The organism is Streptomyces sp. NRRL S-37, from assembly GCF_000721605.1.
Lineage (GTDB): Bacteria > Actinomycetota > Actinomycetes > Streptomycetales > Streptomycetaceae > Streptomyces.
Genome location: NZ_JOIZ01000008.1, coordinates 1 through 56,270, shown reverse-complemented (window position 1 = coordinate 56,270; position 56,270 = coordinate 1). Strand labels below are relative to the sequence as shown.

Below are 56,270 nucleotides of genomic sequence, written 5' to 3'. Positions count from 1 at the left end.
ACTGCCGCACCGGCCGCTCGGGCGCGGGCCCGTCGGTCAGCTTGCGCCCCAGGTACTCGTCCTCCAGCACCTGGCGGAACTTCTCCGGACCCCAGTCGGCGACCAGGAACTTCAGACGGGCCCGGTTGCGCAGCCGGCGGTAGCCGTAGTCGCGGAAGATCGACAGGACGCCCTCGTAGACGTCGGGGACGTCCTCCAGCGGCACCCAGGTGCCCAGCCGCACACCCAGCTTGGGGTTGGTGGACAGTCCGCCGCCGACCCACAGGTCGAAGCCCGGACCGTGCTCGGGGTGGCGGACGCCGACGAACGCGACGTCGTTGATCTCGTGCACCACGTCGAGGACGGGCGAGCCGGAGATGGCCGTCTTGAACTTCCGGGGCAGGTTCGAATACGCCTTGTTGCCCAGGACGCGGCGCTTCATCTCCTCCAGCGCCGGGGTGCCGTCGATGATCTCGTCCTCGGCGATGCCGGCGACGGGGGAGGCGATCATCACGCGCGGGGTGTCGCCGCAGGCGGTGACCGTGGACAGGCCGACGGCCTCCAGCCGGTCCCAGATCTCGGGGACGTCCTCGACCCGGATCCAGTGGTACTGGACGTTCTGCCGGTCGGTGATGTCGGCGGTGCCCCGCGCGAACTCCTGGGAGATCTCGCCGATGACACGCAACTGCTGTGTGGTCAGCGCCCCGCCGTCGATGCGCACCCGCATCATGAAGTACTCGTCGTCCAGCTCCTCCGGCTCCAGGACCGCGGTCTTGCCGCCGTCGATCCCGGGCCTGCGCTGGGTGTACAGACCCCACCAGCGCATCCGGCCGCGCAGGTCGCTGGGGTCGATCGAGTCGAAACCGCGCTTGGAGTAGATCGTCTCAATGCGTGTCCGCACATTGAGACCGTCGTCGTCCTTCTTCACCTGCTCGTTGCCGTTGAGCGGGGTGAAGTGACCCGCGGCCCACTGTCCCTCTCCGCGGTGACGGCTCACCTTGCGGCGGGGAGTCGCGGCGGCAGGCTGCTGCGCGGGGGCAGGGTTCTGCGGGGTGGCGGCCATGGTTGATACGTCCTTCGGGACAGGCGGGAATGCGGCTCTGACCTGTGCTTATGCGCGCACGGATCTAAGTGCGCGTCATTGCGCGGGGAGTGAGGCGAAGAAGGGATGTCGGGCGGTGCTGGGTGCTCTCAGCGCGCCGGACAGATGGCGCTGGACATGCGGCCGAGGTCGACGTGCCGCCGACTCACCAAGGCGATTCCAGTTCCAGGCATGACGGAAGCGTGTCATGGCGATCTGGACACAGTCCAGCTTCGTCCGAGATGCGGACACCCTTGTCTCGAAATGAGAGACAAGGGTGTGGTTGGTCACAAGTGCCGCAGGCGGTCTTGTCCGTGCTGGTCAGACGGGGTAGGCCCCGGCCCACGGGCCCGGCGTCGGCGCCTCCGGCTCGTCCTCGACCTTGGTGTCGAACAGGGTGAAGCCCCGGCGCCGGTAGTTGTCCAGGGCGTGCTCGCCGTCCTTGCTGCAGGTGTGCAGCCACACCCGCGTGGTCGGCTTCAGCTCCGGCCGGCGGTCCGCCAGGTCCCAGGCGCGGGCCGTGCCGTACGACAGCAGGTGCCCGCCGATGCGCCGGCCCCGGAAGGCGGGCAGCAGCCCGAAGTAGACGATCTCGACCACCCCGTCCTCCTGGGCCTCCAGCTCCACGTACCCGGCCGGCGTCCCCCGGTCGTAGGCGACCCAGGTCTCCACCTCGGGCCGGTCCAGGTGCTCCAGCCACCGCGCGTACGTCCAGCCCAGCCGGTCGGTCCAGCGGATGTCCCCGCCGACCGAGGCGTACAGGAAACGGCTGAACTCGGGGGAGGGCACCTCGGAGCGGACGACCCGTACGTCCCCGTCGGGCACGGCGGCCGGAAGGAGGTCGGTGGGCGCGGTCTGCTCCAGGGACCAGGTGGTCACGGAGATGGTGGTCATGCCCGAAAGGGAACCATCCGGCACGAGCTTCTGTCGAACGCCTGATCAGGGTGCGGACAGGTCCTGGCCCAGGGACCGGTCCATGGAGGCCAGCGGCAGCGCGAACAGCATCCGGCCGGACTGGGACCACACGTCGCCGGTCTCCTCCCAGTAGGACAGGGACGCCGCCGGGCCGCTCCAGCAGCGGTGGGTCCCGTCCGCGCCGCAGCGGGTGGGGCGGGCCCCCTCCGTGTCCTGCCGCCACAGCGTGCCGCGCTCGTCCGGTGCCCCGGTCGTCCGGCCCAGGTACCAGCCCGACCGGTACGACAGCACACCGCGCACACCGGTCAGTTCCGTCTCGTGCACCTCGACCGGGTCCGGGTCGAGCAGTCCCGCACGCTCCGGCCCGGTGCTGAAGGCGTACCGCCACAGCCGGGTCGGCCCGTCCTCGTCCGCGGGCACCGCCTCGCGGGTGACCAGGCTGTCGGGCGCGGTGCTGCGGTCCAGGGAGATGCCGTCCGGCCGGGGCGCGCCGGTCGCGCCCGTCCGGTAGGAGGCGACGGCTGGCAGCACGTACCGCGCTCCCGCCGCCGACCAGCCGCCGGGCACCCGCCCGACCGACGGGCCGTCCACGGTGGCCCGCTGGACCCGGCCCAGGTCGTACACGTACAGCGCGCTGTCGTCCGCCGGACCCGCGGTCACCAGCAGTTTGTCCTGGTACCAGACCATGCCGGACACGGCGGAGCCCAGCCCTCGGTAGTCCCGGCCGCCGTTCACGGGGACGGTCAGCAGGGCCCAGGTGTAACGGAGGTCGTCCGGGTCGCCGGCGTCCACGAAGGCGACCCGGGCGAGACCGTCCCCGGCCGGCGTGCCGGTGCCGCGGCTCCACCCGGAGAGGATCACCCGGTGCTCGCCCCAGCGGCCGTCGTCGTCCGCGTCCCCGGAGGTGGTGACCGCGCCGGACCGCCAGCCGTCGGTGTCGGCGCCCGGCCAGCAGTACGCGCGGGTCGCGGCGGGTTCGGCCGGCAGGGCCCGCCGGTCGTCGTCCGTACAGTCCTCCGCGTCGCCCAGGGAGCCGTCGGGGTCGGCGAGCACGGAACCGACACCGACCGGCCGGCCCATCCCGTCGGAGAGCCGGTCCAGCGTCTCGCGCGGCACAGGGTGCTCGGTCAGCCGCAGCGGCGCGGTCTCGGCGGACGCGGTGAGCGGCTTCAGCGCCCCGGGGTCGTCGGCGTCGGTGGCCTGGGAGGCGCTGATCATGGTGGCGGCCGCGGTCAGCGCGAGGGCGGTCCCGGCCAGCGCCGCCCGCAGCGCTCTGCCCTGCCTGCGCCGGCGGTGTCTGCCGCGATGCTTCATGACGTCCTCCCGAGACGAGCCAACTGCGTCCGGTGAGCCGAGGGTTGACCGTGGAGCAGTTGGGGTGGCCCGTACCCGGATGCTACGGCAGCCGAACGGCCCGGGAGCCGAAGACCCCGCAAATATGCGAAACGGCGACCTTCCCAGCGTGCCCCCGGGCACACCCGTACGGACCCGCGCGGTCTTGACGGGCGGGAGTCAGGCTCCCCGCCCCGGCCGCCGGCGGCCCAGCGCCGGGGCCGTCGAGTGGGGGAACAGGTCGCGGGGGTCGTCCGGGAGGACGGCCCTCACCTCGGCGCTCTCCGCGAACCGGTAGGGGCGGTGGTCCAGGAGAGGGCCCAGATAGCGGCGCACGCGGGACATCTCCGCGCGGACCGTCACCGTACGGTCCGGGTCGCCGAAGACGTCCCGGGCGAGGTCCGCGGCGCTGCGCCCCGCGCGGTGCACGGCCAGCAGGTACAGCAACTCGGCGTGCCGGGGGCTCAGTTCCCGGGTCCAGGAACCCGCCCCGCCGGACACCTCCACCGACCAGCGGCGCGGCCCCCTCAGGTCCAGCACGATCCGGGACGAGGAACGCGCCACCGGTTCGTCCGCCGCCCGCACCAGCCAGCCCCCGGCCAGCGGCTCCAGCGAGCAGCGGCCCAGCGCCGGCAGCCACCGCATGCCCGCCGACACCGACGGGGGCAGCGTCAGCCGCTCCGTGTACGGCATCCCCGTCACCGCCGCCGTCCACCCCTGCCGGTCGACCACCAGCGCCCGCCCGTCGATCCGGGCCAGCACCGGCGCCGCCACCGCGCGCAGCCGCTCCAGCGACCGCAGGTGCGTCTCCCGCAGCCGCGCCTCGGCGAGCTTGGCCACCGAGTCGACCCACGCCAGCGTGGCCGGATGCATCGTCTCCAGCGGCCCGCTCACATCCACCACGCCGATCAGCCGCCCGTCACGGGGGTCGGTGATCGGCGCCCCGGCACACGTCCAGGCGGCGTGCGACCGTACGAAGTGCTCGGCGGCGAACACCTGCACGGGACGGCGCGTCACCGCCGGCGTCCCCACCCCGTTGGTGCCGACGACCTCCTCGCGCCAGTCCGCGCCGACCTCGAAACCCAGCCCGTCGGCCATGCGCAGCACCGGCGTGCTGCCCTCCCGCCACAGCACCCGGCCCTCCCCGTCGGCCACCACCATGATGTGACGGGCGACGTCCGCGACCGACAGCAGCCCCTCCCGCAGCACCGGCAGCACCTGCCGCAGCGGTGACGCCTCCCGCCGCCGCTGCACCTCCTCCCAGGACAGCAGACCGCTGTGCAAGCCGTGGTCCGGGTCCACACCGCTGCGCAGCACCCGCTCCCAGGACTGCCCGATCACCGGGCGGGGAGCCACGGGCGTACGCTGCCCGGAGAGCGCGGCGGAGCGGACCTCGTCGAGCACCCGCGCCGCACGCGCCGTGTCGACGGCGGCCAGTCGCGTCATGTCCATCGGCGAGAGTGCCACCGGTCCTCCCGGAGATAAGGCTGTCGGGACTCATACTGCCGTCTGCCCCGGCGCGAACACCCGATATCGGTACGGTCACGGCAGCAACAAGTTGCAACCCCTTGCAACCCTGGTGGAGCGCCCCCGACTGTTTGAAGCTTGAGCGACGCCGTCCCGAGCGGCGTCCACGGCTCGTAAGGGGCCTGTGCGGCGGGGGTGGTGCCGTGTCGGCGCAGCACCACCCCCGCGTCATGCCTGCGGCAGCTCGACGGTGTGCGCGGCACGGGGTGCGGCTTGATGTGCGTCGGCGGCTGCCGGGTCGTGGGTGGCCGGTCGCGCAGTTCCCCGCGCCCCTTTGGGGCGGTGTTCCTGGCCGGGGTTTTGTGGGGCCGGTGTGTGAGGCACCGGGTGTGGCCCGGTGTGCGTCGGCGGCTGCCGGGTTGTGGGTGGCCGGTCGCGCAGTTCCCCGCGCCCCTTGGGGCGGGCCCCTCAGGACACCGGCCGGGCCCGTTCCACCACCGATGCCAGGTCCAGTGTGTGCGGGAGTGTCCCGAACGCCGCGCCCCCGTCCCCGCCCAGCCGTGCCGCGCAGAACGCGTCCGCCACCTCCGGCGGCGCGTACCGCACCAGCAGGGATCCCTGGAGCACCAGCGCGAGGCGCTCCGTCAGCCGTCGCGCCCGCCCCTCGACGCCCTCCAGGTCCGCCAGTTCGGTCAGCAGGTCCTTGATCGCGGCGTCCAGCCGGTGATCAGCCCCGCGCGCCCGGCCCACCTCCCGCAGATACGCGTCCAGCGCGGCCGGCTCCCGGCGCAGCGCCCGCAGCACGTCCAGCGCCTGGACGTTCCCCGCGCCCTCCCAGACGGAGTTCAGCGGCGACTCCCGCACCAGCCGGGGCATCCCCGACTCCTCGACGTACCCGTTGCCGCCCAGGCACTCCGACGCCTCCACCGCGAGTGGCGCGCACCGCTTGGTCACCCAGTACTTCGCCGCCGGCACCGCGATCCGCAGCAGCGCCCGCTCCTGCTCGCCGCCGTCGTCGTACGCCGCCGCGAGACGCAGCGCCAGCGTGGTGGCCGCCTCCGACTCCAGTGCCAGATCGGCCAGCACATTGCGCATCAGCGGCTTGTCGACGAGCTTCCCGCCGAACGCCTCCCGGTACGCGCAGTGGTGCACCGCCTGCGCCACGGCCTGCCGCATCAGCCCCGCCGAGCCCAGCACGCAGTCCAGCCGGGTCGCCGCCACCATCCCGATGATGGTGCGCACCCCCCGCCCCTCCTCGCCGACCCGGCGCGCCCACGTCCCGGCGAACTCGACCTCGGCCGACGCGTTGGACCGGTTGCCCAGCTTGTCCTTCAGACGCTGGATCAGGAACACGTTGCGCGTGCCGTCCTCCAGCACCCGCGGCACCAGGAAACACGTGAGCCCGCCGGGCGCCTGCGCCAGCACCAGGAAGGCGTCCGACATCGGCGCCGAGCAGAACCACTTGTGCCCGGTCAGCTCGTACGCGCCGTCCTCGGCCAGCGGGCGCGCCGCCGTCGTGTTCGCCCGTACGTCGCTGCCGCCCTGCTTCTCCGTCATGCCCATCCCGAACAGGGCACCGGGCTTCTGCCCCGGCGGCCGCAGGGCACGGTCGTAGATCGTCGACGTCAGCCGGGGCTCCCACTCCGCCGCCAGCGCCGGATCGGCGCGCAGCGCGGGAACCGCCGCGTGGGTCATCGACAGCGGGCAGCCGTTGCCGGCCTCGACCTGCGTCCACACCACGAACGCCGCCGCCCGCCGCACATGCCCGCCCGGCCGCCCCCACGCCGCCGTCAGCCCCGCCGAGACGCCCTTGCCGAGCAGCCGGTGCCAGGACGGATGGAAGTCGACCTCGTCGATCCGGTGACCGTAGCGGTCGTGGGTGCGCAGCCGCGGCGGGTTCTCGTTCGCCAGCACCCCCCACTCCTGCACCTGCGCGGACCCGGCGGTCCGTCCCAGCCCCGACAGCTCGGAGCGGCCCTCGTCCAGCACGTCCGGCGCCAGATGCCGCTCGACCGCCTCCACCAGCGCCCGGTCGGCGCCGAACACGTCGTACTGCGCCAGCGGGGGAGCCTGATTGGTCACGGTGTGCGTGGTGCCTGCCATGCCCACGAACCTACCCCGCGGTACGCCGGCCTCACCCGCCGATCCGGCCTGATGGTGAGTGCGACCTGGCACGACGGATACCTTTAGGTCGTGCAGCCAGCAAGTGAATCCCCCGACGCGCCCTCCGGCCGCCTCCACCGGGCCCGGGCCCTCTACCGGAACGTCTCCAAACGCAGGACCGCCTGGCTGCTGCTGAAGGACACCGTCAACTCGTGCATGGAGTACCGCATCCTGGGCCTGGCGGCCGAGGCGGCGTTCTTCACGCTGCTGTCGGTGCCCCCGCTGCTGCTCAGCCTGATCGGTCTGCTCGGCTACGTCGACGCCTGGACCGGTGCCGACACCATCCAGAGCGTGCAGCGCAACCTCCTGGACGCCTCCCGGACGGTGCTGTCCGACCGGGGGGTGACGGAGGTCGCCGAGCCGATCCTGCGGGACGTCACCAAGGGCGGCCGGCCCGACGTGATCTCCCTCGGCTTCCTGATCGCCGTGTGGTCGGGCTCCCGCGCGGTGAACGTCTTCATCGAGACCATCACCGTCATGTACGGCCTCGACGGCGTCCGGGGCATCGTCAAGACCCGGCTGCTGGCCTTCCTGCTGTTCATCGTGGCCCTGCTGATCGGCTCGATCGCGCTGCCGCTGATGGTGGCGGGACCGGACGCGGTCGTCCGGGTGGTGCCCTGGTCGACGACGCTCGTCCAGATCCTCTACTGGCCGGTCGTCATCCTGCTCTCCGTCGCCTTCCTGACCACGCTGTACCACGTCTCCGTGCCTGTGCGCTCCCCGTGGATCGAGGACGTGCCCGGCGCGCTGGTCGCCCTCGCGATGTGGGTCCTCGGCAGCTTCCTGCTGCGGCTCTACCTGACGAACACCGTCGAGGGCCCCACCATCTACGGCTCCCTCGCGGCCCCCGTGGCCGTGCTGCTGTGGATCGGTGTGTCCGCGTTCGCCGTGCTCGTCGGCGCCGCGGTCAACGCGGCCATCGACCGGGTCTGGCCGGCCGCCGCGACGGCCGCGGCCCGCGAGGCCAACGAGCGGCTGCGGCAGGCGCAGGTCGCCGAGTACGTCGCCCGCACCGCCGCGGCCGGCGAGGCGGACCCCGACATGCCCTCCGAGTTCCCCGAACGCTGGTCCCGCTTCCTGCCCCCGGAGGACGTCACGGCGCGCCTGCGCACCCACGTGAAGTCCACCCACCCGAGGAACGGGGAGAGACCGGGGCACGAGGAGAAGTGAGCCGTTTCCCGCCCCGCTCCTCGAACTCCCCGGAGGGGCTGATTTTCAGCCCCTCCGGGGGTGCCCCCTTTGGGGGAGTTCGAGGAGCGGGGTCCGGGGCGGAGCCCCGGTTTCGGGACGGGAAGGGGCGGCGGGGGCGAAAACCCCTCGGCTCACACCTTCCAGACGCCGGCCCCCGCCCCCTCCGCCACGAACTCGGCGAAGTCCCGCGGCTCCCGCCGCAGCACCCGCCGCACCCCGTCCTCCACCCGCGCGTTCCGGCCGTCCAGCAGCGTCCCGAACAGCTCGGTGAGGAAACCCGCCTCCTTGGGCGGCACCCCGAGGCCGGCCAGCGCCTCGCCGTAGTCCCGCGCCGGCACCGCCCGGTACGCCAGCGGACGCCCCGTCGCCGCCGCGATCTCCGCCACCGCCTCCCCCCAGGTCAGCAGCCGGGGCCCGGTCACGGAAAGCGTCCGCCCGGCATACCGCTCCCCGCCCGTCACCGCGCCCACCACCACCTCCGCGACGTCCCGCACGTCCACGAACGGCTCGGCCACCTCACCCGCCGGGAACACCAGCTCCCCGCCCCGCACCTCCGCCGCCAGCGGCCCCTCGCTGAAGTTCTGCGCGAACCACGCGGCCCGTACGACCGTCCAGTCCGCGCCCGAGGCACGCAGCGCCTCCTCGGTGGGCAGCGCCTGGTCCTCGCCCCGCGCCGACAGCAGCACCAGCCGCCGTACGCCCAGCCCGACCGCCGTGCCGGCCAGCTCGCCGACCGCCTCGGCGGTACCGGGCGCGCCGACATCGGCGAGGTGGACGAGAGAGGCCGCGTCCGCACCCCGCAGGGCGTCCGCCCACGTCGACCGGTCCGCCCAGTCGAACCCGGTCGCCCGCGACGCCGCCCGCACCGTCAGCCCCGCCGCCCCGGCGGCCCGCGCCACCCGGCTTCCCGTACGCCCCGTCGCGCCCGTCACCACGAGCGTCGTGTTCCCGGTGTCCTGTGTCATACCGACGAGTCAACTCCCGCACACCGCACGGAACCATCGCCGAACGGCTCGTTCCCATGAGCCCGCGTCTACGCTGACCCCATGGACGCTCTCACCGGCCTGCTCGAGGGTCCGCGCGCCCGGGGCGCGTTCATGATCAGGGCCTGTCTCGACCCGCCGTGGGCGATCCGCGTGGAGGACCGCGCCCCCCTGACACTGATGCTGCCGGTCCGCGGCGAGGCGTGGGTCGTCCCGGACGGGGGAGAGCGCCTCCGGCTGCGCCCCGGCGACCTCGCCATCGCGCGCGGCCCCGACCCGTACACCTGCGCCGACGACCCGGCCACGCCCCCGCAGGCGCTGATCCTGCCCGGCGGCGCGTGCCACCACCCCGACGGACGCCCCCTGAACGGCGTCATGGACCTGGGCGTCCGCACCTGGGGCCACCGGCCGGACGGCGGGACGGTGATGCTGATCGGCACCTATCAGATGCGGGGCGAGATCGGCGGCCGGCTCCTGGACGCGCTGCCGCCGCTGCTCTCCCTCACCACCGACGTGTGGGACTGCCCGCTCACGCCGTTCCTCGGCGAGGAGATCGTGCGCGACGCCCCCGGCCAGGAGATCGTCCTGGACCGGCTGCTCGACCTGCTGGTCATCGCCGCGTTGCGCGCCTGGTTCGCCCGCCCGGAGGCGGAGCCGCCCGCCTGGTACCGCGCCCAGGGCGACCCGGTGGTGGGTCCGGTCGTCCGCCTGCTCCAGAACGACCCCGCCCACCCGTGGACGGTCGCCGCGCTCGCCGCGAAGGCCGGGGTCTCCCGCGCCGCCCTCGCCCGCCGCTTCACCGGACTCGTCGGCGAACCCCCGATGACGTACCTCACCGGCTGGCGCCTCGCCCTCGCCGCGGACCGCCTCCGCGACACCGACGACACCCTCGGCGCGATCGCCCGCCAGGTCGGCTACGGCAGCGCGTTCGCCCTGTCCACGGCCTTCAAACGGGCCTACGGGGTCAGCCCGCAGGAGTGGCGGAACCGGGCGGCGTAGCCTGGGGGCGTGTACGGGGAGCGGGCGTCGCGGCTGACGGGCGCGGTCGTGTGGACGCACACCCCCTCCGGGGGCGAGGACGGCCGGGTGCTCCCCGACGGCTGCATGGACCTGCTCTGGAACGAGGGCCGCCTGCTGGTCGCCGGCCCCGACACCCGTGCCCACCTCACCGAAGGCCGGCCGAGCGCCTGGGCGGGCGTCCGCTTCCCTCCCGGCACCGCGCCCGCCCTGCTCGGGGTGCCCGCCCACGAGCTGCGCAACCTCCGCGTCGACCTGTCCGACCTGTGGCCGGCGGCCGACGTGCGCCGCATGACCGCCCGCGTGAACGCGGCGGACGATCCGGCGCACGCCCTGGAGGACCTGGCCCTGCGCCGGGCGGCGGAGACACCCCCGCCCGACCCCCTGCTCGGCCGCCTGGTCACCGCCCTCGACGCGGGCCGCCCGGTCGCCGCCACCGCCGACGAACTGGGTGTGGGCGCCCGCCGGCTGCACCGCCGTTCGCTGGCCGCGTTCGGTTACGGCCCGAAGACCCTGGCCCGCATCCTCCGGATGCGCCGTGCCCTCGCCCTGGCCCGGACGGGCGTCCCCCTCGCGGAGACGGCCGCCCGGACCGGCTACGCGGACCAGGCTCACCTCTCCCGTGAGGTACGGGAGCTGACGGGCCTGCCGCCGCGCGGGCTACTGACCGCTCGGGGCCAGCGGCGCGAACAGGTCCACCCCGTTCCCGTCCGGGTCGAGGAGGACGGCGTACCGCTGCCCCCACACCGCGTCCCACGGCTCGAGCTCGAAACCGCTCCCGGCGCCGACCGTCTCCGCGAAGAGCGCGTCGACCTCCGCGGGGCTGTCGCACCGCAGCGCCAGTGAGGTCCTGCCCCCGCCCGGCGGAGGCTCCCATCCCGTGTGGAAGGACCGGACCACCTCCTCCGTGTCCAGCAGCAGCCGCAGCCCGCCCGGCAGTGCGGCCTCCACGTGTCCCTGCTCCTCGGCCCCCTCCGGAAAGGCGAACCCGAGACGCCGGTAGAAGGCGACGGAGGCGGCCATGTCGGAGACGACCATCCCGATGGCATCGAATCGTGCACTCATGCGGCCCACCGTAGGGCCGCCCCGCCGGCCCGGTCTTGAAGGAAACGGACATCCGCCGGGCGACGCTCACGCCCCGGGCAGGCAGCCCGCCCGTCCGGCGTGCAGTTCGGAGCGGACCAGCTCCAGCAGGCGGCCCGTCCAGTTCCGGCCGCGCCCGCCGTTGTCACCCCAGAAGCCCGACTCGATGTCGTCGTAGACGAGCGTCGCGTCACCCGTGGACAGGAGGATGCCGGCCAGGTCCGGATGCTGGGCGTACTTGGCCCGCAGCAGGCGGGTCATCACGGCCGTACGGGCCTGCTCCCAGCCCTCGCGCGGGCCGGCGGCGGCCGCCAGGCCGCGTGCGGCGAAGGCGTTCCCCGCCCCGGCGACCGCTTCCCGGACGGCGGGGTCGGCTGCGGACAGGGCCCAGTAGGCGTGGGCGACCGTGGGGAAGGTGGTCCCGTCGACGGTGACGGGGGCCGGGTAGTCGTTGCGCAGGGCCCTCGTGCCGGGGTCGTCCAGCGGCTCGGGCGTGTGAGTCTGGTGGAGGTGGACCGCAGGGGCGACGGCGGTCACCGGCCCGTCGGCCGGGCCGGACGCGCGCCGTCCGGCCCTCTCCCGCGCCTCTTCCTCGAAGTAGGCGAGCGCCTCCTCGTACTCCTCCCGCGTGATCCCCTCGTCCGGCCGATGGCCGCCGGACCCGTCGGGCCCGTGCACCAGGATCCACAACGGCCGGTCCTTCTCGTGCATGTCGCCCAGCGCGTAGGGGCGCCGTGTCCCGGGAATCGCGAAGTAGGCGGCACGGGCGGCGGCCCGTTTTTCCTCGGTCCGGTCGGCCAGGAACGCGTCGACGGCGGCCAGGCAGCGGTCCGTCGAGTCCGGGCGCCCGTTGAGCCGGTCGACGGTGTCGCGTACCTCGCCCATCAGCGCTTCGGGGGTGAGCCATGTGCGCGGCTCGCCGAACTCCCACTCGGCCAGCTCGTGGGCGAACGCCCGGCCGCCCTCGGGCAGTGCGGTCGCCACCCGTCCGCCGCGCAGCTCCTCCTCGAACTCCTCCAGGGTGACCAGCCCCCAGCAGTCGACGAGCCCGTCCGCGTAGACGAACAGGTCGGTCAGGTGGTAGCCCCTGTTGCGGATGAAGACGTGCCGCCACGTCCCGGGGACGCGTACGCCGTCCGCCATGCGGTAGGTGACCCGGTTGCCGATCATCCGCACATTCTGGAGGACCGCGACCCCCTCCCGGTACCGAGGTGCCGGCGCCCGCCGCATAGGCTCCCGCCCATGGCCGCTCCCGCACGCCCCGCGCTCCTCGTGTACACCCGCACCACCGACTACCGGCACGACTCCATCCCCGCCGGCGTCGCCGCCCTGCGCGCCCTCGGCGGCTTCACCGTCGACGCCACCGAGGACCCGGCCGCCTTCGAGGAACCGCTCGACCGCTACGCCGCCGTCGTCTTCCTCTCCACCAGCGGCGAGGTGCTCACCCCGGCCGGGCGGCGGCGGCTCGCGGCGTACGTCGAGGCGGGCGGCGGGTTCGTGGGCGTGCACGCCGCCGCCTGCACGGAGTACGACTGGCCGTACTACGGCGAACTCCTCGGCGCCCGCTTCGACCGGCACCCCGCCTTCCAGCCGGGCCGCGCCCTGACCGAGGACCACGACCACCCGGCGACCCGGCATTTGCCCGCCGTCTGGGAGTTCACCGACGAGTGGTACGACTTCCGCACCAACCCCCGCGGAGCGGTCCGGGTCCTGCTCCGCGCCGACGAGTCGTCGTACGACGGCGGCGGCATGGGCGAGGACCACCCGCTGGCCTGGTGCCGCGAGCAGGGCGCCGGCCGCGTCTTCTACACCGCCCTTGGCCACGCCGCCGAGGCCTACGACGACCCCGCCTTCCGCGCCCATCTGCGCGGCGGGATCACCTGGGCCACCGCCCGTTGATCACTCCTTGCAGGAGGAGTACGTGTTCACGTCCTGCGGCTCGGGACGGAAGCGGTTCTCCCAGTCACCCGGATAGGCGGCGACCAGCGCGGGCAGTTGGGCCTTCACATCGCTGGCCCACTCGTCGGTGATGTAGCGGCGCAGGGCGTCCCGCAGCTTGTCGCAGTCGCCCCGGCGGCCCTCCGGCAGCGCGATGCCGTACCTGTTGATGTTGCCGAACGAGACGTCGGGCACGACCTTGACGGGCGTGGCGCTGTTCTTCTGCTGCTCCACGTATCCGTAGAGCAGCGCCTCGTCGGTGAACACGGCGTCGACATCGCCCTGCTGGACCTTGCGCACGCACGTCGAGTAGTCGCTCTCCGTGTGCGGTGTCGCGCCGCCGGGCAGCGCGGCGAGGGCCGACGTCGAGCCCTCGACCGTGCAGATCACCTTGTTCGCGACGTCCTTCTCCGTCTTGATGCCGTCGTAGTCCGCGCGGACCAGGAACGCCTGCTTGGTGACGAAGTAGGGCCCCACGAAGTCGACCTGCTCGTCGCGCCGCGGGGTGATCGAGTACGTGCCGATGACCAGCGCCGACGACTTGTCGACGAGTTCCTGCTCCCGTTTGGCGGACACCACGTCGTGCCACCTCGGTGTGAAGCCGATCCGTTTGCCGAGGTAGGCGGCCAGGTCCGGCTCGAAGCCGCGGTCGGTGTGCCCGCTGTGGAGGTTGAACCCCGGTTGGTCGGTCTTGCCGCCGATGTAGACGGTGCCGGTGAGGGAGGACTCCTGGTCCGCCCCGTCCGCCGTCCACCCGCAGGCCGCGACGGTGAACAGCAGGGCGGCGGCCGCCATGACCCGCGCGCACCGGCGACCGCGGGAGCGGAGGGGGCGGGGGCGGCGCGGAGGATGCGTTTTCGCTGTCACTGGCCTTCTTCTCCTAGTCGTCCAGGTACGCGGAGGCGACGGACAGGTCCACTTCGCAGCCCTGCTCGGCGTCGATCAGGACGGACAGCTCGACATCGGTCATGCCTCGCCCCAGGGCGAAGGTGAACTCCGTGCCGGGGACGCCCGTCCGCACCTGTTCCTTCCCGGCGCCCGCCGTGGAGGTCACGGTCAGCTCGGTGCCGGGCACGCACACCGGGGCGGCGGGGTCGTGCGGGGCGACGTCGAAGGTGAGGGCGAGCCGCGGTTTCGGGTCGTCGGTGTGCAGGGAGGCGTGGACGGTGTCGCCGTTCACCAGAGGAGGGGCGACGTCGAGCCTCACGCGGTTCGTCACGTCCACGGGGCGGCTCTCCAGGACCGCCCAGATGCCCCAGGACGGCAGTCCTACCGCCAGTACGGCCAGCGGGATCACCACCAGGACGAACGGCGGCCACAACGGGGGCTGCCCGTCCGGGCCGCGGCGCGCGATCAGCGGCAGCATGGCGGTGGCGAACGCCAGCAGCGCCGCCGCGGTCACGCCGACCACCGCGGCGTCCCCGCCGAGCGCCAGCCAGACGGCGCCCGCCCCGAGAACGGTCACGAGATCGGCCAGGAGCAGGAGGGTGATCGCCCACGAGCCCGCGGCGGCGTCGCGGACCCGCAGTGCCGCACGCCGGAGCCACGGGAGGGAGGGGGCGCCGTCCTCATCCGGGGGATCCGTACCCGCCGGCGCGCTCGTCACGTCGTTGCTCACGCGCGCAGCCTAGAGGCGGTCGTGAGCGCCCCCGAGCAGGAAGTCACCCGGGCGGCTGACTCCGGGGGAAAGTGGTCTACGGGCGTGTTCCGGTCTGCTAAAGCGCGGTCCCGGAGCCGTCGGACAGGCTCCGGGACCGCGCTGTGCCGGCGTGTTCCACCGGCCGGGGGACGGCTCCGGGCGGCGGCCGTCCCCCGTGCGGGTCAGTGCGGGCGGTGGGCCGCCGTGACCTGACCGGCCTCCGCCGGGGCACCGGCGCCGGACGAGGTGATCACCTCGGAGCGGCCGCCGTCCCGGTTGAGGAGGCCGCCGGCGAGGGCGAGGCCGAGGCCGGCCACGGCGAGGGCGGCGCCGACCAGGGCGGGGGAGGTCCAGCCCCAGCCCGCCGAGAGGGCCAGCCCGCCGAGCCAGGCGCCGCCCGCGTTGGCCAGGTTGAAGGCGGAGTGGTTGGAGGCCGCCGCCATCGTCGGGGCGTCCTTCGCCTTGGCCATGAGCAGCATCTGGACGGGCGTGGTGATGAGGGAGCCCAGCGCGCCGATGAAGGTGATCGTCACCAGGGCGGCCCAGGTGCTGTGGACGGCGAAGGAGAACACCACCAGCGACGCGGCGAGCAGGGCGAGCCCCGCGTACAGCGTCGGGCGCAGGGCGCGGTCCGTGAGCGGGCCCGCGACCAGCGTGCCGAGCGTCATGCCGACGCCGTAGAGCGCGAGGACCAGGGTGGTGGAGGACTCGGAGATGCCCGTCACGTTCGTCAGGATGGGCACCAGGTAGCTGTAGACGGCGAAGAAGCCGCCGAATCCCACCACGGCGACGGCCAGGCCGATCGCGACCTGCCGGTTGCCCATCGCCCGCAGCTCGTGCCGGATGCCGGACTGACCGCCGCGGGGCTGGTGGGGGACGAAGAGGGCCAGCGCGGCGAGGGCGGCGAGGCCGATGACGGCGATCGCGAGGAAGGCCGACCGCCAGCCCAGGTGCTGGCCCAGGGCCGTACCGGCCGGGACGCCGACGATGTTCGCGACGGTGAGTCCGAGGAACATCTTCGAGACGGCGCGCGCGGCCCGCTCGGGGGCGACCAGCCGGGAGGCCACGACGGCGCCCACGCCGAACAGCGCCCCGTGCGGCAGCCCCGTCAGGAAGCGCGCGCCGAAGAGCAGGCCGTAGGTGGGGGCGAGCGCGGACGCGACGTTGCCGATCACGAACAGCCCGGACAGGAGCAGGAGCAGCCGCTTGTGGGGGACGCGCGCGCCGATGCCCGTCAGCACGGGGGCGCCGACGACGACGCCGAGCGCGTAGGCCGAGACGAGATTGCCGGCGTCCGGTACGGAGACGCCGACCCCGTCGGCGATCTGGGGCAGCAGCCCCATCGTGGCGAACTCGGTCGTGCCGAGGCCGAACGCGACGACGGCGAGGGCCAGCAGAGCCAGTGGCATGGTGCGGGGAAACCTTTCGAAGACAGCGGGCCGGATCGAGGGAGGGGAAGGACCGAGGTCGCCCCGGCTCTCGTGGCCGGACGCGCTGAGCGCCATTGCCCCGCGCACCCCGGGACAGGGGAAGCCCATAAGAAGGGGAGCAAGAACGACGAGCCGCGCATTCCAAGATCGGGCCGCATGCCGCCGTGAACTGCGTCACGCCGTACCGGGCGGAGCGCCGCTCCCCGGTCCCGCCCGGCCGCCTTCCGGGAGGCGGGCTCCGGAGTCCCGGAGGCAGCCGGACGCCGGGGCGTGCCCGGATCGGGGGAGGAAGGCGGGGTCGAGGAGTCGGCCGGGCGCCGGGCTGTGTCCGGGGCGGAGGGGCTGCCGGGTTCCTGGGGGTCGGCCCGGACGCCGGGGCGTGCCCGGGCCGGGGACGGTGGCGTCCCGTCCGTCAGCCGTGGCCGTCCGGACGGGGTCCGGGCGGCGCCGTGCTGGCGCGTTCCACCAGCCGGGTCGACAGCTCCGTGCGGGTGCTCTCCGGGTGGTGGCCGTCCATCATGCGCAGCAGCAGCCGCAGGGCCGTCGCCGCCATCTCGGACAGCGGCCGGCGGACCGTGGTCAGGGCCGGGGTGAGCCAGCGGGCCTCGGGCAGGTCGTCGTAGCCGACCACGCTCATGTCGTCCGGTACGCGCAGACCCCGCTCGGCCAGGGCCTCGTAGACGTCCAGCGCCATCCGGTCCGCGCAGACGAAGACGGCCGTGGGCGGCTCGGGCAGATCGAGGAGTTCGCGCACGCTGCGGCCGGCCGCGCCCTCACCGGAATCGGCGTGCCGGACGTACTCGGGGCGGTGCCGCACGCCAGCCGCCGCGAGGGCCGAGCGGTAACCGGCGATCCGCGCGTCGGCGCACAGCGTGTGCCGGTGACCGGCCACGACCGCGATGCGCTCGTGCCCCAGGGCCAGCAGGTGCTCGGTCGCCGTCACCCCGCCCCGCCAGTCCGCCGCCCCGACCGAGACGGCATCCGATGGCGGTTCGAGCACCGGGTCGATCATCACGAACGGGATGCGGTGCTGCCTGAGCCACGCGTACTGCGGGTCGCTCAGCTCCGCCAGGTGGAACAGCACCCCCGACGAACCCCGCAGGACGAGTTTGTCCAGCCAGCCCCGCTCCGGACGTTCCGGCCGCTCCGCGCGGCTCCGCGTCAGGGCCGCCGAGACGACGAGCTCGAGCCCCGCGTCGTCCGCCGCCTCCTCCGCGCCGTGCAGCACCGCGCCCGACCCGGAGGTCTCCAGCGAGTGGACCACGAGGTCCACCAGACGCGGCGCCCTCCCGCCGTCGAACCGGGGTCTCCTGATGTACCCGAGCCGGTCCAGTGCCTCGGTGACGCGGCGGCGGGTCTCGGGAGCCACGTCCTCGCGGCCGTTGACCACCTTGGACGCGGTCGGTACGGACACCCCCGCCTCACGGGCCACCACCGCCAGCGTCGGCCCGGCCGTCACGCCGGCACTCCCCGCACGGACCATCGAGCACCCACCTCTTCGAATAGAAAGCGCTTCCTACTGTAGATCCGGTACGCCGGGGCGGGAAGAACTCTCACGCGTACCCAGGAATACCGAGGAGCGTCGCGGTGCTCTCGTGTTACCGGCGGGTCCGGTGGGCCCGGCCGGTGCGTGACGCGACGCGGCGCGGCGAAGGGCTGGTGGGCACATGACGGCGGACCGGGCGAACCCCGTGACCAGAACCCCGTACGGAGCCGTCCGCGGCCGCTGGGAGCAGGGCGTGGCCGTCTTCCGGGGCATCCCCTACGCGGCACCCCCCTTCGGCCCCCGCCGCTTCCGCCCGCCCACCCCGCCCGAGCCCTGGGACGGCGTGCGCGAGGCCGCCGCCTTCGGACCGACGGCCCCGAAACCCCCGTACTCGGAGGCCTTCGCGCGGTACCTGTCCGACCCGGCCGTCCCCGGCGACGACTGCCTCAACCTCAACGTCTGGACCCCCGACCCCGCACCCTGCGCCCGCCTTCCCGTTTTCGTATGGCTCCACGGCGGCGCCCTGACCCGGGGCTCCTCGGCGGTCCCCGTCTACGACGGCCGCCCCTTCGCCCGCGACGGCGTGGTGTTCGTGTCGGTCAACTACCGCCTCGGCGTCGAGGGCTACGGCCTCTTCCCGGACGCCCCCGCCAACCCCGGCCTGCGCGACCAGCTCGCCGCGCTGCACTGGGTCCACGCGTCGATCGGGGCCTTCGGCGGCGACCCGGACCGCGTCACCCTAGGCGGCCAGTCCGCCGGAGCGATCAGCACGGGCGTGCTCGTCGCCGCCCCGCAGACCCGGGGGCTGGTCCGCCGGGCCGTCCTGCAGAGCGGCCCGCCCGAGACCACGGACCGCGCCAAGGTGCGCCGTATGGTCCGCCGTATGGCGAGCCGCCTCAGGATCCCCGCCACCGCCGAGGCCTTCGCCGCCGTCGACCGCGACCAGCTCCTCCGCGTCCAGGCCGACATCGGCCGCCTCGGCAGCCCGATACTCGGCGGCCCCGCCTTCGGCATCGTCACCGACGGCGACCTGGTCCCGCGCGACCCCCTGGAGGCGCTCACCGACGGCGCGGCCCCCGGCGTGGAGCTGCTGACCGGCTGGACCCGCGACGAGTACCGGCTCTGGCTGGTTCCCGGCGGCCTGACGGAACGCGTCGACCGCCTCGGCGCGGTCGCCCTCGCCGGCGCGATGGCCCGCTGCCACTGTGGCAGCGAGGTCCCGCGCGGCTACCGCGCCCTGCGCCCGGACGCCGGCACCGCCGAACTCGTCGGCCAGCTGGTCACCGACCACCTGCTCCGCGTCCCCCTGCACCGCCTCGCCGACGGCCGCCGGGACCCTTCTTACGTCTACGAGTTCGCCTGGCCCTCCCGCCGCCCCGGCATGGGCGCCTGCCACGCCCTGGAACTCGGCTTCGTCTTCGACAGCGGCGACGAGCCCGACGCCCGCAAACTCGCGGGCGAGGGCGCCCCGCAGGACCTCGCCGACGCGATGCACGGGGCGTGGGTACGGTTCGTCACCGACGGCTCACCGGGCTGGGAACGCTGGGACACGCACCATCCGGTGCAGGTGTACGGCGACGGCGACCCGCACGTCGAACACGGCCCCCGGGACCGCGAACTCGTCCTGTGGAGCACACCCGCCCCCGAGAACCCCGAACCCGCCACACCCCCCGAACTCCGCTCGGTCGTACGCCGCCTGCGCCGCGCCGGCGCACTCCGCCGCGACTGACGCGGGCGTGCGCTCCGGGGGCCGGTGACGGCCAAGTCGGGCCTGCGGGCCACGAGATGCCGGGACGCCGCCCGTCCGGGACAATCGAGGAAGAGGAAAGAGCCGACTCATCCTGGTCGGCCGGTCCGGTCGCACCGGGGCAGGCCCGCGAGTGAGGAGCCCAAGGTGAGTCTCGACTTGATCAACGACGCGCGACAGCACCCGGAGAAGTACCCGCCGCACGGAAACTCCGCGGGCGCGACCATGACCGCGTGCGCGAGGGGTTTCGACCGGTCGCCGCAGCTGACGGACGCGGCGAACGCCCACAACCTCTTCCTGAAGGACCACTCGAGGGACTGGGCGGTCAGCGGCGACAACATGCACCGCGGCCCCAGCGGAAAACTGGTCTGGGAGGCCGGGGAACCCATGGACCAGGCCGGCTACCGCACCTGGCGGGCGGAGAACGTGGCCGTCGGCTTCCCCACGGCGGAGGAGGCGCTGCGCTTCTGGATGCAGGACGACGAACGCTTCGGCTGGGGACACCGCAACGCCATCCTCCGCTCCGAGACCCGGGAGGCCGGCCTGGGCCACCACGAGGGCGGTCCCTGGGGCCACTACTGGACACTGGACATGGGCACGAAATAGAGGAACCGCCGCACAGCGCCGCGATGGGAAACCGGGTTTCCGCCGGGGCCGGACCACGGACCGTACGGGACCGGCCCCGGACCGGCCTCGCCCACCGGCGTGCGGGCGGCATGCCGCCACCCCCGGCGCGGGTCCACCCCCCACCTGTCCGGAACCGTCCCGCGCCCGCGGCCGGTGGTGTACGGCTGGCTGAACCGTCCTACAGTTCGCTGTCGCCCCACGAGAGGACGTCCACGGCGTTGCCGACGGACAGGGTGCCGGTGCGGAGCACCGCGTACTTGGTCCCGTAGGCGACACCGCCCTCGGTGGCGCGACGGTAACCGGCGAGGGTGCGCAGCGGCTCCGGGCCCGCCTTCGCCCCCGTCTCCTGTTCGACCATGGTGACCGCGCAGCGGATGGCGAGCTTGGCGTACCCCAGTTCGGTGTCGCCGATGCGGATGCGGTGGGCGCGGTCCTCGGTGTGCGGTTCGTCCCAGCCGTCGACCACGATGTTGGGGCGGAAGCGGTTCATCGGCAGCGGCGGGACGCCGCGTTCGGCCAGTTTGCGGTTGAGGAGGCCGAGCGTGGCGCGTGAGAGGACGTGCAGGGCGCAGCTGTCGGCGTAGGCGGAGGTGCCCGGGGTCCTGCCGTCGGTCACCCGGTCGTGCTCCGGCGGTACGCGCACGAGCCGGCTCGGCACGCCGAGCACCTCCGTGAACCATTCGGCGGCCGTGTCGCCCTGGTCGATGCCCTGGTGGACCGTCCCGAACAGATCCACCTTCCGCCGGGCGGCGGCCGTGTCCACGCGAAGCTCCAGCGTGTCGAACTCCGGTGCCTGGAGGGTGAGTCGGCCGCCGTCGGCACTGACCGTCGGCCGGATCAGGGCCAGTTGGGGGTCCCTGCGCTGCGTCCGCCCCATCCCCTCCTCATCGACGACCATGAAACCGCGGTCGTGCGCGAGCCCGGCGGGGGTGAGCGGCGCCTCGCGCACCGATGTCCCGGCGCAGCCCTTGACGGGGTAGTACGTCAGCTCGACAACGCTGGCCATGGTGGCTTTCCCGCTCATCCCTCGTGTCCCTGACCGGCTCGGATCGCCGCCCCGCTCGGAACGGTCCTCACCGCGAGCACCGGGTTGAGAGGCTCCACGAGTTCCCCGGTGGCGACGGCCACGAGGCGCGCGGGTGCGTCGCCGTCCAGCAACGCGCTCACGTACTCGATGGCTTCCGCGGGCGAGAGCGCGGGCAGCCTCCGGCGCAGTGTCCGCGCGGCGTGCATGTGTCCGCGCGCAGCGGCGACCTCACGGAGCACATCGTGCAGATCGTCCACCACGGTGCGTATCGGCAACCCGCGTATCCGGCCCCGGTAGTCGGCCTCCCACTCCCCGGTCACCGAGGAGACGACGCCGATCCGGTGAAGTCCTCCGTCGACACGGTCGACGAGGTACGGCCCATTGCCGATCAGCGCGTACTTCGAGTTCCGAGTGCGTACGAACTCCTCGGACTGCCAGGAGACGATCCACACCGGCTCGTGCTTCTCGACACGGGTCACAGCCATCCGCATCGCGTCCGCACTCACCGCCCGCCACTGCTGATGGTCACGCTCCAGCTGTTCCTCGACGACCCGAACGGCGGCCTCTCGTTCGATCACGGATGAAGCATCCCGTACGAAGCCCTCTGCCGACCAGCGAATTCGCACAGCCCGGAACCGTGGACGACGGCGTTCACACCGCGATGCTCGGCTGCACGACCTCACCCTCGCGGAGCGACTCCCGCTCGGTACCGGACTGGAGAGGCCGGAGGAAGGTGGTTCCCGCCTCTCCCGGTTTTTCTCCGCCCGTGCGGCGATCCGTACGACACGTGACGGCGCGGGAGTGCGGGACGCCTGTGGCAGCGGGGTTTGCACGTGCCGTAACGGCATGTGGTCCAGTAGGCGGTGAGCACGACATCGAGAGGTTCTCCCGCATGCCCCTTCCTGCGATTCCCCGCCGGGTCAAGATCGGCGATGCCGCCGCGTTCGCCGGGACCACACCCCGCGCCATCCGCCACTACCACGCCATCGGGCTCCTCGCCGAACCGGAACGCGGAAGCGACGACCGCCGCCGCTACGGATACGACGACATGATCCGCCTGCTGTGGATCCGCAAGATGGCCGACGCGGGTATCTCCCTGGACGCCATCCGGGACGGCTTCGAGGGCGCCACCGGCATCGAGCAGTCCCTGGCCCGCCTGGAGGAGTCCCTCGCCTCCAAGGCGGCCGCCATCGAATCCCAGCGGGCCGCCGTGCACCGCCTCCGCGAGGTGGGCAGCCCCCTGGGCCTGCTCTCACCGCTGGTCGGTGGCCGCCTGCGGGAGCTGCCGCCCGGAGCCCTGCGCCCGGCGGATCTCGATACTCTTCTGGTCACGGAGCGTGTGTTCGGCCCCCTGGGCGCCGCCGTCCAGGCCAACCGGTTCATCGTCCTGGCCACCCACCCCGAACTGCGGGCCGAGGAGGACCGCCTGGCCGAGGCCGAGGCGGCCCTGGACGACACCGTGTCCCCCGACGACCCCCGCATCGAAGATCTGGCCGCTCAGCGGTGTGCTCATGAGACCGCCTTGGGAGCCGCCATCGACGGATCCGGCCTGGACGAGGCCCTCGGCGACCTCCTGGACCAGGAAGACGAGCACGCCGGCGGGGAGGAAGGCGAGGCGAGGACGAGCGCGATGGAGGCCATCGGCAAGATGCCGTTCGACTTCTCCCCGGCCCGCCTCCGGTACGAGGAACGTGTCTTCGAACTGTTTCGTTCGGCCGATCAGGACGGCGACATCCCACGGCCCTGCTGACGGGCGCCGGATGGGCCGTCCACGAGTGCGGCATGACCGAGTCCATCGCGCGTGTCCTTTCCTCGAAGGTGACTTCGAGGAGTGTCCCCTGAGCGTCACGACGCTGTGGCGGAGAGGAAGCGCGCGCCTTCGCCGGTGCAGCGGACCGGCCGTGTCAGGGCAGGTGGTTCCAGAAGCCGAGACGGTGTTCGTGGCGGTAGTCGACGGGCCCGATGCGCTCCGGTGCCAGTGACTGTGTGTACGGCCGGCCGGCGGGGCCCGGGCGGTGGGGGAGCCAGGCGGGCAGACCGGTACCGCGGGGTGCGCCGGTGCGGGCGAACGCGGCCCAGTATCCGGTCATCGTGGCCGACAGGCGACGCTGCGCCGGGGTGAACAACGGATCGGCCGCTTCGTCCTCGAACAGGTAGGGGATGTCGGCCGCGTGGAAGGCGCCGAAGTCGAACCCGCCCGACAGCGGCAGGAACATCGGCGCGTCCCGGTCGGCGAACTCGTAGGCGTACACCGGCACATGACAGGCCAGCGCGTCGTGCTGCGCCTGCGTGCCGCGCGCCCACATGCGGTCGGTGATCACAGCGGCCCACGCCAGCGCGGGCGACGGGTAGGCGGTCGTGGGGTATTCGGCCCGCACACGCTCCGCCCGCGCCTCGCCGAACGCGGTGCGCAGGGCGCCGTCGTAGTCGGCCTCGGTGAACGGCCTGCCCACCGCGTCGTACGTCATCCCGACGAACGTGCGGTGCTCGTCGCGGGTCGCGCCCGACAGGACGGGCACACGGTGGAAACGTCCGGTGCGCAGGGCCGTGGGCGGCAGCTCGGGCAGGGTGGCGTTGCCGTATCCGAACACCTGGAAGGCGTTCATGATGTGCGGCACCTCGAGGATCCTCTCCACGGGCAGGGCGCGCAGACAGGCGAGGGTGCGTTCCGGACGGCCGTCACGGCAGCCGAGGGACGAGGTCATCTCGGTGGTGATGTCCTCCATCTCCCGGCCCGTCCGCCAGACGTACCACGGGTACCCCGGCACGCCCGGCCCCATCGCGCCGGCCGGCATGTCCATCATGGCCTCGCCGCTCGCCATGACGGCTCGGTGGAACAGACCCCGGGACGCGGGGGACGTCAGGTGCCCGGCGATGGCGGACGCGCCGAACGACACGCCGGCCACGGTGACATTGCCGGGGTCACCGCCGAAGGCGCGCGCGTTGTTCCGCACCCAGGTCAGCGCCGCCTGCTGGTCCTGGAGACCGAAGGTGCCGGCTCCTTCCAGACCGGGCAGGGCGAGGCCGCCGAAGACGCCGAGACGGTAGTTGACCGTGACGACCACCAGCCCCCGCTCGGCCAGGCGGCGCCCGTCGAAGAATGAACCGCCGCCCACGGCGCCGTCCCCGTGGATCCACACGAGCACGGGAGCGGCCCGCCGCTGGTCCGGTGGCGTCGTGACGTTCAGGACCAGGCAGTTCTCCTCCGTGCTGGAGACCGGCGCGTACGGCAAGGACCCGTCGCACGCACGCACCGAAGATGACCTGATCGGACGCGGCCCCGTGCCTTGACAGGCCCGGCCGTGAGACTGCTGTCCGTGTGCACGAGAGTGGGCGGGGCGGCGGGCACGTGGGGTGTGGGGGAGCGGGAGCCCGGGAGGGTCGTGTGGTGCCAGTTCGCTACGGCGCCCGCAGTGCCGACGCCACCGATGCGATCGTGTCCGGGCCCACCCGGCAGCACCCTCCGATCAGCCGGGCCCCCGAGTCACGCCAGCCCTTCACCTGCCCGGCGCTGAACGTCGGCCGTCCGGTCCACGCCCGCGCCCCGGCGTCCCATGTCTCGCCGCTGTTGGGGTAGACCACGACCGGTTTGCCGGTGACCCGCGCCGCGAGGGTCACCGCGTGGTCCGCGTCCTCCGGAGTGCAGCAGTTCACGCCGACCGCGATCACCTCGTCCGCCCGTGCCGCCAGCGCGAACGCCTCCTCCAGCGGCTGGCCGGCGCGGGTGCGGTCGCCGGACGCCGAGTACGACAGCCAGGCCGGTACGCCGAGACCGCGCAGCGCACGCAGCAGGGCCCGGGCCTCGTCCGTGTCGGGGACCGTCTCCAGGGCGAGCACGTCCGGGGCGGCCCCCGCGAGGACCTCCATGCGCGGGCGGTGGAAGCGCTCCAGTTCCGCCACGCTCAGCCCGTACCGGCCCCGGTACTCCGAGCCGTCCGCGAGCATCGCGCCGTACGGGCCGACCGAGGCCGCCACCCAGAGGGGGCGGGACGTCCGGGCCCGCCGGGCCGCCTCACGGGCGCACTCCACGCTCAGGGCGAGCAGTCCGGCCGCCTCCTCCCGGCCGGTCCCGCGCCGCGCGAAGCCCTCGAACGTGGCCTGGTAGCTCGCCGTGATGGCGACATCCGCGCCCGCCTCGAAGTACGCGAGGTGGGCCGCGGTCACCGCCTCGGGGTCCTCGGCGAGCAGCCGGGCCGACCACAGTTCGTCGCTCAGGTCGTGCCCGGCCGCCGCGAGCTGGTTGGACATGCCGCCGTCGAGGACGACCGTGCCGTCCGCGAGTGCCTCGGCGAGGGCGGGAGAGGTGCTCATGCCGACGACGCTAGAGGACGCTCACGCCGGATCCGCCGAGCCCCGCCCGTCCTCGACGTGGACGACGTGGAGTTCGGTGCCGTCCCGGTGGCGCTTGGCGCGTCCGAGCAGTCCGACGGAGATCTCCGACCGGTCCTGGGGTTCATCGGGGCCGACGTAGGTGAGGACGTCATTGTGGTGCCCGGTGACGACCCATCCCTCGGCGTTCTCGGGGTCGATCACTCCGAAGTCTCCCGCCGAGGACCCGGCGTGCGCCGGGCCGAACGTCCGCAGGATCTCGGTGGCCTGTCCGGCGAGTTCGCCGTCCGGAGCGGTCAGCACGACACAGGTGCCGTGCTCGAACAGCACCCACGACTTGTGGGGGTCGGCGAGAAGCCGCTGCCAGACGGCTGTCAGGGTTTCGGTGTTCACGGCGGTCATCATGCCGCAGGGCACTGACAACGGGGGCGATCGGACCTCCGCGGACGGGGCCGGGTCCCCGACGGACCCGGCCCCCTCCGGCCCGACGGGACGTCAGCCCGCCCAGACCTCGGCCTCGTCGGCCGGGACGGTGGTGGCCAGGCCCAGTTCCTTGCGGGCGGCGACCGACTTGTTCGGGTCGATGTCGGTGAACGCCGGGTCGTAGGCGATGTAGAACGCGTCGGCGTCGGCGGCGTTCGCGGCCTTCTTCCAGTTGCCGGCCGCCTTCGTCAGCGTCGCGCGGAGCTTGCCGACCTCGGTGCCCTCGATGCCGCCCAGGCCCTCGACGTGCGCGTCGAGGGCGGCCGCGACGGCCTTGGCCTGCGCCTTGTAGCCGGCCAGGTCGTCCTCGACGGTGTCCTTCTCGGGCTGGTTCGCCCACAGGGCCTCGTAGAGCGCGTTCGAACCCGTGAGGTACGTGGTCTGCTCGGGCTTGAGGGACTTCGCGGTCTCCAGCGAGCCGTTGAGCTTGCCCCCCTCCGCGGTGTAGGTGCAGCTCACCGCGCGGTCGCCGGTCGCCCAGCTCTCCATGGTCGGGGTGTAGTAGAAGAGGGCGGCACCCTTGGGGAGCGCCCAGGTGTCCGGGGAGTACTTCTGCGCCTCGACCGGGCAGCGGTCGTCCGCGATCGTCGAGATCTTGTCGTCGCCGGGGTACTCCGTGCCCTCGTCGATCGTGAACTCGCCGACGACCTGGCCCTCGTGCGCCTCGTCGCAGGGCACGATCTCGACGGAGTACGCCTCCCCCTCGGCCTTGCCGTTCGGGTTGTAGCAGTCACCGATGTCCAGCGAGAACACCGAGCGCTGGCGGGCCACCTTCTTCGCGCCGTCCTTGGCGCTGTCGACGGCGTCGGAGACCTCCGAGCATCCCACCGCGCCGATCGCGAGCAGGGCGACGACGGCGGATATGCCGCGAAGGGAACGGTGGGCGGCACGGATTGCCATGATATGTGCATCCTCTTATGTGATCTTTATGAGAGTCGCGCGCATCGTATGCCATTTCCGTGGCCCGGTCGCACGGAGGCCCTCACCCCGTAGTGACGTCTCCGACTCACGACGGACCGCGAAGGTTGTATCCGGGTGCCGGCGAGCGTGCGGAGGGGCGTGCGCGGGCCCGCGCCCCCGGCGGAGCGGCACCGTACGACGCGCCCTCCGCCCCCGGTGCTGGGATGCTGAGAGGAAGCCACAGCCGAACAGGGGCGGTGAGCGCCATGACCGGGCTTGAAGGGGACGGTTCGTCCGCCGCGGAACCCTTCGCCGACCCGCACGGGGATCCCTTCCTGCGGACCAGGTTCGCCGTGCCGGCGCGGCCGGTGACGTACCTGCGGCGGGAGCGGCTGACCAGGCGTCTCGACCAGGGGCTGCGGACGCCGCTGACCATGGTCAACGGCGCGGCGGGCGCCGGGAAGACCCTGCTCGTCGCGGACTGGGCGGAGCGTCTGGACGGGCCGCCCGTCGCCTGGTTCACCACCGAGGCGGCCGGGACCGGGCCCGGGATGTTCTGGGCGTATCTGCTGCGCGCGCTGCACGCCGTCGGTGTCCCGCCGCCCGCCGGCGTCGGGTTCCCGGCGGACGCGAACCGGGTGAACCCCACCCTGGGGGCCCGGCTCGCCGCCGGGCTGAGCGTCCGGGAGCGGCCCGTGGTGCTGGTGCTCGACGAGTTCGACCGGGTCACCTCCCCGGAGATCGCCGAGCAGCTGGAGTTCGTGCTGCGGCACGCCGGGCCGGGGCTGCGGCTGGTCCTCGTCACCCGGACCGAGCCGCTGCTGCCCCTGCACCGCTACCGGGCCGCGGGCGAGCTGACGGAGATCAGGGGCGCCGAGCTGGCCTTCACCCCCACCGAGGCCGCCGAGCTGCTGGAACTGCACGGGCTGCGGCTGCCCCCGGCCGCGGTGCGCGCCCTGGTGGAGCGCACCCGGGGATGGGCCGCCGGGCTGCGGCTGTGCGCGCTGGCGGCGGGGGAGAGCCCGGACCCGGAGGTGTACCTCAAGGAGTTCGAGGCGGACCGCAGCACCATCGCCGACTTCCTGCTGGCGGAGGTGCTCAAGCGGCAGAACGCCGGGACCCAGGACCTGCTGCTGCGGGTGAGCGTGCTCGACCGGTTCTGTCCCGGCCTGGCGAACGCGGTCACGGGGCGCGACGACGCCGAGGCCGTCCTGGCCCGGCTGAACCGGGACAACGCCTTCGTCGAGCACCTCGGGCACGGTCTGTACCGGCTCCACCCCCTGTTCGCCGAGATCCTCCGCGCCCATCTGCGGACGCGCCTGCCCGGACTGGAACCCGAGCTGCACCGGCGGGCCGCCGGGTGGCTGCGGCGGTCCGGACACCTTCCGGAGGCGCTCGGGCACGGGGCCGCCGCCGACGACTGGGAGTTCACCGCGAACGCCCTGGTCGACGACCTCGCCATCGGCCAGTTCTTCACCGGTCCGCGCTCCGACGCGGTGGCCGGACTGTTCTCCCGCATGGGGCGGGAGGGCACGGGAGCGGCCCCGGAGCTGGTACGGGCGGCCGGCCGGCTGGCCCGGTGCGAGATCGACGGCGGGCTGACCCATCTGCACCGCGCACGGCACGAGCTGGCGGAGCACGACGGCACGGCCGACGAGGCGGCGGCCCGGCTGAGCTGCGCCCTGCTGGAGGCGCTGGCCGCCCGGCTGGCCGGTGCGCCGGAGCGGGCGGAGGACGCGGCACGGGCGGCCGGGAGGCTGCGGGAGGCGGTCCCCGCCGAACTGCTGGACCGGCATCCCGAACTCACCGCGCTGCTGCTGGACCACCTCGGCTCCGCACGGCTGTGGGCCGGGCGCTTCGAGGAGGCGCGGACCGCCCTGTCCACCGTGGCGGACTTCGCCCCGGGAGCGGCCACGGCCCTCCCGCGCGAGGACTCGCTCGGCCGGCTCGCCCTGATCGACTACCTGGACGGCTGGCTCGGCAGGGCCGAATGCAGGGCCCGCGAGGCCCTCGCCGAGACGGAGAGGTTCGGGCTGCCCCGGCCGTCCGGATCCGGCGTCGAACGGCTCGTCCTGGCCGCCGTCGCCGTGGACCGCGACGAGCTGGGGCAGGCCCAGGCCCTGCTCGACACGGCGGCCGAGGCGCACCCCGCGATGCGGGACCCCGTACGGGAGGCCGGACGCGCCCTGACGACCGCGCGCCTGCGGCTGGCGCGCGGCGATCCGGGGGCCGCGCTGAAGGCGGTGGAACCGGAGGTGCCCGCCGACGCCGTCTCGCCGTGGGCGCGCGGGCAGACGGCGCTCGTCGCGGCCGACGCCCACCTCGCCGAGGGACGCACGGAGACGGCCGCCGGGCTGCTGCGGGAGGTGCCCGCCGAGCAGCCGGCCTGCGCGGTGGGGGCCGCACGGGTCCGGCTCGCCACCGGCGGCACCGCCGAGGCCGTACGACTGCTCGACCGGGCGCGTCCGGAGAGGCGCGCCGGGCCCGCCGTGACCGTCCGGGCCGTGCTGGTACGGGCGCAGGCCGCGGACGAGGAAGGGGACACGGCGGCCGCGCGCGCACTCGTGGGACGGGCACTGGCGGAGGCCCGCCGGGAGCGGCTGAGGCGGCCCTTCACCGAGGCCGGGCCGTGGATCCGGCGCTACCTGGGCTCGGCGTCGCCGGCCGGCCGGCGCACACCTGGCACCGGGCCGTCCCCGCACCCGTACGGGCCGCCGCCACCGGTGATCGAGGAGCTGAGCGGACGCGAGCACGACGTGCTGCGCCGCCTGGCCCTGACCATGTCCACCGAGGAGATCGCCGCCGACCTGTACGTATCCGTGAACACGGTCAAGACCCACCTCAAGAGCGTCTACCGGAAGCTGTCCGTCAACCGCCGCAACGAGGCGGTACGCCGCGCCCGCGAGCTGGACCTGCTGTGACGAGGGGGAAGCCCGTGACGGCCGGCACCGGGCACCGCGCGCCGGGCCGTGCCGCGCGCACCGCCGAACGCCGGGCGCACGCCGACTACACGGGCGGCGTCTACGGGTCTATGCTCGCCGCCTCGGTGATCGTCGGGGCCGGCACGCTCGGCTCGTTCCCGCGGCTGGAGATGGTGCTGCTCCTGCTGCTCACCGGCGGGGTGTTCTGGATCGCGCACGTGCACGCGCAGTTGTTCGGGGCGCGGCTGGCGCAGCGCCGCCCGGACCGGCACGTCGCCCTGCGGGCGTGCCGTGAGGAGTGGACGATCGTCAAGGCCGCCGTGCCGCCGGCGGTCGCCGTGGCCGTCAGCCCCGTGCTCGGCCTCGGTGTGCAGGGCACCCAGTGGTTCGCGCTGTCCGTCGCCGTGGCGGGGCAGGTGGGCTGGTCGGTGGCGGCGGCCCGCCGGGCCGGCGCCGGCCGGCGCCTGATGGCCCTGTCGGCGGCGGTGAACCTCGTGCTCGGCCTGGTGATCCTCTCGTGCAAGCTCTGGCTGAAGCACTGACACGGGCGGCCTCTCACCTGTACGGGGTGAACCGGGCCGCCGCCCGGCGGGGGACGATCGCAGGGTACGGGCACGGCCAGCCTGTCCCAGGCCACCCGGGGAGCGGCTCATGCGCTACGAGATCCGTGTCGACGGACATCTCTCGGAACCGCTGATCAAGGTTTTTCCGGAACTCGACCACGTGACGATGTCCGGTCAGACCCTGCTGTTCGGGCACGTCGTCGACGAAGCACACCTGTACGGGCTGCTGGCCCGCTGCCAGTCGCTGGGCCTGCGCGTCCTGGAGATGCGCCAGGCACCGGAGTGAGGCCCCCGGCCGCCGGTCACGCGTTCTCGGCGCGCACCCGGCCCGACCGCACGGCCTCGCCCAGCGCCTCGAAGTCCCGCTGGTTCCGGTCGGCGTAGTCTTGCGCGAACCCGGCGAGCGCCCGGTCGAAGCGGTCGCCGCGCCCCAGGTAGGCGGCGATGGCGACCGGGTCGCCGGACCGGGCGTGGGCCCGCGCCAGACTCGCCCCGCACAGCCGCGCGAACAGCCGCAGCAGCCCCGGGTCCATGGTCTCCGGGCGGGCGATGCCCTTCCAGTCGTGCAACTGCCGTACGTAGAAGTCCCGGGGGCGTCCGTCGAGGCCCACGGTGTGCGTCCAGCCGAGCAGGATGTCGCTGGTCGTCTGGATCAGCCGCTGCCCCGCCACGACCCGGCGGCCCTGGTTGTCGTACCGCTCGCCGTCCGCGTACGGCGCGAGCACCGACTCCTGCGCCTCCTTGGCCTGCAGCAGCAGGGGATCGTCGTCGTCCCGGCCGAGCAGGAGCACGATCCAGCAGCGGGTGCCGACACTGCCGACGCCCACCACCTTCCGGGCCACGTCGACCAGGCGGTAGCGCCCCAGCAGGTGGCGGTGCTCCGACGACAGCGAGCGCGCGTAGCCGTCCAGGACCTCGCGCAGGGCCTCCTCCTCGGCGGACGGGCCGTCCACCAGGTCGCGCAGCGGCGTGATCAGCGGCGGGTCCGGGGCGATGCGCCGCTCTCCGTCCTCGACCCGCGTGAGCTTCTCGAAGGCCTGGAGTTGCGTACGGGTCCGGGCGCGTGCCGCCGCCCGGGCGGCGCGTCGCCGGGCCTCGCGGTCCGTCGACGACGTCAGCAGCTCCCGCAGCCGGTCGGCGTCGTCCTGCGCGTACCAGACGTCGAGAGCGCGCATGCCGGCGAACTCCCGCATGCGCCGGCGGTAGGCCTTCACACAGGCTCGTACGGTTTCGTGCTGCGCCTCGACCGGGAAGCCGTTCGCCCGGCCGGCGATGGCGAAGCTCGCCGCCAGCCGCTTGACGTCCCACTCGAAGGGACCGGTGTGCGTCTCGTCGAAGTCGTTGATGTCGAAGACGAGACGGCGTTCCGGGGAGGCCAGCAGGCGGAAGTTGAGCAGGTGGGCGTCGCCGCACAACTGCACGGTCAGGCCGGTGTCCGGGGCCGGCCCGAGGTCCGCCGCCATGATCGCCGCCGCTCCCCGGTAGAACCGGAAGGGGGACTCGAGCATGCGGCCGTAGCGGACCGGCACCAGCTCGGGCAGCCGGGTCGCCGACTGCCGCTCGATCACGTCGACGGGATCGGGCCGGTCCCGGGCCGCCTCGAACCGGCCGTGGGAGGCGCGCGGCGTACGGCCGCGTGCCTCCTTGCCGCACGCGGCTCGTTCGGCCGGGGAGAGGGAGGCGCTGAACGGACTCGCCACGGTCGTCATCACTGTCTCCCGCCCGTACCGCGCACGACGACCGCTCGCCGCGCGACGACTGCTCGCCGCCCATCCGACCGCGCCCGCCTCCCGACCGGATCACCCGCCGCGGGTGACCCGGCGACGGCGACCGGACGGAAGGCCGGCCCCGCGCTCGCGCCGCGGTCCGGGCGCGCCGCGCGGGAGAAGGAGCCGCGAGCGCGACACCCGGTCCGGCCCCGGTCTCGGACGGACACACGCGCCTGCCGGAGCGGCCCCGGCCTGCCGACGGGGCCCCGCCGGGATCCCGGGGTGCCGCTCGCCGTCGTCGCGGGGACCGCCGTCCTGGTTCCGCCCGCGGAATCGGCCCGGGCGCCGACCCGGCTCCTCGGCCCGCGGCTCGTCCTCCCCGTCCCGCCGGGACCGGCCGGGACGCCCGGCCGGGGCGGTGTTTCACCCGTCCCGGGTGAGGCGGGTGGTCCCTCGTCGCGGACACGCTGAAGGCGGCACACAACGGCATGGCGGGCGCGGGCGGCCCGGAACGGAGGACCGAGATGAGTGGTGCGACGTATCTCGCGTACGACTATCCGCTGCTGAGCGCCTTCTGGACCATCCTGGTCGTCTTCCTGTGGATCATGTGGTTCGTCCTGCTCTTCCGGGTCGTCATGGACATCTTCCGCGACGACGACCTGAGCGGCTGGGCCAAGGCCGGCTGGCTGGTGTTCACGGTCGTCCTGCCCTTCCTGGGCGTCTTCGTCTACGTGATCGCACGCGGCAAGAACATGGGGCGCCGTGAGATCGCCCAGGCGCGCGCACAGCAGGACGCCTTCGACAGCTACGTCCGCGAGACCGCCAGGGGCGCCGGCGGCCGTACCAGCAGCGTCGACGAACTCGCCCGGCTGTCCGAGATCAAGGCCCGCGGCGACATCTCGGACGACGAGTTCCGCAGGGCGAAGGAACTGGTCCTGAGCGGCCACGGCCCGGCGGAACACGCGGGCCGGTTCGCCTCCTCCGCCGGGCGCTGACCGCACGACACCGAATCGAGGCATCGGAATGACAGCGACACACCCGACCCACGGCGCACGCGGCGCCACCGGCGTGCACGCGCCGTCGGCCAAGCGGCAGTGGGCCGAAGGCCTGACGGTCTTCGCCGCCGTCTCGCTCATGATCGTGTCGGTGCTCGACATCCTCCGGGGCATCATGGGCATCGCCGAGGACGACGTCTTCGTCACGACGCAGGACTACGTCTTCCAGTTCGACCTCAGCGCGTGGGGCTGGACCCATCTGGTGCTCGGCGCCATCGGGGTGCTCGTCAGCCTCGGCCTGGTCCGGGGGGCCATGTGGGCCCGCGTCGCCGGCGTGGTGATCGCGGGTCTCCTCATCATCGCCAATTTCCTGTCCCTGCCGTACTACCCGGTCTGGTCCGTCGTGATGATCGCCTTCTCCGGGTTCATCATCTGGGCGCTGTGCGCGCCGCGTTCGCACGCCGGCGCGGAACGCTGAGCCGGGCTCCGTGCGGACCGCCGGCCGCCGGGACGCCGGGTGGGCGCGACTGGCGCTCCTCGCCCTCGCGGCCGGCGTCCTGGTCCCGCTCGTCGCCGCCGGCCTGCGCGGCGTGCTCTGGGCGCTGCTCGGCCTCGCCGGACTGGCCCTGGCGGCCGTCGGACTGTGGTGGACGCTCGCCCACTCCGGGGCGGTGCGGATCATGGGAGCGGTGCTGTGCGTGACGGCACCGCTGACGGTCCTCGCCCTGTACGCCGCGGGCGGGATGCTGGGGCCGGCCGCGGTGTCCCTGGCGCTGTGGGCGCTGGCCGCGGGCGCGGCGCGGAACGCGGTGGCGCCCGGGACCGCCGACCCGGTGCCCGCCGCGCCGCCGCACCGTCCCTGGGCCCTGATGAACCCGCGTTCCGGCGGCGGCAAGGTGGACCGCTTCCGGCTGGCGGACCGGGCGCGTGCGTCGGGCGCCCGGGTGGTGCTCCTCGGCGCCGGGTACCAGGACGTGGCCGCGCTCGCCGAGGACGCCGTACGCGACGGGGCCGACCTGCTGGCGGTGGCCGGCGGGGACGGCACCCAGGCCCTGGTGGCGGAGGTGGCCGCCCGCCACGACCTGCCGTTCCTGGTGATCCCGGCCGGCACCCGCAACCACTTCGCGCTCGACCTCGGGCTCGACCGGGACGACCCGGCGAAGGCCCTGGACGCCCTGACGGACGGCGTCGAACTCCGCGTCGACCTCGGGTTCGCCGCGGACCGGGTGTTCGTCAACAACGCCTCCTTCGGCACGTACGCGGCGGTCGTGGGCGATCCCGCGTACCGGGAGGAGAAGCGGCGGACCACGCTCCGGATGATGCCCGGTCTGCTGTCCGGCCCCTCGGCGCCCCGGCTGCGGATGCGCGCGGACGGGACCCGGGCGGACGGGCTGCAGGCCCTGCTCGTCAGCAACAATCCGTACCTGCGGGCGGTCGACGCCTCCCGGCCCGGGCGCAGGGAGCGGCTGGACTCCGGACGGCTGGGGGTCCTGGGCGTGCGGGTGGAGAGCGCGGTGCGGGCCGCCGGGATGGCGCGCGGTCCCCGCGCGGCCGGCCTGCTGCGGCTCACCGCCGACGAGGTCGTCGTGGAGGCGGACACCCCGACCGTCCCGGCCGGTGTCGACGGGGAGCACGTGCTGCTGCCGGCCCCCGTGGTGTGCCGGACCGCTCCCGGAGCGCTGCGCGTGTGCGTTCCGCGCGGTGCGGTGCGTACCCGGCGGGGGAGCGGGGCACCCGACTGGCCGCGGGTGACGAGGCTCGCCCTGGGACGGCGGCAGGACGGCCCGTGACACGACGGTCGCGATCGCGGCCGGGAAGGCGGTGGACATGTGCCGTTGGCTCGCCTATTCGGGCACTCCCATCCTGCTGGAGAGCATCCTCTACAAACCGGCCCACTCACTGATCGACCAGAGCCTGCACGCCAAGATGGGAGTCGAGACGACCAACGGCGACGGGTTCGGCGTGGGCTGGTACGCGCCGGACAAGGACAGCCCCGCCGTCGTCCGGGACATCGGCCCGGCGTGGAGCGACCGCAACCTGCGGGAGATCGCCGAGCACGTCGTCTCGCCGCTCTTCTTCGCCCACATCCGGGCCTCGACCGGTACGGCGGTGCAGCAGACCAACTGCCACCCGTTCCGGCACGGCCGCTGGATGTGGATGCACAACGGGGCGATCGCCGATTTCCACCTGGTCAGACGCGACCTCGCGCTGGCCGTCGAGCCGGAGCTGTTCCCGTACGTCGAGGGCTCCACGGACTCGGAGATGATGTTCTACCTGTCGCTGACCCTCGGCCTGGAGGAGGACCCGCCCGGCGCCGTCGCCCGGATGGCCGGCCTGGTGGAACGTGTCGGCCACGAGCACGGCGTGGCGTTCCCGCTGCAGATGACGGTCTCGGTGACCGACGGCGTGCGCCTGTGGGCGTTCCGCTACTCCAGCCAGAAGGAGTCGCGCTCGCTCTTCTACAGCACCCGCGTGGACACCCTGCGCTCCCTCCACCCGGACCTGGCCTTCCTGCGCGAGATGTCCGACGACGCCCGCCTCATCGTCTCCGAACCCCTGGGCGACCTGCCCGGCGCCTGGAACGCCGTCCCCGAGGGCACCTACGGCGTGGTGGGGCCCGAGGGGGACGAGATGCACACCTTCACGCCCGCCGCGTGAGGACCGGCGTCCCCGCGTCGCGCCGGACCCGTTGACCTCCCCCTGACACACCCTTACCTTGTCGGCGTTCGTCATGTCAGATGTCGTTCGAAAACACGAACGGCATCGTCCTCCCCCACGAGAGGCAGACCGCATGAGCCGCGCCGCCGACGACCTGCCCGCCCCGCCCCCCGCCCGCAGACTCCTGCTGAAGGGTGCCCTCGCCGCGGGCGCCCTGGCCGCCGCGACACCCGCCGTGGCCGACGCCGCCGCACGCCCGAAGGCAGCCCCGTACGTGAACCCGCTCGTCCCCCACCGCGCCGACCCGCACATCACCCGGCACACCGACGGCTCCTACTACTTCACCGCCACCGTCCCCGAGTACGACCGGATCGTCCTGCGCCGCTCCCGCACCCTGGGCGGACTCGGCCGGGCCGCCGAGTCCGTGATCTGGCGGGCGCACCCCACCGGTGACATGGGCGCCCACATCTGGGCGCCGGAGCTGCACCGCGTCGCAGGCAAGTGGTACGTCTACTTCGCCGCCGCGCCCGCCGAGGACGTGTGGGCGATCCGCATCTGGGTGCTGGAGAACGCCCACCGCGACCCCTTCAAGGGCACCTGGGTGGAGAAGGGGCAGATCAGGACCGCGTGGGAGACCTTCTCCCTGGACGCCACCACCTTCGCCCACCGCGGCACCCGCTACCTCGCCTGGGCCCAGCACGAACCCGGCATGGACAACAACACCGCCGTCTGGCTCTCCGAGATGGCGAACCCCTGGACCCTGACCGGCCCCCAAGTGCGGCTGACCACACCCGAGTACGACTGGGAGCGCGTCGGCTTCGCCGTCAACGAGGGACCGTACGTCCTGCACCGCAACGGCCGGCTGTTCATGACGTACTCGGCCAGCGCCACCGACCACCACTACTGCGTGGGCCTGCTGACCGCCGACGAGGACAGCGACCTCATGGACCCGGCGAGCTGGGCCAAGTCGCCCGTCCCCGTCTTCACCAGCAACGACACGACCGGACAGTACGGGCCCGGCCACAACTGCTTCACCGTCGCCGAGGACGGCCGCACCGACGTCCTCGTCTACCACGCCCGCCAGTACAAGGAGATCACCGGCGACCCGCTCGACGACCCCAACCGGCACACCCGGATCCAGAGGCTCGGCTGGAAGCCGGACGGCACCCCCGACTTCGGCGTCCCCGTGGCCGACACCGCGACGGGCGAGGGGGCGTGAGATGAGACGCGCGTACGCCGTACTGCTCACCCTCTGTCTCGCGCTCGCCGGCGCCCTGGCCACCGCGGGACCCGCGCAGGCCGCCCCGCAGACGATCGCCAACGGCATCCAGTTCACCGACGGTTCGGGCAGCCCCGTGCACGCCCACGGCGGCGGCGTCCTCAAAGTCGGCGCCTACTACTACTGGTTCGGCGAGCACCGCAACGCCGACAACACCTTCCGCTCCGTGGACGCCTACCGCTCCACCGACCTGAAGAACTGGGAGTTCCGCAACCACGTCCTCACCGAGGACAGCCACCCGGAGCTCGCCACCGCCAACATCGAGCGGCCCAAGGTCATGTACAACGCGTCCACCGGCCAGTTCGTGATGTGGATGCACAAGGAGAACGGCAGCGACTACAGCGAGGCCCGCGCCGCCGTCGCCGTCTCCGGCACCGTGGACGGCGACTACACCTGGCGGGGCAGCTTCCGGCCGCTGGGACAGCACATGTCCCGCGACATCACCGTCTTCACGGACACCGACGGCACCGGCTACATGGTCTCCGCCGCCCGCGAGAACTACGACCTGCACATCTACCGGCTCACCGCCGACCACACCGGCATCGCGAGCCTGGTCGCCAACCCCTGGCCCGGCGGCCACCGCGAGGCACCGGCCCTGTTCAAGCGGAACGGCGTCTACTTCATGCTGACCTCGGGCGCCACCGGCTGGAGCCCCAACCAGCAGCGGTACGCCACCGCCACCAGCCTCTCCGGCCCCTGGTCCGCGATGCGCGACGTCGGCGACTCGACCGCCTTCGGTTCCCAGACCGCGTACGTCCTGCCGGTGCAGGGCACCTCCGGCACCTCGTACCTCTACCTGGGCGACCGCTGGGGCAACTCCTTCGGCGGGACCGTCAACGACTCCCGGTACGTGTGGCTGCCGCTGACCTTCCCGTCGGCCACGTCGATGTCGATGTCCTGGTCGCCCGAGATCACCGTCGACACGGCCGCCGGGACGGTCGCCGGCACCGCCGCCACGTACCACACGCTGATCGCCCGGCACAGCGGCAGGTGCGCCGACGTGACCGGCCAGTCGCTGTGGCAGGGCGCCCAGATCAAGCAGTACGGCTGCAACGGCGGCGGCAACCAGAAGTACTGGTTCAAGTCCGTCGGCGGTGGCTACCACCAGCTGGTGGTCCGCAACAGCGGCCTGTGCGTGCGGGAGAACGCGAGCACGGTCACGCAGGAGGACTGCGACGCCTCCGCCACCGGCCAGCAGTGGGCGGTCACCACCACCGGCTCCTACGTCACCCTCAGGTCCCGCGCCACCGGCGAGTGCCTGGACGTGAACGGCGCGTCCACCGCCGACTCGGCCGCGATCATCACGTACACCTGCAACGGAGGGACCAACCAGCAGTGGACACGCGGGACATGAGACGGGGACGCACGCGCGCCCGGGCCGCCGTGGCGGCGGCCGTGGCACTGGGCATCGGGCTGCCGGCCGTACCGGCCCAGGCACAGACCCGGCACCAGGGGCGTCCGCCCGCCCTCGGCATCGAGAACTGCACGGCCACCGCCTGCCACTTCGACCTGCCGCCCGGCACCTACGACGTGCGGGTCACCCTCGGCGGCGACCTGGCGTCCCGCACCGCCCTCGGCGGCGAGACCCGGCGCGCCCTGCTCCCGGAGACCGCCGCGGCGGCCGGGGAACGCGTCGTGCGGAGCTTCACCGTGAACGTCCGCACCCCCGAGGGCGAACCCCTCGGCGCCGAGGGCACGCCCGGACTCGACCTCACCGTCGGCGGAACCGCGCCCGCGCTCGCCGGCATCCGGGTCACCCCGGCCCGGCACGCCCGGCAGATCCTCCTGGTCGGCGACTCCACGGTCTGCGACCAGCCCGGCGACCCGTACTCCGGCTGGGGCCAGCGACTGCCCCAGTACCTGCGCAAGGGGCTGTCCGTGGCCAACTACGCGGACTCCGGGGAGAGTACGGTCAGCTATCTCGGGAACCCGCTCCTGTGGGACGCCGTCCGGCCACTGATCCGGCGCGGCGACCTCGTCCTGATCCAGCTCGCCCACAACGACAAGACCACCGACGGGGCGACCTACCGGGCCAACCTCGAGTCTCTGGTGGCGGGCGTGCGGGAGCGGGGCGGCGAGCCGGTGCTCGTCACCCCGGTCGTGCGACGCTGGTTCAACACCGACGGCACCCTGGACAACGGCACGGCCCTGCTGGTCAACGGGCTCGGCGTCGACCACCCGGCCGTCATCCGCTCCGTCGCCGCCGACCGGGACGTCCCGCTGATCGACCTCACGGCGCGGACCAAGGCGCTGGTGGAGTCCCTCGGCGTGGAGGGCTCCAAGGCGCTGTACCTCTACGACGAGAAACGGGACAACACGCACACCTCCGTGCACGGCGCCACCGTGTACGCGGACCTGGTCCGTGAAGAACTGCTGAACCTGCGTCTGGTGCCCAGGGGCAAGGTCAGGGTGGGATGAGAGGCCCTGGGGCGTTCCGACCGGAACCGGGGCGCCCCAGGCCCACCACCCGCGCACGCCCGGACAGTTCGGCCGGCACCGAAGCGTTCCGCTCCTAGCGTGGCCGCATGAACGAGAACACGCAGACCACCACCCCCTCCGCGGCCGTCACCGGCATGGTCGACCACGTCCTCGCCCTGGCCGCCGGCTGGACCCGCTGGAACGGCGAACCCGCCCACGTCGACGGACGCGAATACACCCCGCACAAGGCGATCCGCCGCGTCACCGACCACCTCATCGACCACCTCGCGGAGCTGGAGGCCCGGCTCGCCGGCGAGGAGCCGCAGCCCGACCACTGGCACGCCTCCCTGATCACCACCGAGGCCGACCTCGCCCCCTTCACCCCGCAGGACCTCGACGAGGCCCGCAGCCGCCTCACCCGGCTGGCGAGGATCTGGGCCAACCGCCTCGACGCGCTCACCGACGAACAGCTCGACGACTCACCCGGCGAGGGCTGGAGCTTCCGCGAACTCGCCCGCCACCTCACCGAGTCCGTCTACTACGCCGACGCCGTCGGAGACCTCTCGTGACCGCCTTCGCCGGCCTCCACCACGCGGCCGAGCCCCTGCTGCCGCCGGGCGCCCGGCACCACGCCTCCGCGCACATCCTGGCCGCGCACGGCTTCCGGTCCGTCCGCCTCCCGGCGGTCAACCAGCCTGCTCCCGAGGCCAGTTCACCAGGGCGATGTGCAGGGCCTCGACCACCCTGTCCCAGGACGCCCGGACGTCCCGGGGGTCGCCGAAGGCGCCGGAGGACTCCAGGGCGCAGTAGCCGTGGAAGGTGCTGCGCAGCAGGCGTACGGCGTCGGTGAGGTCGGGTTCGTCCAGGCCGTAGCCGCGGAGCAGACCGTGGACGACCTCGGCGGTGCGGCGCATCGCGGGGGAGTCGGAGGCCAGGGACGGGTCCAGGCGGATCTGGGTGGCCGCGTAACGGCCGGGGTGGTCCAGGGCGTACTCCCGGTAGGCGTCCGCGAAGGCGGCCAGTGCCTCCTTGCCGGTCCGGCCGGCGACCGCCGCCGCGATCCGGTCGGTCATCTCCGCGCCCGCCAGCAGGGCCATCCGGACGCGCAGGTCCCGCAGTCCGCGCACATGCGCGTACAGGCTCGCGTCCCGCACGCCGAAACGCCGGGCCAGCGCGGACAGGGTGACGTTCTCGTAGCCCGCCTCGTCGGCGAGGTCGGCGGCGGCCGCGACGAGACGGCCGGCGGTGAGTCCGGCGCGGGGAATGGAGGCCTCCGAAGCAAACCCGACAGGGAGCGCCCAGCCTACCGAGCAGATGTGCGCGAGCCGCCGTGTCCGGGGCATGCGGCGCTCATCTGTAAGTTGTTCAACGTTCATGCGCCTCCTTGATCCTCCACACGCGGCGTCGTCGCGCCGCGGTACCGAGGAGGCATTTCATGGGTCACGGGCACGCACACGGGCACCATCACCACCATCACGGACACGACCACCAGCACGAGACGACGGCCCCGCTGCCTGCCGCCTTCGACACCTCCGTGCCCGACGAGGCGCTGAACCCCGAGCAGAAGTCCCGTCGTACGCTGCTGCGCCGGGCCGGGCTGCTCGGCGCGGGCCTGGCGGCCGGCACCGTGCTGTCCGCCGGCGCCGGCGCGGCCACGCCCGCGTACGCGGCGGGTGACGGCGGCCGCGGCAAGAGCAGGAGCAAGGGCTTCCTGTGGCTGGCGGGCGACCACCACATCCACACCCAGTACAGCAGCGACGGCAAGTACCGGGTCACCGACCAGGTCCGCCAGGGCGCCCGGCACGGCATGGACTGGCTGGTCATCACCGACCACGGCGGCAGCACCCACGCCAGGATCGGCGTGGACAAGGTCAACCCGGACATCCTCGAGGCCCGCGACGCCTACGAGGACACCCTCGTCTTCCAGGGCCTGGAGTGGAACATCCCGGCCGCCGAGCACGGCACCGTCTTCGTCCACCCCGGCCGCAACGAGGTCTCCGTCCTCAAGCAGTTCGAGACCGACTACGACGGCGGCGTCAAGGGCGCCACCTCCTCCACCCCGGCCAACGAGGCGCTCGCCATCGCCGGGCTGAACTTCCTCGCCGACCAGGTCAGACGGCGCAAGGTCAAGGACGCCCTGATGCTCGCCAACCACCCCGCGCGCAAGGGCATCGACTCCCCGCACGAGATCCGCGCCTGGCGCGACGCCACCGGCGACCGGCGGATCGCCGTCGGCTTCGAGGGCGCCCCCGGCCACCAGGCGGGCGGACTGCCCAAGCCCCTCGGCCCGGGCGGGGCCCGCGGCATCTACGACGGCAGCCCGAGCGCCAACTCCTTCGCCGGCTACCCGCTGGAGAGCTACCGCACCTGGGGCGGCTTCGACTGGATGACCGCCACCGTCGGCGGCCTGTGGGACAGCCTCCTCGCCGAGGGCCGCCCCTGGTGGATCACCGCCAACTCCGACTCCCACCAGGTGTACGGCGACACCGGCGCCCGCGGCGGCGGCGACTTCAACGCCAACGGCCGCTACGACGACCCGGTCTACGCCGGACAGATCGACATCACCCAGAACGACTTCTGGCCCGGCCAGTACAGCCGCACCCACGTCGGCGCCGACGGCTTCTCCTACGCCGCCGTCATGGACGGCATCCGCGCCGGCCGCATCTGGGTCGACCACGGCCAGCTCATCAGCGGCCTCGACGTCCGCGTCTCCGGCGGCAGCCGCTGGGCCACCCTCGGCGGCGCCCTGCACGTCCGCAAGGGCACCAAGGTCACACTGACCGCCGACATCGCCCTCGCCGGCGGCAACAACTGGGCCGGGTTCACCCCGAAGCTCGCCCGCGTCGACGTCATCCAGGGCGACGTGACCGGCCCGGTCGCCGACAAGGACACCTTCACCGCGCCCACGGCGAAGGTCGCCCGGTCGTACGAGATCGGCAAGTCGGCCGGCACCGTCCGCGTCACCTTCGACCTCGGCCGCGTCGACCGCCCGGTCTACGTCCGGCTGCGCGGCACCGACGGCAACCGGTCCGCCGTCGGCGCCATGGGCGCCAAGGTCGACCCGGCGGGCCCCGCCCTCGACGTCGTCGGCGACGCCGATCCGTGGCGCGACCTGTGGTTCTACTCCAACCCGGTGTGGGTCCTGCCGTCGTGACGCCGTACGCCCTCACCGTGGACGCGGGCATCGCGGAACTGCTCGACGCCGACCGCCTGCTGCACCGGATGGCAGCCGAACTCGACCTCCCCGAGGACACGTTCGGCTGCACCCACCTGGTGCGCGACGACCGCCCGCGCGTCGCCGTGTCCCTGTCCCTGCCCTCGCGGCCGCTCCCGGACACCCTCCGGGAGCGGCTCGCGGGGTACGGCACCGTCTCCCCGGGACTGCCCGACGGGGTGGGACGCGCGGTGCTCTACCCGGGCGTCCGCGCGCTCACCGGCACGACGACCGTCGCGGAGCTCCTCGCCGGCTCCGCGATCGACCGCGTGACGGTCCTGGGCACGCCCGGACCCCCGGACCCGGGGACCCGCCTGGTGACCCGCGACCACGTACGGCCGCAGTGGCAGCGGGGCGAACTCGTCCTCGCCGCCACCCCGGCCCTGGGCGGCACCCTCGTACCGTTCGAGGCCCCGGACCCCACGCCCTGCTGCGCCGACCACTGAGCCCCGTCAGTCGCGCGGCGGGGAGAACACGAAGGAGAACTCCGCGGGCTCGGGCCACAGGTGGTACCGGGGGAGCGGGCCCGGACCGCACGACTGGGAGCCGATGCCGTGCAGCCGGTGGTCGAGGTGGATCCAGACCGTGTCCCCGGGGACGAGATCGGTGCGGTGCCGGGCGGCGTCCAGGTGTTCGGTGGTCCAGGGCCGGGCCGTGAACCAGAACTCCGGTTCGCCGTCGACCCGCAGACCGCCGATCTCCGCCCAGCGCACATCGGCGTGGGCGCCGTTCTCCTGCGGGCGGACGTAGGGCGTCTGGAGCTCCCCGACGCTCGCGTCCCACAGCAGGTCCCTCGACGCCGCCCTGGTGTCCGGATACGACTCGTTCCCGCCGCCGAACCAGAAGACGGCGTCCTCGGGGGTGGCCCCGGGGAGGCCGAAGCGGATGCCGAGCCGGGGCAGCGGCACCCGCCACTCGCCCTCCGGCACCACCGAGACGGTCAGCCGTACCCGCGTGCCGTCGGAGGTCCAGCGGTACGCCGTCCGCAGGCCCGCCTCCCGGCCGGCGGGCGCCACCCGGGTCCGTACGGTCAGCGCGTCACCGTCCGTCTCGACCGCGTCCAGCCGGTGCCGCATGCGGTGCAGGCCCAGTTCGCGCCAGAGCGGCCCGTACCGGGTGTCCGTCTGCCAGGCCGCCCCGTCGTCGTTGTCGGTCGTCGCCCGCCACACGTCCAGCCGCAGACCGCTCACCGGCACACCGAGGAGGGTGCGGGGTGCGCCGGTGCGGGCGTCGAAGACCGCCGGTCCCAGGGTGATCCGGCCGTCGTCGACGGCGGGGCGCACGCCGGTCGCCGCCGGCGGCGGGGTACGACGGGCCACCGTCCCCTGCGCCCAGGCCACTTCGTGGCCCCGGCCGGCCCACGGCGTGTCCTCGGCGAGGAGCGCCTGCACCGTCCACTGCACCTCCTCGCCCCCGCCGTCCGGCGCCCCGGGCAGCTCGACCTCCGCCGACTCCCCGGGGGCCAGCGGCGGCACGGTGAGCCGGTGCGCCCCCGTCGGCACGCCGTCCACCTGGTGGGAGAACACGAACTCCAGAGAGGACAGGTCCGCGAAGTCGTACCGGTTGGTCACCCGTACGGTGCCCTCCGCGGCGCCCGCCTCGATCCGGACCGGCTCGATCACCTTCTTGTACTCGGCCAGGCCCGGCGACGGCGTGCGGTCAGGGAACAGCAGCCCGTCGCAGACGAAGTTGGCGTCGTGCAGCTCCTCCCCGAAGTCACCGCCGTAGGCGTAACCCAGCTCCGGGTGCTCGACGCCGTGGTCGATCCACTCCCAGACGAAGCCGCCCTGGAGCCGGTCGTACCGCTCGAACAGCTCCTGGTACTCGGTGAGTCCGCCGGGGCCGTTGCCCATGGCGTGCGCGTACTCGCAGAGGATCAGCGGCAGTTCGCGCCCGCGGCGGGTGCCGCCGTCCAGGCCCCGCGCGATCCGCTCGACCTCCTCGTGCGACGGGTACATCCGCGAGTACACGTCCGTGTCCCGGCAGCCGGGGTCACCCTCGTAGTGCACCGGGCGGGACGGGTCCCGGCCGTGGATCCAGTCGGCCATCGCGGTGAGTCCGCGTCCGGTGCCGGCCTCGTTGCCGAGGGACCACATGACCACCGAGGGGTGGTTCTTGTCCCGCTCCACCATGCGCGCGGCCCGGTCCAGCAGGGCCGGCGTCCAGCGCTCGTCGTCGACGGGGTTGTCCCGCCAGTCCTGTTCGACGAAGCCGTGGGTCTCCAGGTCGCACTCGTCGATCACCCACAGCCCGTACGTGTCGCACAGGTCGAGGAAGGCCGGGTGCGGCGGGTAGTGGGAGGTGCGGACCGCGTTGACGTTGTGCCGCTTCATCAGCAGCACGTCCTCGCGCATGGTGTCGAGGTCCAGCGCGCGGCCCTTGCGGGGGTGCCACTCGTGCCGGTTGACGCCCTTGAACAGCAGGGGGGTTCCGTTCACCTTGATCAGGCCGTCCTCGACGACGACCGTGCGGAAGCCGATGCGCAGCGGGACGCGCTCGCCCGCCGTGGCCAGCACCCCCTCGTACAGCCGGGGCGTCTCCGCCGTCCACGGCTCGACCGGGAGCGTCACCGGTTCGCCGGCCGCCACGTCGATGCCCAGCTCCTCGACGGTCACGCGCCCTTCGACGTCGGAGTCGACGCGCAGGGTGCCCGTACCGGTGACGTGGTCGTAGGAGGCGTGCACGAAGAAGTCGCCCACGCCGCCCGCCGGGCGGTGCAGCAGGGTCACGTCACGGAAGATGCCGGGCAGCCACCACTGGTCCTGGTCCTCCAGGTACGACCCCGCCGACCACTGGTGGACCCGGACCGCGAGGACGTTCCCGGACGGCTTCAGCAGGTGCCCGACCGCGAACTCGTGCGGCAGCCGGGATCCCTTGAACTCCCCGATGTCCGTGCCGTTCAGCCAGACCCGGGCGCAGGACTCCACCCCGTCGAAGCGGAGCACGGCCCCGCCCTCGCCCGGCCAGTCCCCGGGGAGGTCGAAGACGCGCAGGTGGTCGCCGGTCGGGTTCTCGGTGGGGACGTACGGCGGGTCGACGGGGAAGGGGTAGAGGTGGTTGGTGTAGACCGGCGCGCCGTGGCCCTGGAGCACCCAGTGGCCGGGCACGGTCACCTCCGGCCAGCTCCCGGCGTCGTACCCGGGCGCGGCGAAGGAGTCGTCCTCGGCGTCGGCGGTCGCGGACACCCGCAGGCGCCAGCCGCCGTTCAGGGAGAGGGAGGCCGCGTCGGAGGACGCGTACCGGGCGCGCGGGGGCAGTGTCCCGCGGCCGGGGGAGACGTCCTCGACATAGCCGGTCGTAGAGGTGCGCGATGACATGGGTCTCCTGGATCGGTGTCTCGGGTGCGGCTGACGGCGGGAGGGTGTTCAGGGACTCGTGGTGCGCGGGGCGTCACCCTTCGGCGCGGGGCGGGAAGAAGCCTGTCCGGAGCGTCGCGGTCCGTTCGTGAGGGGGAACGGGACGGGGGTCACCGGCGGTCGCCGGCGGTACGGTTCCCGGCGCGCCCGCCGGCCGACCGCAGCACCCCCTCCAGCGCGAACGTCGCCGCTCCCAGGCACACCGGATCGGTCGGGATCGGGGAGAGGACGATCCGGGCGGCGGCCAGCGGGCGGCGCAGCGCGTGCCGGGCGACGGCCGTACGCACCTCGTCGAGCAGCGGCTCCCCGAACGCGGCCGCGACCCAGCTGCTGAGCACGATCACCTCCGGGTTGAAGAGGTTGACCAGACCGGCGATCCCGGCGCCGAGGTAGCGGGCGGTGTGCCCGAGCACCTCCACCGCCACCGGATCGCCCGCCCTCACCCCCCGGGCGAGCGCGTCGATGGTGGCCGTCTGGTCGCCGGCCCGCAGCAGCGGGCTGTCCGGGCTCAGCTCCCGCAGGCTGCGCATGATCCCGGGCGCGCCGGTGTACGTCTCCACACAGCCGCGGTTGCCGCAGTGGCAGGGGCGGCCGTCCAGGACGAGGGTGGTGTGCCCCCACTCGCCGGCGCTGTCGCTCACCCCCCGGTGCACCCCGCCGCCCAGCACCAGTCCGGCCCCCACCCCGGTCCCGAGGTTCACCACCACCGCGTCCCCGCACCCGCGCGCCGCCCCGCACCACAGCTCGGCCACCGCGCAGGCCCGCAACGGGTTGTCCAGGTACAGGGGGTGGGCGATGTGCTCCGCGAGCAGGTCGAGCAGGGGCACGTCGTGCCAGTCCCAGTTCGGCGCGTACGCGGAGGTCCCGGTGTCCCGGTCCACCTGGCCCGGCACGCTCACCCCGACCCCGAGCACCCGCGCGCCCTCCACCCCGGCCCGCGCCACCACCGACCCCACCGCCGCGGCCACCTGCCCCACGACCTGCTCGGGCCGGCTCTCGCCGGGGCGCATGTCCTCCTCGGCGCGGGCCAGCACGTTCAGCGCGAGGTCGAACAGCTCGACCCGGACGTAGGTCTCGGCGATGTCCACGCCGATCAGCGCACCCCCCGGCGCGTCGACGGCCACCAGGCCCCGGGGACGGCCGCCGGCCGAGTCCTCGAAACCCACCTCGGTGATCATGCCGAGGCCGAGCAGTTCCCCGACCAGCGTGGCGACGGTGGCGAGGCTCAGGCCCGTGGCGGCCGCCAGCTCCTGCCGGGAGGTCGGTGACGCGGCGATGATCTGGCGCAGCACCTGGTAGCGGTTGGCCGTACGGATGTCCCGCGATGTGCGCTTCACCGTCAGCTGCCCCCATCCCTGCCGGGCCGACCGGGCACCGGCGCGCGGCAAGGCTATGGCGCGGACGGACCTTTCGACAAGGGGTTCGGAAAGGGGTTTGACGAAGTCCGGCCGGGGTCGGTGGACGTCCGGGGCGTCAGCCGCCCAGGACGTCCCGGACGAAGGCGTTGGTGAACGTGCCCGCCGGGTCCAGGTCGCGGACGAGGGCCCGGAAGTCGTGCAGGCGCGGGTAGCGGGCGTGCAGCTCCGCCGCCGGGGTGGTGAACACCTTCCCCCAGTGCGGACGCGGGTCGAACGGCGCCAGCGCCTCCTCCAGCCGCCGCACCACGGGCAGCACCGCCCGGGTGTCCTCGATCCAGGTGAAGTGGAGGGCCACCGTGTCCCGGCCGTAGGAGGGGCTCAGCCACTGGTCGTCGGCGGCGACGGCGCGCACCTCGCAGGTCTGCAGCACCGGGGCGACCGTCTCCCGGATCCCGTCCAGCGCCCGCAGCGCGGCGACGGCCGACTCCCGCGGCAGCAGGTACTCCGACTGGAGTTCCGCACCGCTGCTCGGGGTGAACTCCGCCCGGAAGTGCGGCAGCCGCTCGTGCCAGGGCCCGGCCACGCCGAACTGCTCGGTGCAGTTCACCGCCGGCATGCCCGGCACCGGGTGCATCTTCTCCGTCGCCGGAGCCGCCCAGGGGACGTCCGGCAGCGGCTGGTCGGTGCGCCGCTTCAGCCACACCTGCCGGAAGCCCGGCTCCCGCCAGTCGGTGAACAGGCTCACGCTGTACGCCGCCGACATCACCTTCTCGAACGTGGCCTGATCCAGCCCCTCCAGGGGCATCTCGGTGAACACGTGCTGCTCCACCTCGAAGGCCGGCTCCAGGTCCAGGGTGAGCGCGGTGACGACACCGAGCGCGCCCAGCGAGGTGACCGCGCCGCCGAACCGCTCGTCGCCGCGCGCCACGGTCACCGTCGAGCCGTCCGCCGTGACCAGTTCCACCGCGCGCACGGACGAGGCCAGCGGGCCGTTGCCGACGCCGGAGCCGTGGGTGCCGGTGGCGACCGAGCCGGCCACCGAGATGTGCGGCAGCGACGCCATGTTCGCCAGGGCCAGCCCGTGCCGGTGCACCTCGCGGGCCAGCTCGGCGTAGCGCACGCCGCCCCCGACCCGTACCGTCCGGGCCGCCCGGTCCACGTCGATCTCGGCGGGCAGCGCGTCCAGGGAGAGCAGGACGCCGTCCTCACCGGGCTCGGCGATCTCGTTGAAGGAGTGCCCGCTGCCGAGGGTCCGTACCCGGGAGCTCTCCGCGACCAGTGCGCGCAGCGCCTCCAGGGTGCGCGGGCGGTGCAGCTCCTTGGCGGCGTACGTGATGTTGCCCGCCCAGTTGGTCACGCTCTCGGTCATTCCTCGTCCTTCCTGACGCCGGGGACCGAAAAGGTCCCCGCCGGAACCTACCTCGCGCGTGGACCGCGCCCTGTGGGGGGACCCGGCCCCCCGGATGTCCGAGCGGGGGCATACCGTGAGGAGTCGTACGTCCGCACCGGGAGGAGAACAACGGGATGGGCAGCCGTACCGCGCTGGTCGAGGATCTGATGGAGCGGTTCCCGCACGTGCCGCGCGAAGCCGTCTTCAAGGAGGACCTGCTGCGCGGCGGTGTGGCCTTCGACCCGTCCGCGCTCAGCGACAACGAGGGCGGTGAGGTCAAACCGAAGTCGTACTTCATCTTCTCCTTCGACCACGGCACCCTGCCCGAGCTGGGCGAGGCGGCGCTGCGCCGCCCGCCGGAGGAGATCATCCTCACCGGCGGCCCGTACGACCTGCGCCGCACGGTCGTCTCGGTCCGCGTGAACCCGGCCTCCCCCTACCGCGTCGCCGCCGACGAGCACGGCGTGCTCGGCCTCTACCTCGACGGCAGGCGGATCTCGGACGTCGGCGTGCCGCCCATGCCCGAGTACTACCGGCACAAGCTGTCCAACGGGAAGTCGGTCATGGAGGTCGCCCCCACCATCCAGTGGGGCTACCTGATCTATCTGACCGTCTTCCGGGTCTGCCAGTACTTCGGCGCCAAGGAGGAGTGCCAGTACTGCGACATCAATCACAACTGGCGCCAGCACAAGGCGGCGGGCCGGCCCTACACCGGGGTGAAGGACGTCGAGGAGGTCCTGGAGGCCCTCGAGATCATCGACCGGTACGACACCGCGAAGGCGTCCACCGCCTACACCCTCACCGGCGGCGCCATCACCAAGACGGTCTCCGGCCGTGACGAGGCCGACTTCTACGGCCACTACGCCAAGGCCATCGAGGAGCGCTTCCCCGGCCGCTGGATCGGCAAGGTCGTCGCCCAGGCGCTGCCCAGGGACGACGTGCAGCGCTTCAAGGACTACGGCGTGCAGATCTACCACCCCAACTACGAGGTGTGGGACGAGTACCTGTTCAAGATGTACTGCCCCGGCAAGGAGCGGTACGTCGGCCGCGACGAGTGGCACAAGCGCATCCTCGACTCCGCGGAGGTCTTCGGCGCGCGCAATGTGATCCCGAACTTCGTTGCGGGCGTGGAGATGGCTGAGCCGTTCGGCTTCAAGACGGTCGACGAGGCCATCGCCTCCACCACCGAGGGCCTGCGCTTCTTCATGTCGCACGGCATCACGCCCCGCTTCACCACCTGGTGCCCGGAGCCCACCACCCCGCTCGGCAAGGCCAACCCGCAGGGCGCCCCGCTGGAGTACCACATCCGTCTCCTCCAGGCCTACCGGCAGACCATGGAGGACTTCGGCCTCTCCTCGCCCCCCGGCTACGGCCCGCCCGGACCCGGCAACGCGGTGTTCTCCGTCAGCTCCTTCATGGACAGCCTCCCGGCGCGGGAGTCCGCCGGGACGGTCTGAGACACCGGGGCCCAGGGCCCTCGCGGAGAAAACGGGAAGGCCGGAACCGAGACGTTCCGGCCTTCCGTGCGTATGGTCCCTGCGAGGGGTGGCCATGCCGCCACGCAAAGTGAGGGAAGCGCTTGTCAGTTGTGGCGGGAGCGTGAAAAGCTCGGCCACTGCCGCGAGGTTTCCCCAACTCCACTGCCCCTATGGCGAGTTGCCTCGCTCGTGATGCGGGAGTCGCATGCCCGACCTGCCGAGCCCCCAGGACGCCGCCGAGGCGGCGCTGTTCTCCGAGTGCTGGGACGCCGCACTCTCCTACGCCGACCTGTGCACCGCCGGGTCCGCCGCCGCGGCGGACCTGGCCCGCGAGGCCTTCGCGCAGGGCATACGGGAGCTGCGCGAGGCCGAGTCGGGCACCGTCCGCGGCTACGGCCGCCGTTCCACCCGGCTGCCCCGGATCCCCGTACTGCTGACGGCGGTCCGCGGCACGGCCGCCGCCTGGGAGGAGGCGGGACAGGGCCACAAGCTCGACCCCGACCTGCGGCTGTGGCTCCACTCCGGCCAGGCCGCCCGCTACACCGGCCCGCCGCTGGAACGCCCGGTCGCCCTGCGGGGACTGCGCGATCTGCAGCCGGCGGACGCCGAACTGCTCTGGCTGGCCGAGGCGGAGTCCCTGCCGCTGCCCCTGGTGGCCCGCCGGCTCGGCCTCGACCCCGCCACCGCCGCCGGTGAACTCGCCCAGGTCGGCCGCCTGTTCCGGGACCGCTGCCACCGCAACCACCTCGACTCGCCCCTGGACGCCGAGTGCCGCAGCTACGCCCGGCTCCTCGACGCCGTCACCCGCTCGCCCGCCGCGGACACCCCCGGCGATCTCTCCCGCCACCTCGCCACCTGTGTGCCGTGCGCCGAGGTCGCCGCCTGTCTGCGGCTGCACGGCGGGGGACTGCCCGGCGCGCTGGCCGGCGGGGTGATCGGCTGGGGCGGCCTCGCCTATCTGGAACGCCGCCGCCGCGCCGCCGAGGTACGGCTCGGGGCCGGACGCCCGGACCGGACCGACCCGGACGGCGGTGACCCGGCGGACGGCACGGCCAGGACGAGCACGGCCCGGCACGGTCTGCTGGTCGCCGCCCTCCTGGTCTCCCTCCTCGCGCTCGCGGTCTCCCTGATGCCGTTCGGCGACACGGCCGACGAGAGCGCCGAACGCGCCGACGCCGACCGGCAGCCGGTGGCCGACCCCGGCCCCTCCCTGCCCTCCGCCCCCACGGCCTCCCCGGACACCCCGTCCCCGTCCCCGTCCGCTGAACCGTCCGCCGGGCGCACCCCGGAGCGGGAGGACCCCGACCCCGACCCCGAACCGCAGGGCACCTCCTCCGCCACCGCCTCCTCCGCCGCCTCCTCCGCCTCCGCCGACGGCGAGCCGGCCGCCTGCCACGCGGACTACGACCTGGTCAACCAGTGGCCCGACGGCTTCCAGGCCACCGTCACCGTCACCACACACGACCCCCTCGACTCCTGGCGCGTCGGCTTCGCCCTCCCCGACGGCCAGCGGATCACCCAGATGTGGGACGCCTCGCCCGACCAGGACGGCTCCCGGGTCACCGCCACCGCCGCCGACTACAACAAGTCGGTCGCCGCCGGCGGGAAACTCGCCTTCGGCTTCCTCGCCTCCCACGACGGCGCGCACCGCCCGCCGTCCGGCTTCACGCTCAACGGCCGCGCCTGCGCGACCGCTTGACGGAGGACCCGGAAAACGAATTGACGGACCGGGGAGCCGACGGGTTACTGTGACCGCGGAACACACGGTGGCCGTGCGCCGCCGTACCGGGACCGTTCATGGAGTGAGGAGGTGTCGACCGATGGCTGTCATTGCGCTGGGCGCTGCCCGCATTCAGGAATCCATCACGTCCACCTCCGTGGCCACCGGCTGACCTCATCCTTTTCCCGTCCGCGTACGGATGCGTACGCGCGGCCGCCGGGGCCACCCACCTGAAGGGTCACCCCCTTGAGTTCCAGTTCCATCTCCGTCTCCTCCGCGCTCGCCCCCTACGGCTGGGACGACACCTGGGCGGACGCGTTCGCCCCCTACGCCGCGGAAGGGCTGCTGCCCGGCCGTGTGATCCGGGTCGACCGCGGCCAGTGCGACGTCGTCACCGCCGGCGGCACCCTGCGCGCCGACACCGCCTTCGTCACCCCGCACGACCCCCTGCGGGTCGTCTGCACGGGCGACTGGGTCGCCGTCGAACCCGGAGGGAACCCCCGCTACGTCCGCGCGTACCTGCCACGCCGTACCGCCTTCGTGCGCTCCACCTCCTCCAAGCGGTCCGAGGGGCAGATCCTCGCCGCCAACGTCGACCACGCCGTCGTCGCCGTCTCGCTCGCCGTCGAACTCGACCTGGCCCGCATCGAACGCTTTCTCGCGCTCGCCTGGGAGTCCGGGGCGCAGCCGGTGGTCGTCCTCACCAAGGCCGACCTGGTGCCGGACGCGGTGACCCGGGCGCACCTCGTCCAGGACGTGGAGACCAGCGCGCCGGGCGTGCCGGTGCTCACCGTCAGCGCGAGGGACGGGGACGGACTCGACGTCCTCACCGCGATCACCGCCGGCGGCACGTCGGTGCTGCTCGGGCAGTCCGGCGCGGGCAAGTCCACCCTGGCCAACGCGCTCCTCGGCGAGGACGTGATGGACGTCCAGGCCACCCGGGACGTCGACGGCAAGGGCCGGCACACCACGACCACCCGCAACCTGCTGGCGCTGCCCGGCGGGGGAGTCCTCATCGACACCCCGGGCCTCAGGGGCGTCGGCCTGTGGGACGCCGGAGCCGGCGTCGGCCAGGTGTTCGCCGAGATCGAGGAGCTCGCCGAGCGCTGCCGGTTCCAGGACTGCGCCCACGAGAGCGAACCGGGCTGTGCCGTCCTCGACGCCGTCGAGACCGGTGACCTGCCGCAGCGCCGCCTGGAGAGCTACCGCAAGCTGCTCCGGGAGAACCAGTACATCGTCGCCAAGACCGACGCCAGGCTCCGCGCGGAGATCCGCAAGGACTGGAAGCGCAAGAGCGCCATCGGCAAGGCGGCGATGGAGGCCAAGCGGGGCCGCCTGCGGTAGCGCACCTTCATGTCCGATTTCCGCCAGCCGGGACCTCCCGGCCGGCGGAGACTGGACGGTATGAAGGACGAGGACAGCAGGTACGAGGCGGTGCGCAGCCGGGACGCCCGGTTCGACGGGGCGTTCTTCTTCGCCGTGGAGACGACCGGCATCTACTGCCGGCCCAGCTGCCCCGCCGTCACCCCGAAACGGCACAACGTGCGGTTCTTCGCGACCGCCGCCGCCGCGCAGGGCTCCGGGTTCCGCGCCTGCCGGCGCTGCCGCCCGGACGCCGTGCCCGGCTCCGCCGAGTGGAACGTGCGGGCCGACGTCGTCGGCCGGGCCATGCGGCTGATCGCCGACGGCGTCGTCGACCGCGAGGGCGTCGCCGGACTCGCCGCACGGCTCGGCTACAGCGCCCGCCAGGTGCAGCGCCAGCTCACCGGCGAGCTCGGCGCCGGGCCCGTCGCGCTCGCCCGCGCCCAGCGGGCGCACGCCGCGCGCGTCCTCCTGCAGACCACCGGCCTTCCGGTCACCGAGATCGCCTTCGCCGCCGGATTCGCCAGCGTGCGGCAGTTCAACGACACGGTACGGGCCGTGTACGCCACCACCCCCAGCGAACTGCGCGCCTCCGCGCCCCGGCGGGGCCGGGAGCGCACCGCCACCCCGTCCGCCGGGATCCCCCTGCGGCTCGCCCACCGCGGCCCCTACCCGGCGGGACCCGTCTTCGACCTGCTGGAACGCGAGGCCGTTCCCGGCGTCGAGGACGTGAGCGGCACCCCGGGCACCCGCACCTACCGGCGCACCCTGCGCCTGCCCCACGGCACCGGCATCGCCGCCGTCGGCGAACGCCCGCACACCGGGCGGGGCGCCCACCCTGGCGGCTGGCTCGACGCCCGCGTCCACCTCACCGACCCCCGCGACCTGACCACCGCCGTACAACGCCTGCGACGGCTGTTCGACCTGGACGCCGACCCGTACGCCGTCGACGGACGGCTCGGCGCCGACACCCGGCTCGCCCCGCTGGTCGCCGCCCGGCCCGGGCTGCGCTCACCGGGGGCCGCCGATCCGGACGAACTGGCGGTGCGCGCGCTGACGGGCCGCGACGAGGCCGCACGGCTCGTCCAGCGGTACGGCAAGCGGCTCGACGCCCCCTGCGGCCCCCTCACCCACCTGTTCCCCGAAGCCGCCGTCCTCGCCGGGGCCGAGCCCGGCGGCACCCTGGGCGCGCTCACCGCCGCCCTCGCCGACGGCACCGTACGCCTCGGACCCGGCGCCGACCGGGACGAGGCCGAGGCCGCCCTGGCCGCCGTCCCCGGCCTCGACGCCCGTACGATCGCCGAGATCCGCACCCGCGCGCTCGGCGACCCGGACGTGGCCCCGCCCGGACCCGGCGTTCCCGAAAGCTGGCGCCCCTGGCGCTCGTACGCCCTGAACCACCTGCGCGCCGCAGGGGAGTTGGAGTGACCATGATGACCACGACCACGACCACGTACTGGACGCGTGTGGACAGCCCCGTCGGACCGCTGCTGCTCACCGCCGCCCCGACCGGCGAGCTGACCTCGCTGTCCGTGCCCGGGCAGAAGGGCGGGCGCACGCCGGCGGACGACTGGCGGCGGGACCCCGGACCGTTCCGCGAGGCCGAGCGGCAGCTCACCGCGTACTTCGCCGGCGAGCTGACGGAGTTCCGGCTGGCCATGAGCGCCACCGGCACCCTGTTCCGGGAGAAGGTGTGGGCCGCGCTCGACGACGTCCCCTACGGGAAGACCGTGTCCTACGGCGAGATCGCGGCCCGGATCGGTGCGCCGAGGGCCGCCGTACGGGCCGTCGGCGGCGCGATCGGCGCGAACCCGCTGCTCATCGTCCGCCCCTGCCACCGGGTGATCGGCGCCGACGGCTCGCTGACCGGATACGCCGGCGGGCTGGAGCGCAAGGTGCGGCTGCTCACCCACGAGGGCGTGCCGCTGCCGTGAGCCGAGGGGGCGAGGGGCTCAGCTCCAGAACACCGCGCCCAGCCACGCCGCCGTGATCACCTGGCAGGTGAACAGCTCCGCCAGCACGCTCCACCCGCCCGAGCGCAGCGCCGTGCGCAGCGCCGCGACCGCCTCGCCGTGGCGGCCGAGACGCAGCCGCTCGAAGACGTAGATCCCGGCGAGGAAACCCGGAACCGCGCCGAGCACGGGCAGCAGCACGAAACCCAGGAACGAGCCGCAGCCCGCGTACGCCAGCATCCGGCCGTCGTCGCCGCCCGCCCGCAGCCGGCGCGGCGGCAGCGCCCAGCGCACCGCCTGGGACAGGAACAGCACGCCGGTCGCCCCCACGCACACCCACCACGCGACGGGCCGCGGTTCCTTCAGCGCCCACCACAGGACCCCGGCCCACACCAGCCACGACCCGGGCACTCCTGGCAGCAGCACTCCGCACAGTCCGAGCAGGAGCACCAGTCCGGTGAGCAGGAGGTCCCACGCTCCCATTCTTCCAGGGTGCGGGAGTCCGGGGGGCGGCGCAGGACGGAAACGGGCCGTGGCGCCCCTGTCGCACAGCCGTCCCGGGTGTGGTGCGGGACGGGGGATTTTTCCCGATGCCCCGTTTCCATCCGGCCCGTGCGGTGGACAATCGGTGACATGAGCCAGCAGGGGGAAAGGCCCACCGGTCCGGAGGACGACTGGTGGGGGCAGTTGTACGACGACGCCACCGGTGACACGGGCCCCGTACCGGCGCCCGATTCCCTGGACGACCGCTTCGCCTCCGCGTCCGGCACGCTGAACGCGGGCGCTCCCGCCCCGGCGGGTGGCCCGCTGAACGCGGGTGGTCCTGTCCCGGCGGACGGCCCCGCCCCGGCGCCTGGCCCGCTGGGAGCGGGTGGTTCCGCTCCGGCGGGCGGTCCCGCCCCGGCGGACAGCCCCGCCCCCTACGGCTTACGTTCCACGCCGACGGTCCCGGACCCCCGCCCGGCCCCCGACGCGCCGGCGGACCTCCCGCCGCGACCCGCCGGGGCTCCGCCCGAGCCCCCGACCCCGCCCCCGCCGTCACAGCCTCCTGCCTCCTCCACCTCCGGCAGGGCCTACGGC

General features: G+C 73.7%; 49 protein-coding genes and 2 pseudogenes (1 of these 51 running past the window's edge). 26 read left to right on the top strand and 25 right to left on the bottom strand.

Features of this window, described 5'->3' with window-relative positions:
• From IH50_RS0114735 to IH50_RS0114715, 6 genes are all read right to left on the bottom strand, one after another.
• A protein-coding gene (locus IH50_RS0114735) for a nitrite/sulfite reductase (protein ID WP_030861305.1) crosses the window boundary here: on the bottom strand, positions 1-1,042 show its 5' portion. 674 nt of this gene lie to the left of the window's left edge; only the first 1,042 of its 1,716 coding nucleotides appear in the window; its start codon is at positions 1,040-1,042; the stop codon falls past the left edge of the window.
• 128 nt (positions 1,043-1,170) lie between these two features.
• Positions 1,171-1,254: a putative leader peptide gene (locus IH50_RS43310; RefSeq protein WP_310887545.1), complete on the bottom strand. Its 84-nt coding sequence runs from the start codon at positions 1,252-1,254 to the stop codon at positions 1,171-1,173.
• Positions 1,255-1,381: 127 nt separating this feature from the next.
• Positions 1,382-1,954, bottom strand: coding sequence for a GNAT family N-acetyltransferase (locus IH50_RS0114730; RefSeq protein WP_030861303.1), 573 nt, complete (start codon positions 1,952-1,954; stop codon positions 1,382-1,384).
• A 45-nt stretch (positions 1,955-1,999) separates the two neighbouring features.
• On the bottom strand, positions 2,000-3,289 hold the full coding sequence (locus tag IH50_RS0114725) for a hypothetical protein (protein ID WP_030861300.1): 1,290 nt from the start codon (positions 3,287-3,289) through the stop codon (positions 2,000-2,002).
• A 198-nt stretch (positions 3,290-3,487) separates the two neighbouring features.
• Positions 3,488-4,759, bottom strand: a complete 1,272-nt coding sequence (locus IH50_RS0114720) for a helix-turn-helix domain-containing protein (protein WP_078913974.1) — start codon at positions 4,757-4,759, stop codon at positions 3,488-3,490.
• 483 nt (positions 4,760-5,242) lie between these two features.
• Positions 5,243-6,877, bottom strand: a complete 1,635-nt coding sequence (locus tag IH50_RS0114715) for an acyl-CoA dehydrogenase family protein (protein WP_030861297.1) — start codon at positions 6,875-6,877, stop codon at positions 5,243-5,245.
• 90 nt (positions 6,878-6,967) lie between these two features.
• Here IH50_RS0114715 and IH50_RS0114710 point away from each other — a divergent pair, with 90 nt between their 5' ends.
• Complete coding sequence (locus IH50_RS0114710) at positions 6,968-8,107, top strand: YihY/virulence factor BrkB family protein (RefSeq protein WP_030861295.1); 1,140 nt, start codon at positions 6,968-6,970, stop codon at positions 8,105-8,107.
• A 152-nt stretch (positions 8,108-8,259) separates the two neighbouring features.
• Here IH50_RS0114710 and IH50_RS0114705 read toward each other — a convergent pair whose 3' ends face one another.
• On the bottom strand, positions 8,260-9,093 hold the full coding sequence (locus IH50_RS0114705) for an NmrA family transcriptional regulator (RefSeq protein ID WP_030861293.1): 834 nt from the start codon (positions 9,091-9,093) through the stop codon (positions 8,260-8,262).
• A gap of 81 nt (positions 9,094-9,174) precedes the next feature.
• Here IH50_RS0114705 and IH50_RS0114700 point away from each other — a divergent pair, with 81 nt between their 5' ends.
• Together IH50_RS0114700 and IH50_RS0114695 are read left to right on the top strand one after the other, a co-directional pair.
• Complete coding sequence (locus IH50_RS0114700; protein WP_030861291.1) at positions 9,175-10,110, top strand: AraC family transcriptional regulator; 936 nt, start codon at positions 9,175-9,177, stop codon at positions 10,108-10,110.
• A gap of 9 nt (positions 10,111-10,119) precedes the next feature.
• Positions 10,120-10,806, top strand: a pseudogene (locus IH50_RS0114695) (helix-turn-helix domain-containing protein); the annotation flags it as partial.
• Here the strand turns inward: IH50_RS0114695 and IH50_RS39700 are convergent.
• Together IH50_RS39700 and IH50_RS0114690 are read right to left on the bottom strand one after the other, a co-directional pair.
• Positions 10,789-11,193 (bottom strand): VOC family protein, encoded by a 405-nt coding sequence (locus tag IH50_RS39700; protein WP_078913972.1) that lies wholly within the window; start codon positions 11,191-11,193, stop codon positions 10,789-10,791. The pseudogene IH50_RS0114695 and the gene IH50_RS39700 overlap by 18 nt on opposite strands.
• 66 nt (positions 11,194-11,259) lie before the next feature.
• Positions 11,260-12,381, bottom strand: a complete 1,122-nt coding sequence (locus tag IH50_RS0114690; RefSeq protein ID WP_030861288.1) for an NADAR family protein — start codon at positions 12,379-12,381, stop codon at positions 11,260-11,262.
• 72 nt (positions 12,382-12,453) lie between these two features.
• On the opposite strand from IH50_RS0114690, the gene IH50_RS0114685 reads away from it, so the two are divergent.
• A complete protein-coding gene (locus tag IH50_RS0114685) occupies positions 12,454-13,110 on the top strand; it encodes a ThuA domain-containing protein (RefSeq protein ID WP_030861285.1) in 657 nt (218 codons plus the stop codon).
• On the opposite strand, the gene IH50_RS0114680 is transcribed toward IH50_RS0114685, so the two are convergent.
• The 4 genes from IH50_RS0114680 to IH50_RS0114665 all read right to left on the bottom strand — a co-directional run bounded on the left by IH50_RS0114680 (position 13,111) and on the right by IH50_RS0114665 (position 17,701).
• On the bottom strand, positions 13,111-13,944 hold the full coding sequence (locus IH50_RS0114680; RefSeq protein ID WP_051767307.1) for a transporter substrate-binding domain-containing protein: 834 nt from the start codon (positions 13,942-13,944) through the stop codon (positions 13,111-13,113).
• Positions 13,945-14,029: 85 nt separating this feature from the next.
• Positions 14,030-14,767, bottom strand: coding sequence for a hypothetical protein (locus IH50_RS0114675; protein ID WP_030861281.1), 738 nt, complete (start codon positions 14,765-14,767; stop codon positions 14,030-14,032).
• A gap of 203 nt (positions 14,768-14,970) precedes the next feature.
• Positions 14,971-16,197, bottom strand: coding sequence for an MFS transporter (locus IH50_RS0114670; RefSeq protein WP_030861278.1), 1,227 nt, complete (start codon positions 16,195-16,197; stop codon positions 14,971-14,973).
• Positions 16,198-16,630: 433 nt separating this feature from the next.
• Entirely contained in the window at positions 16,631-17,701 is a 1,071-nt protein-coding gene (locus IH50_RS0114665; protein ID WP_030861276.1) for a LacI family DNA-binding transcriptional regulator, read from the bottom strand.
• 184 nt (positions 17,702-17,885) lie between these two features.
• Here IH50_RS0114665 and IH50_RS0114660 point away from each other — a divergent pair, with 184 nt between their 5' ends.
• Together IH50_RS0114660 and IH50_RS0114655 are read left to right on the top strand one after the other, a co-directional pair.
• On the top strand, positions 17,886-19,433 hold the full coding sequence (locus tag IH50_RS0114660) for a carboxylesterase/lipase family protein (protein WP_030861275.1): 1,548 nt from the start codon (positions 17,886-17,888) through the stop codon (positions 19,431-19,433).
• 165 nt (positions 19,434-19,598) lie between these two features.
• Positions 19,599-20,057, top strand: coding sequence for a CAP domain-containing protein (locus IH50_RS0114655; protein WP_030861272.1), 459 nt, complete (start codon positions 19,599-19,601; stop codon positions 20,055-20,057).
• A 199-nt stretch (positions 20,058-20,256) separates the two neighbouring features.
• Here IH50_RS0114655 and IH50_RS0114650 read toward each other — a convergent pair whose 3' ends face one another.
• Both IH50_RS0114650 and IH50_RS0114645 read right to left on the bottom strand, forming a co-directional pair.
• Entirely contained in the window at positions 20,257-21,084 is an 828-nt protein-coding gene (locus IH50_RS0114650; protein ID WP_030861270.1) for an MOSC domain-containing protein, read from the bottom strand.
• A gap of 14 nt (positions 21,085-21,098) precedes the next feature.
• Positions 21,099-21,683 (bottom strand): YrhB domain-containing protein, encoded by a 585-nt coding sequence (locus tag IH50_RS0114645; RefSeq protein ID WP_030861268.1) that lies wholly within the window; start codon positions 21,681-21,683, stop codon positions 21,099-21,101.
• A gap of 314 nt (positions 21,684-21,997) precedes the next feature.
• Between IH50_RS0114645 and IH50_RS0114640 the strand changes: the two genes are divergently transcribed.
• Positions 21,998-22,855, top strand: a complete 858-nt coding sequence (locus tag IH50_RS0114640) for a MerR family transcriptional regulator (protein ID WP_030861266.1) — start codon at positions 21,998-22,000, stop codon at positions 22,853-22,855.
• Positions 22,856-23,009: 154 nt separating this feature from the next.
• Here IH50_RS0114640 and IH50_RS0114635 read toward each other — a convergent pair whose 3' ends face one another.
• The 4 genes from IH50_RS0114635 to IH50_RS0114620 form a co-directional block, all read right to left on the bottom strand.
• Positions 23,010-24,338, bottom strand: a complete 1,329-nt coding sequence (locus IH50_RS0114635; protein WP_107062053.1) for a carboxylesterase/lipase family protein — start codon at positions 24,336-24,338, stop codon at positions 23,010-23,012.
• A 166-nt stretch (positions 24,339-24,504) separates the two neighbouring features.
• Positions 24,505-25,416: a homocysteine S-methyltransferase gene (gene mmuM, locus IH50_RS0114630; protein WP_030861261.1), complete on the bottom strand. Its 912-nt coding sequence runs from the start codon at positions 25,414-25,416 to the stop codon at positions 24,505-24,507.
• 21 nt (positions 25,417-25,437) lie between these two features.
• Positions 25,438-25,836, bottom strand: a complete 399-nt coding sequence (locus IH50_RS0114625) for a hypothetical protein (protein WP_037872427.1) — start codon at positions 25,834-25,836, stop codon at positions 25,438-25,440.
• Between the two features lie 93 nt (positions 25,837-25,929).
• Positions 25,930-26,817 carry a septum formation family protein gene (locus tag IH50_RS0114620; protein WP_030861255.1) on the bottom strand — a complete coding sequence of 296 codons (888 nt, stop codon included), beginning with the start codon at positions 26,815-26,817 and terminating at the stop codon, positions 25,930-25,932.
• Positions 26,818-27,083: 266 nt separating this feature from the next.
• Between IH50_RS0114620 and IH50_RS0114615 the strand changes: the two genes are divergently transcribed.
• The 3 genes from IH50_RS0114615 (at position 27,084) to IH50_RS0114605 (ending at position 30,587) form a co-directional block, all read left to right on the top strand.
• Positions 27,084-29,738, top strand: coding sequence for a LuxR C-terminal-related transcriptional regulator (locus IH50_RS0114615; protein ID WP_051767306.1), 2,655 nt, complete (start codon positions 27,084-27,086; stop codon positions 29,736-29,738).
• 14 nt (positions 29,739-29,752) lie between these two features.
• Complete coding sequence (locus tag IH50_RS0114610; RefSeq protein ID WP_030861251.1) at positions 29,753-30,280, top strand: hypothetical protein; 528 nt, start codon at positions 29,753-29,755, stop codon at positions 30,278-30,280.
• A 109-nt stretch (positions 30,281-30,389) separates the two neighbouring features.
• The gene (locus IH50_RS0114605; protein WP_030861249.1) at positions 30,390-30,587 is read left to right on the top strand and encodes a hypothetical protein; all 198 of its coding nucleotides are present in this window, start codon (positions 30,390-30,392) and stop codon (positions 30,585-30,587) included.
• A gap of 16 nt (positions 30,588-30,603) precedes the next feature.
• Here the strand turns inward: IH50_RS0114605 and IH50_RS0114600 are convergent, their stop codons facing one another.
• On the bottom strand, positions 30,604-32,010 hold the full coding sequence (locus IH50_RS0114600; protein ID WP_030861247.1) for a DUF2252 domain-containing protein: 1,407 nt from the start codon (positions 32,008-32,010) through the stop codon (positions 30,604-30,606).
• 524 nt (positions 32,011-32,534) lie between these two features.
• On the opposite strand from IH50_RS0114600, the gene IH50_RS0114595 reads away from it, so the two are divergent.
• The 8 genes from IH50_RS0114595 (at position 32,535) to IH50_RS0114560 (ending at position 39,929) form a co-directional block, all read left to right on the top strand.
• Complete coding sequence (locus IH50_RS0114595; RefSeq protein ID WP_030861245.1) at positions 32,535-33,005, top strand: SHOCT domain-containing protein; 471 nt, start codon at positions 32,535-32,537, stop codon at positions 33,003-33,005.
• Between the two features lie 28 nt (positions 33,006-33,033).
• On the top strand, positions 33,034-33,483 hold the full coding sequence (locus tag IH50_RS0114590; RefSeq protein WP_030861242.1) for a DUF7144 family membrane protein: 450 nt from the start codon (positions 33,034-33,036) through the stop codon (positions 33,481-33,483).
• 10 nt (positions 33,484-33,493) lie between these two features.
• A complete protein-coding gene (locus IH50_RS0114585; RefSeq protein ID WP_037872416.1) occupies positions 33,494-34,795 on the top strand; it encodes a diacylglycerol/lipid kinase family protein in 1,302 nt (433 codons plus the stop codon).
• Between the two features lie 37 nt (positions 34,796-34,832).
• Positions 34,833-35,663 carry a class II glutamine amidotransferase gene (locus IH50_RS0114580; RefSeq protein ID WP_030861238.1) on the top strand — a complete coding sequence of 277 codons (831 nt, stop codon included), beginning with the start codon at positions 34,833-34,835 and terminating at the stop codon, positions 35,661-35,663.
• Between the two features lie 133 nt (positions 35,664-35,796).
• Positions 35,797-36,882 (top strand): family 43 glycosylhydrolase, encoded by a 1,086-nt coding sequence (locus tag IH50_RS0114575; protein WP_030861236.1) that lies wholly within the window; start codon positions 35,797-35,799, stop codon positions 36,880-36,882.
• Position 36,883: 1 nt separating this feature from the next.
• Positions 36,884-38,296: an RICIN domain-containing protein gene (locus tag IH50_RS0114570; RefSeq protein ID WP_030861234.1), complete on the top strand. Its 1,413-nt coding sequence runs from the start codon at positions 36,884-36,886 to the stop codon at positions 38,294-38,296.
• The gene (locus IH50_RS0114565) at positions 38,293-39,360 is read left to right on the top strand and encodes a rhamnogalacturonan acetylesterase (protein ID WP_030861232.1); all 1,068 of its coding nucleotides are present in this window, start codon (positions 38,293-38,295) and stop codon (positions 39,358-39,360) included. The genes IH50_RS0114570 and IH50_RS0114565 overlap by 4 nt, the downstream gene beginning before the upstream one ends.
• 107 nt (positions 39,361-39,467) lie before the next feature.
• Complete coding sequence (locus IH50_RS0114560) at positions 39,468-39,929, top strand: hypothetical protein (RefSeq protein ID WP_030861230.1); 462 nt, start codon at positions 39,468-39,470, stop codon at positions 39,927-39,929.
• Between the two features lie 117 nt (positions 39,930-40,046).
• Here IH50_RS0114560 and IH50_RS0114555 read toward each other — a convergent pair whose 3' ends face one another.
• Positions 40,047-40,625, bottom strand: coding sequence for a TetR/AcrR family transcriptional regulator (locus IH50_RS0114555; RefSeq protein WP_030861227.1), 579 nt, complete (start codon positions 40,623-40,625; stop codon positions 40,047-40,049).
• 170 nt (positions 40,626-40,795) lie between these two features.
• Between IH50_RS0114555 and IH50_RS0114550 the strand changes: the two genes are divergently transcribed.
• Positions 40,796-42,514: a PHP domain-containing protein gene (locus tag IH50_RS0114550; RefSeq protein WP_030861226.1), complete on the top strand. Its 1,719-nt coding sequence runs from the start codon at positions 40,796-40,798 to the stop codon at positions 42,512-42,514.
• The gene (locus tag IH50_RS0114545) at positions 42,511-43,020 is read left to right on the top strand and encodes a hypothetical protein (RefSeq protein WP_030861224.1); all 510 of its coding nucleotides are present in this window, start codon (positions 42,511-42,513) and stop codon (positions 43,018-43,020) included. Before IH50_RS0114550 ends, IH50_RS0114545 begins: the two co-directional genes overlap by 4 nt.
• 6 nt (positions 43,021-43,026) lie before the next feature.
• On the opposite strand, the gene IH50_RS0114540 is transcribed toward IH50_RS0114545, so the two are convergent.
• The 3 genes from IH50_RS0114540 to IH50_RS0114530 form a co-directional block, all read right to left on the bottom strand.
• Complete coding sequence (locus IH50_RS0114540) at positions 43,027-45,891, bottom strand: glycoside hydrolase family 2 TIM barrel-domain containing protein (protein WP_030861221.1); 2,865 nt, start codon at positions 45,889-45,891, stop codon at positions 43,027-43,029.
• A 149-nt stretch (positions 45,892-46,040) separates the two neighbouring features.
• Entirely contained in the window at positions 46,041-47,267 is a 1,227-nt protein-coding gene (locus IH50_RS0114535) for an ROK family transcriptional regulator (protein WP_030861219.1), read from the bottom strand.
• 136 nt (positions 47,268-47,403) lie between these two features.
• Positions 47,404-48,657, bottom strand: coding sequence for an FAD-binding protein (locus IH50_RS0114530; RefSeq protein ID WP_030861217.1), 1,254 nt, complete (start codon positions 48,655-48,657; stop codon positions 47,404-47,406).
• A 155-nt stretch (positions 48,658-48,812) separates the two neighbouring features.
• Between IH50_RS0114530 and IH50_RS0114525 the strand changes: the two genes are divergently transcribed.
• The 5 genes from IH50_RS0114525 to IH50_RS0114505 all read left to right on the top strand — a co-directional run bounded on the left by IH50_RS0114525 (position 48,813) and on the right by IH50_RS0114505 (position 55,172).
• A complete protein-coding gene (locus IH50_RS0114525; RefSeq protein ID WP_030861215.1) occupies positions 48,813-50,135 on the top strand; it encodes a radical SAM protein in 1,323 nt (440 codons plus the stop codon).
• A 226-nt stretch (positions 50,136-50,361) separates the two neighbouring features.
• Positions 50,362-51,855, top strand: a complete 1,494-nt coding sequence (locus tag IH50_RS0114520) for a cellulose-binding domain-containing protein (RefSeq protein WP_030861213.1) — start codon at positions 50,362-50,364, stop codon at positions 51,853-51,855.
• A gap of 267 nt (positions 51,856-52,122) precedes the next feature.
• Positions 52,123-53,220 (top strand): ribosome small subunit-dependent GTPase A, encoded by a 1,098-nt coding sequence (rsgA, locus tag IH50_RS0114515; RefSeq protein ID WP_030861211.1) that lies wholly within the window; start codon positions 52,123-52,125, stop codon positions 53,218-53,220.
• 60 nt (positions 53,221-53,280) lie between these two features.
• The gene (locus tag IH50_RS0114510) at positions 53,281-54,666 is read left to right on the top strand and encodes a bifunctional transcriptional activator/DNA repair enzyme AdaA (protein WP_030861209.1); all 1,386 of its coding nucleotides are present in this window, start codon (positions 53,281-53,283) and stop codon (positions 54,664-54,666) included.
• A 2-nt stretch (positions 54,667-54,668) separates the two neighbouring features.
• Positions 54,669-55,172, top strand: coding sequence for a methylated-DNA--[protein]-cysteine S-methyltransferase (locus IH50_RS0114505; RefSeq protein ID WP_030861207.1), 504 nt, complete (start codon positions 54,669-54,671; stop codon positions 55,170-55,172).
• Positions 55,173-55,190: 18 nt separating this feature from the next.
• Here the strand turns inward: IH50_RS0114505 and IH50_RS0114500 are convergent, their stop codons facing one another.
• Positions 55,191-55,673, bottom strand: a complete 483-nt coding sequence (locus tag IH50_RS0114500; RefSeq protein ID WP_030861205.1) for a DUF456 domain-containing protein — start codon at positions 55,671-55,673, stop codon at positions 55,191-55,193.
• Between the two features lie 150 nt (positions 55,674-55,823).
• Here IH50_RS0114500 and IH50_RS42530 point away from each other — a divergent pair.
• Positions 55,824-56,270, top strand: a pseudogene (locus IH50_RS42530) (hypothetical protein); the annotation flags it as partial.

What these genes read in the sequence shown, in the direction of transcription:
- IH50_RS43310 (WP_310887545.1), bottom strand. Translation starts at nt 1,254, where the DNA reads ATGCCTGGAACTGGAATCGCCTTGGTGAGTCGGCGGCACGTCGACCTC.
- IH50_RS0114730 (WP_030861303.1), bottom strand. Translation starts at nt 1,954, where the DNA reads ATGACCACCATCTCCGTGACCACCTGGTCCCTGGAGCAGACCGCGCCC.
- IH50_RS0114725 (WP_030861300.1), bottom strand. Translation starts at nt 3,289, where the DNA reads ATGAAGCATCGCGGCAGACACCGCCGGCGCAGGCAGGGCAGAGCGCTG.
- IH50_RS0114720 (WP_078913974.1), bottom strand. Translation starts at nt 4,759, where the DNA reads ATGGACATGACGCGACTGGCCGCCGTCGACACGGCGCGTGCGGCGCGG.
- IH50_RS0114715 (WP_030861297.1), bottom strand. Translation starts at nt 6,877, where the DNA reads ATGGCAGGCACCACGCACACCGTGACCAATCAGGCTCCCCCGCTGGCG.
- IH50_RS0114705 (WP_030861293.1), bottom strand. Translation starts at nt 9,093, where the DNA reads ATGACACAGGACACCGGGAACACGACGCTCGTGGTGACGGGCGCGACG.
- IH50_RS0114700 (WP_030861291.1), top strand. Translation starts at nt 9,175, where the DNA reads ATGGACGCTCTCACCGGCCTGCTCGAGGGTCCGCGCGCCCGGGGCGCG.
- IH50_RS39700 (WP_078913972.1), bottom strand. Translation starts at nt 11,193, where the DNA reads ATGAGTGCACGATTCGATGCCATCGGGATGGTCGTCTCCGACATGGCC.
- IH50_RS0114690 (WP_030861288.1), bottom strand. Translation starts at nt 12,381, where the DNA reads ATGATCGGCAACCGGGTCACCTACCGCATGGCGGACGGCGTACGCGTC.
- IH50_RS0114685 (WP_030861285.1), top strand. Translation starts at nt 12,454, where the DNA reads ATGGCCGCTCCCGCACGCCCCGCGCTCCTCGTGTACACCCGCACCACC.
- IH50_RS0114680 (WP_051767307.1), bottom strand. Translation starts at nt 13,944, where the DNA reads ATGGCGGCCGCCGCCCTGCTGTTCACCGTCGCGGCCTGCGGGTGGACG.
- IH50_RS0114670 (WP_030861278.1), bottom strand. Translation starts at nt 16,197, where the DNA reads ATGCCACTGGCTCTGCTGGCCCTCGCCGTCGTCGCGTTCGGCCTCGGC.
- IH50_RS0114665 (WP_030861276.1), bottom strand. Translation starts at nt 17,701, where the DNA reads ATGGTCCGTGCGGGGAGTGCCGGCGTGACGGCCGGGCCGACGCTGGCG.
- IH50_RS0114660 (WP_030861275.1), top strand. Translation starts at nt 17,886, where the DNA reads ATGACGGCGGACCGGGCGAACCCCGTGACCAGAACCCCGTACGGAGCC.
- IH50_RS0114650 (WP_030861270.1), bottom strand. Translation starts at nt 21,084, where the DNA reads ATGGCCAGCGTTGTCGAGCTGACGTACTACCCCGTCAAGGGCTGCGCC.
- IH50_RS0114640 (WP_030861266.1), top strand. Translation starts at nt 21,998, where the DNA reads ATGCCCCTTCCTGCGATTCCCCGCCGGGTCAAGATCGGCGATGCCGCC.
- mmuM (WP_030861261.1), bottom strand. Translation starts at nt 25,416, where the DNA reads ATGAGCACCTCTCCCGCCCTCGCCGAGGCACTCGCGGACGGCACGGTC.
- IH50_RS0114625 (WP_037872427.1), bottom strand. Translation starts at nt 25,836, where the DNA reads ATGACCGCCGTGAACACCGAAACCCTGACAGCCGTCTGGCAGCGGCTT.
- IH50_RS0114620 (WP_030861255.1), bottom strand. Translation starts at nt 26,817, where the DNA reads ATGGCAATCCGTGCCGCCCACCGTTCCCTTCGCGGCATATCCGCCGTC.
- IH50_RS0114615 (WP_051767306.1), top strand. Translation starts at nt 27,084, where the DNA reads ATGACCGGGCTTGAAGGGGACGGTTCGTCCGCCGCGGAACCCTTCGCC.
- IH50_RS0114605 (WP_030861249.1), top strand. Translation starts at nt 30,390, where the DNA reads ATGCGCTACGAGATCCGTGTCGACGGACATCTCTCGGAACCGCTGATC.
- IH50_RS0114600 (WP_030861247.1), bottom strand. Translation starts at nt 32,010, where the DNA reads ATGACGACCGTGGCGAGTCCGTTCAGCGCCTCCCTCTCCCCGGCCGAA.
- IH50_RS0114595 (WP_030861245.1), top strand. Translation starts at nt 32,535, where the DNA reads ATGAGTGGTGCGACGTATCTCGCGTACGACTATCCGCTGCTGAGCGCC.
- IH50_RS0114590 (WP_030861242.1), top strand. Translation starts at nt 33,034, where the DNA reads ATGACAGCGACACACCCGACCCACGGCGCACGCGGCGCCACCGGCGTG.
- IH50_RS0114580 (WP_030861238.1), top strand. Translation starts at nt 34,833, where the DNA reads ATGTGCCGTTGGCTCGCCTATTCGGGCACTCCCATCCTGCTGGAGAGC.
- IH50_RS0114575 (WP_030861236.1), top strand. Translation starts at nt 35,797, where the DNA reads ATGAGCCGCGCCGCCGACGACCTGCCCGCCCCGCCCCCCGCCCGCAGA.
- IH50_RS0114570 (WP_030861234.1), top strand. Translation starts at nt 36,884, where the DNA reads ATGAGACGCGCGTACGCCGTACTGCTCACCCTCTGTCTCGCGCTCGCC.
- IH50_RS0114565 (WP_030861232.1), top strand. Translation starts at nt 38,293, where the DNA reads ATGAGACGGGGACGCACGCGCGCCCGGGCCGCCGTGGCGGCGGCCGTG.
- IH50_RS0114560 (WP_030861230.1), top strand. Translation starts at nt 39,468, where the DNA reads ATGAACGAGAACACGCAGACCACCACCCCCTCCGCGGCCGTCACCGGC.
- IH50_RS0114550 (WP_030861226.1), top strand. Translation starts at nt 40,796, where the DNA reads ATGGGTCACGGGCACGCACACGGGCACCATCACCACCATCACGGACAC.
- IH50_RS0114540 (WP_030861221.1), bottom strand. Translation starts at nt 45,891, where the DNA reads ATGTCATCGCGCACCTCTACGACCGGCTATGTCGAGGACGTCTCCCCC.
- IH50_RS0114530 (WP_030861217.1), bottom strand. Translation starts at nt 48,657, where the DNA reads ATGACCGAGAGCGTGACCAACTGGGCGGGCAACATCACGTACGCCGCC.
- IH50_RS0114525 (WP_030861215.1), top strand. Translation starts at nt 48,813, where the DNA reads ATGGGCAGCCGTACCGCGCTGGTCGAGGATCTGATGGAGCGGTTCCCG.
- IH50_RS0114520 (WP_030861213.1), top strand. Translation starts at nt 50,362, where the DNA reads ATGCCCGACCTGCCGAGCCCCCAGGACGCCGCCGAGGCGGCGCTGTTC.
- IH50_RS0114510 (WP_030861209.1), top strand. Translation starts at nt 53,281, where the DNA reads ATGAAGGACGAGGACAGCAGGTACGAGGCGGTGCGCAGCCGGGACGCC.
- IH50_RS0114505 (WP_030861207.1), top strand. Translation starts at nt 54,669, where the DNA reads ATGATGACCACGACCACGACCACGTACTGGACGCGTGTGGACAGCCCC.
- IH50_RS0114500 (WP_030861205.1), bottom strand. Translation starts at nt 55,673, where the DNA reads ATGGGAGCGTGGGACCTCCTGCTCACCGGACTGGTGCTCCTGCTCGGA.